The sequence below is a fragment of the Streptomyces megasporus genome, from assembly GCF_000718985.1.
Taxonomy (GTDB): Bacteria; Actinomycetota; Actinomycetes; order Streptomycetales; family Streptomycetaceae; genus Streptomyces; species Streptomyces megasporus.
Genome location: NZ_JODL01000007.1, coordinates 112,461 through 168,165, shown reverse-complemented (window position 1 = coordinate 168,165; position 55,705 = coordinate 112,461). Strand labels below are relative to the sequence as shown.

The following is a 55,705-nucleotide window of genomic DNA, read 5'->3' as shown; positions in this document are numbered from 1 at the left end:
AGCCATCTCGCGGTCTCCACCGTGCCAGCCATACCCGGGACCCCGGGTCCACCGATCTTACGAACGACCAGTTCAGACCCACGACCTGAAAGGTAGGGCAGCGTGCCCGCCGCCCCGCAGGCCGCTCCCGGCCGGTGGACGCGCTGGAGCTGAGGGTGGTGCGCAAGGTGTTCCCTGCGGCCTTCGCCGAGGCGCTGCGGCAGGAACTCCGCGACAGGGGACTGCCGGACGGCACACCGCAGGCGCCGGAGAGCGACCTCGCCCGCTGGGCCTGGGAGCGGGAAACGGCAGGCGACGAACCGCCGGCGCCGGCGCGTGAACTGCTGGACTGCGACGACGACGCCTTCGTCCAAGCCCTCCTGCGCGATGCCCGGGAGGAGGAGAACCCGTACCTCCCGCACGACGCGGTGGTCGAACGATGGAGCCGCCACGCCCGTACCGCGCTGGCCTGGGGCCGCTACGCGATCGGTCAGGCCGAACGGGACGTGCTCGCCTGCTCTCCCTCCGCACGGCGCGCCCGACTTGACGCTCTGGACGACGCCTACCAGGACACCGCGATCCTCGCCGCCCGCTCACGCGAAGCCCAGCTCCGGGTTATGGACCTGCACGACCGGATGCGGGCCTGCGTGACCACGGGGCCCCTCGCGGAGCTCATCGCGCAGTGCCGCGCCGCGACTCTGGCGCGCTTCGCCGACACCGAGCCCGAGGTGTGGCACAGCGTGTGCGAGCTGACGGTGAGGCACCGCGCGCACTGCCCCGAACAGGCCGACGGTTGCCCGCACTGTCACCGCGCTCTCGCCGCCGTTCTTGCCGACGCCCATCCTGCCGACCCGGGCGAGGGTGGAGACGGCGAACAGCCGACGGCAACGGTGCCGGCCGACGAGGACCGCTACGCCCTGCTCACCGACCTTCCCGACACCGCCGTCGTGGCCGTCGCCGACGCCGCCGTCGGTGACGAGTCCGCACTGTGCGGCTACGGCTGGGCCGCCGAGGACGGGGCCACCGGATACGGCCACTCCCTGGCCTCGGGCAGCGGTGAAGCCGAAGTCATCGGCATCTGCGCCGCCGCCCTCAGCCTCCTCGAACACCACGAGGACGCGCCCGTGGTCCTCCTGTGCGACAGCACCGAGGCAGTCGAGGCGGTCGACGCGGCCCTGCGCTCCGCCGACCCGACAGCCGCCCACCGCACCCTCCTCTTCCCGGAGAGCAGGCAGCTGATGGACCGCCTGCTGCGCCACCGCCACCGCGTCCGGGTCCGCTGGCTGAAGGGCCACATCGGACACGACCTCAACGAAGCCGCCGACGCCTTCGCCCGCCTCGCCCTCCGCCGCGCCGGCGGCCGAATACCTCCTTCCGTCGCCCGGAAGGAGGAGGCGCGGATCCTGCGCTCGCTCGGTTCCGGAGGCGGCTTCCTCCCGGCCGCTGCCTGAGCTCATGGCCAAAGGCGGCAGTCGACGAACCTCGCGCCTCCCCGTCCCCGTGCTGCCGAACCGATCCTCCCGTCTCCGGATGAAAGCGAGCGACGCCCCCTCATGTTCCGTCTCCGTGGCACTTCCTCCGCGGTTTCCCCGCCCGCCTGCACAGGGCCTGACGGGCAACTGCCTTACTGCCTGGGCGAATTCGGGAAACACGCGGATACGGGGGAGCGGCTGGGGATTTACCCGGCCAAAGGCTCCGGCGGTTCTTGCGCCGCCGTCACCGAGCGCTGCTCGTACAACGAAGCCTTCGGTCAATACGCCTCCACTCGGGCGTGGATAAAGAGGATCTTCGAGGAGATCGGGATGGCCGGGAAGCGCCGCGAGTTCTGCGGGGAACCGCACATGAAGACGGGACCACCGCGCAGGGGGCGTCACGTGCCCGGGCAGGTCAGACGGATGGGACGGCACACGCCGGGGCGATCGCCGAAGGAGTGCGGGCGGCAAGTGTCGCAGCGTTTCGAAGCGCGTACCCGGAATGCACCACGCGACGGCTGTCCGATTGACGGACTCCCCATCCCACTCACATCATCTGCGCGGGTAGCCTCTGGTTGCAGAGCGCATCGAGCGACGCGTCCGGATGATCGTGGTGAAAGCTGCGAGCGCTGCGAGTGCACCGCCCTCAGTGAAGCTATGACCATATCTTTGGGCGATTGCGCGAGCACCGCCGCGGACGCTTGTGGAAACGGTGGGGGACGAGTGGGGTGTCTCTGCGAGCTGCGCGCCGCGGGGTTACGGCGAGCAGTGGCAGCCGAGGACTGAGTCCGAGAGGCGTTCGGTAGTGGCCCGTCCTCAGCGGCGGGTTGAGGATGACGCGCAAGACCGTTCCATGCCGGGGAATTTCGCGAAGAGGGCATTGGAACATCTCTTTTGGGGACAGAGTGGACCATTCTTACGAGGCATGGCAGGAAGTGCTGGCCGAGGAGTTCTTCGGACGGCAGCACGCCGGCCACCCGACGCTGTTCTACGTCGACGACGACGTGGAGCAGGAGCTCAGGCACGGATACGGCATGGAGGAGCCCCTCGCCCGGTGCGTGGGCAGGTTCCTGCGGCTGGGGAGCGCGGAACCGTACAGCGCGCTGGAGGACTACCGCTGGCGCAGGCGGCAGCAGGACAAGGACGGCGTGCCCGCCTTCCTGCCGCTGCTGGCCTGCTCGGTGATGGCCGCGTCTCGGATGGTGAACGACCGGAACCACCGGGCCACCGCCTACCACGCCCGCTTCTCCGAGCTGCTGACCGGCGACGAGAAAAAACTGGGCAGCCACCACTACGAGCCCATCTCCCGCATGTGGCAGGTGCTGGCTTCCTGGCAGCACAGCCAGAAGGGCGCGCGGGGTCTGTGCACCATTCCCGCCCCCGCCGACCTGCCCTCCAACCGCAGCATGATCGGGTTCGCCCAGTCCCAGGCGCTCCTCAGCGGCGCGGACCGGTCCTTCATGCCGAAGTTCTTCCGGTCGTTGCGGGAGCACGGCACGACCTGGCCCCTGCCGGGGGAGACGCTACTGGCCCAGATCGAGATCCAGGGCATGGAGCAGCACTTCTCCAAGAGCTTCCGCAGCGCTCTGCAGGAGGAGGAGTTCCGCCCCTTCCTCGCCAGGCTGATCGGCAACTACGCCGCAGCCTGGGACGGTTCGGACGAGCTGGTGCCCACCGGTGTCACCCGGGCGGAACTCCTGGTGCGGCTGGACGCGGGGCGTCTCGGCTGGGTGGCGCGCCTGCGGGCCACGGAGCGGAAGAAGCGCATCGAGCTCGAGGGCGGCGTCGTCCTCGAGCAGCTTGGCGACACCGCCTACTACGAGGTGACGGGCCTGCCCGCCCCGAGCGCGGACACCCTCACCGGGGGCATCCGCCGCGACGGGGACAACCTGGTGCTCAGCCGCCCCTCCTGCTCCGTCCTGGTGCTCGCACGGGACGACGTACTCGGCGTCTGGACCGACACCGACGGCTTCCGCCCGGGAGAGGCACACGTGGTGCTCGCCGCCCCGACCGCGCAGCGGGACGTGCGGCGACTGCTGGACAAAGCCGCGACCACGGGCCGGAGCGCCGACACCGGCAAGCTGTCCTGGGTGCCGCAGGGCTGGTCCCTCCACAAGCCTGTCACCTTCGACGACGCGGTCACCCTGCGCCGGGCGCTGAAGGACGTCCAGGGCGCAGTCGGCCTCCTGCAACCCCCGGCCCAGTTCAAGCTCCGCCTCGAGGGCGGACTGAAGCTCGCACCCTCGCCCCATTCCCACTTGTACCTGCGGGGAGGCGAGCCCCAGGTGGTCCTCCCGGACGCCGCGGAGAGCACGAGCACCCTTCTGGTCGACGGGAAGGAGCGGCCCGAGCTCGGGAAGGCGATCGCCGCGGGCCGCCCCGTCCCCCTGGCCGGGCTCCGACTGGAGCCCGGCCGTCACACAGTGAGCTTCGCGGGCGCGGAGATCCGCTTCACCACCGCGGACCAGGTCGTCGTCGAGCCGGAGACGACCAAGGTCTGCGGCTTCACCGTCGTGGACGGCAAGGCCTCGGCGTCGCCCTCCCTCCTCGACGAGCAAACCCTGCCGACCGGCATCACCGGCGCCGACTGCACGAGCGCCACCACCCAAGACGCGGCGGTCGTCATGGAGCTGTGCCGCCGGGACGCGGACGAGGTGCTGTTCGCGGCGGCCGACGGGCGGCTGTGGACGTTGGAGGCCCCGGAGCGACCGGACTGGTGGACGGAACGTCTCCCCGACACCCCCGACCCGCTCCGCTTCGAGGCCGACTTCCACGGCATCGGCGGCTGGCTCCTGGAGCGCCGGAGCGGACGCTGGAAGGGACGCCCGGTGAACCCCGGAACGCCGAAGCCGAAGGGCGCAGGCAACCCGCGGGCATGGGCCCGCGCCGTCCTCAACGCCCAGCAGGCATCCGTCGAGCCCTCGTGGGCCGAGTACGTGCAGGCAGCGAAGGAGCTGGATCGATGACGGGATCGATGAGCAGCAGTGAGTTCGGCGGGATCCTCCTGCGCTGGCTGAGCGAGAGCCGCAGCGGCAGGGCGTCCGCACTGCGCGACGGTATCCGCAGCCAGGCCAGGGCGTGGGGTCTGGAACTGAAGGAGTACGCCGACTGGGTCTGGATGCGCAATGCCGCCGCCCTCGGCTTCATCGACGTGGACTCACGCGCCGACCGATGGTCGGTGGCCCCGCCGGTGCTGACCCGACTGCCCCACGCGGACGGCCTCGCGCTGCTGACCGGCGCGCGCACCGCGCGGATCAGCGCGCGCGTCGAGGAGGCGGCACAGGAGTGGATGGAGCTGATCACCGTCCCTCACCGGCCGGAGGCCGGTGAGGCGCCGCTGCCCGACACCCTCCTGTTCCAGTACGAGGATCTGCGGACCCTTCAGGAAGCCGCCGAGCTGCTCGGGGTCCGCTATGTGCCCTGCGCCGCCCTGCAGATGATGGAGCTGCTTCCGCAGGCGGCTCTGGGCCCCGAGGCCGCGCCGCCCGGCGGGAGCACCGCCAACACGCTGGAGAAGTACGATCTGCGCCTCCAGCGGTTCGTCCCTGTGGAGACGGACGACGAGGACGGCCTGTACCGCTGGCGCGGAGCCGACTACGCACGCCTGACCCGCGTCCGCCGCAACGGCGTCTTCCACGCGGTGGAACGCGAGACGGGGGTCTACCTGGAGCTCGCCCGCCACCGCACCGGCGCGATGCGCTGGCGGCCGGAATCCGGCAAGGGCCGTGCCGGCGTCGGCCGACTCTTCGTCGACCGGTACGCGCCCCTGCCCGCCCTGCACGAGCGCGCGGCCGTCCTGTGCAGCGGCTTCCCGCCCTCGGTGGGCAAGCAGACGCAAATCCGCGCGTACGACAACGTGCCGAGGGCGCTCGCCGAGGCGATCGCCGCCTCGCTGCAACAGAACCTGGAGATCATGCCGCGACCGGTGGCGGCCACCGGCGGGAGGACCAAGTGAGCGTCGAACAGCAGACAGCGGCGGTGACGAACACCGATGTCCAGGACGTCATGGGCACGTTCAACGACTTGCGCGGCGCGCTCTTCCGCTACTACGACACCCCGTTCGGCGTCGACGACCGTTCCGTCATGGAGGAACGGCGCAACCTGCTGGACCGGGACAACGGGGCCTGGCGCGACCCCCTGATCGAGCTGCGTCCGCAGTACGCCTCCCAGGGCATCGGCATCGCGGAGTCCTTCGCCGAAGCGGGGGCGCACCCCGACGCGGCCGAGTTCGCCCGATTCACGCTCCCCGACGGAGTGACCAGCCTCTACCAGCACCAGCACGACGCCCTGGTCGCCGCCTGCGAGGGCAAGGACTTCGTGGTCACCGCGGGCACCGGTTCCGGCAAGACGGAGTCCTTCCTGCTGCCGGTCCTCGCCGACCTGGTCGCCGAGTCCGCCCACTGGCAGGGCACCCGTGCGGTGCAGCGGGAGTGGTGGCAGGCAGACGGCGACCACGTGCCCAGCCGACAGGGCGAGCACGGGCACCCCGCCGCCCTGCGCGTGCTGATCCTCTACCCCACCAACGCCCTCGCCGACGACCAACTGGTCCGGCTCCGGAAGTCGCTGGACAGCCGCGAGGCCCACGCATGGCTGGACCGGAAGCGCAACGGTCACCGCTTCTACTTCGGCCGTTACACCGGAGCCACCCCCGTCTCCGGCAGCCGCGACTCCAGACCGGCGAACTTCCGTCTCCGGCAGTACCTGCGGGAAGTCCAGGAACGACAGCGCAAGGCCGACGAGAAGCTCGACGAGGAACTGCGGCCCTTCATCCCGCGCCTCGGCGGAGCGGAGATGCACACCCGCTGGGACATGCAGGCCGCGCCGCCGGACATCATGGTCACCAACTACTCGATGCTGAACATCATGCTGCTCCGCAAACAGGAGGAGCACATCTTCAGCGCCACGAGGAAGTGGCTGGAGGAGACCCCCGACGCCCGCTTCACCCTGATCCTCGACGAGCTCCACATGTACCGCGGCACGGCCGGCACCGAGGTGGCCTACCTGTTGCGCAACCTCCGCCACCGTCTCGGCCTCGACAACCCCGAGAAGCTGCGCGTGCTCGCCGCCTCCGCATCCCTGGAGGCCGGTCGGGACGACGAGTTCCTCGACGGGTTCTTCGCCCTGCCCGGCGCCCGGCGCGTGATCATCCCCGGAAAGGCGAAGGAGATCCGCGGCGGGGGCGACCTGGCCGCACACACCGAACGCCTCGCGCAGGCCGCGAAATCCCCCGTCACCCAGGACGAGGCCGTCGCCTTGGCCCGCGAGACCGGCCTCGGCCCGGCGCTCCAGCGCGCACTCACTCCCGGCGGCAGACCTCGTGCTCTGCCCGCCCCCGAACTGGCGAAGAACCTCTTCCCGGGCGTCCCCGAGGAACAGCGCCAGGACGCTCTCCACGGCGTGCTGCGCACACTCGGCTCCGCACAGGACCCCGAACTTCCCCAGCTCCGCGCGCACTTCTTCTTCCGGAACATCGAGGGCATCTGGGCCTGCTCCGACCCGAACTGCCCCGACATCCCCGTGGAGCACGGCCCCGAACGACGGGTCGGACGGCTCTTCGCCGAGCCCACCTCCCGCTGCACCTGCGGCGCCCGCGTACTGGAGCTCCTTTCCTGCCAGGCCTGCGGCGACCTCATGCTCGGCGGGTACGCCAGCCCCAAGGACACCCGGCGGCGTAGGTTCACCGGTGCCCTCCACACCGACTTCCCGGACCTGGACCTGCTCCCCGACGAGGCCAGTGGCGCACCCACGGCGGCGAACTACGTCGTGTACTGGCCGCGCACCAAGGGCCTCGGCCTCGACGACCCCGGCTGGCACGCGGGCCTGTCCGACGGTGGGCCGCAGGTCGAGTTCGAGTTCCGCCGCAGCGCCTACCAACCCGCCACCGGCCGCCTGGAGAACCGGGACGTCCAGCACACCGGATGGTCGTTCCACATCTCCGTGCCCTTGGACAAGGAGAGCAAGAAGCCGGCCTACGACCCGGCCCGGCTGCAGCCCTTCCCCACCCGCTGCCCCGCCTGCGGCGACGACTGGGAGATCAAGTACGACAGGGACGGCCGCTTCATCCCGCTGGAATCCCCCGACCGGCTGCGCAACGCCCCGGTCCGGCGGATGCGCACCGGTTTCTACAAGATCAACCAGGTGCTGGTGACCGAAGCCCTCGGCCACCTTCCCGACGGTCAACGCAAGGCGATCGCCTTCTCCGACAGCCGCGACGACGCCTCCGAGCTCGCCAGCGGCCTCGCCCTCCGCCACTACCAGGACCTTCTCCGCCTGCTCAGCGCCCAGGCAGTCGAGAGCCAGGGGGATCCGTTCGGAGACCTTCAGTTGGTGAAGGCCCACTACGCGGGGGAGCCGATCGACCGTGCCGGCGCCCGTGCCGCCATGGAACGGCTGCGGGACCGCGACCCGGCGGGCTGGGGGCGCCTGAAGGCGATCCTTGCCGACGACCTTGACGCGGAACCGGAACTCCTGCCCGAGCTGGAGCGGAAGTTCTCCGAACTGCCCTCCCTGGACGACCTCGCCTCCGACCTCGAAGGCATGCTGCTGAAGTACGGCACCAACCCCGCCGGTCCCGCGGCCTCGCTCCAGCAGACCTCGGCCGGGCAGCCCTGGACCACGCTCTACAACTGGGAGCGGGACCGGGAAGCGGTGGTGGACACCCAGGCGCAGGAGGAACTGCTCAACCGCATCCGCTCCCGCCTCCGCCTCGAGACCATCGGAAGCCTCTTCTCCGGCGGCGGCCGTGACTTCGAATCGCTCGGACTCGGCTGGCTCTGCCTGCGCGACGACCGCTCGCCCCTGGAGACCGGCCCGGACAGCGACCTGGCCGTGGCGCGCGCCAGTCTGCGGGTCCTCGGCCTGATGCGGCGCTTCACCCGGATCCGCGGCCCCCTGCAGGGGCCCCCCGCGCCTCTGAAGCGTTTCTGGAAACAGCTCGCCGAACGCCAGGGCACCGATGTGCGGGCGATCGAGGACCGGGTGCTCGGCGTCTGGAAGGATGCCGTGGTCGACTACGTCATCAAGCCGGAGAAGGTGGCCCTCCGCCCCGGCGAGAACAAGACCTGGACGTGCCGTTCCTGCCACCGTCCGCACCTCCACCCGGGCGCGGGGCTGTGCACCAAGTGCCTGACCCCGCTGCCCGCCGCGCCCCAGCGGTACAGCGGAGTCCTCGAAGACGACTACTACGCGTGGAAGGCCGCCCACCGCACCGGCGACTTCCCCCTGCGCACCGCGGAGCTGACCGGCCAGACGGACCGGCTGGAGGCCCAGCGCCGGCAGGGTCTCTTCCAGGACGTCTTCCTCGGTGACGACGACGTTCCGCAGGCGGACGGCCTGGAGCTGCTCTCCGTGACCACGACCATGGAGGCCGGTGTCGACATCGGTCCCCTCAACACCGTGATCATGGCCAACATGCCGCCCACCCGCTTCAACTACCAACAGCGGGTGGGGCGCGCCGGCCGACGCAACAGCCCGGTCGCCGTGGCCCTCACCGTCTGCCGCGGTCGCAGTCACGACGAGCATTACTTCGCCCGTCCGGAAGCCATCACCAACGATCCGACTCCGCCGCCCTACCTGGTCCTCGGCATGGTTTCCGTCTTCCGGCGGGTCCTGCTGGGAGAGGTCCTGCGCCAGGCCTTCGAGCCCCTGCAGCCGGAGGACCCCCGGAAGGGGCCGGACATGACGACCAACGTCCACGGGCAGTTCGGCCTCGCCGCCGACTGGCCGACGCACCGCGGCGCCGTCCGCCGCTGGATCGCCGAGCACCCGGACCGCGTCAGAGCCGCTGCCGCCGCCCTCCAGGCCGGAACACCGGAGAACATCGCAGCCATCGATCCGGTGGCCGCCGTCGACGAACTCCTCGGCCAGGTCGACGAGGTGGCAGCCCGGACGGTCGGCCACTCCGACCTCAGCCAGCGTCTGGCAGAGGCGGGTCTCCTGCCCATGTTCGGCTTCCCGACCCGCTCCCGCCTCCTCTACCGGAGCATCCCGCAGAAGACCTTCCCCTGGCCGCCGGCCGACTCCGTCAACCGCGATCTGGCCGTCGCCCTCAGCAAGTTCGCACCGGGCAGCGAAACCCCGCAGGACGGCCGCCTGCTCCGCTCCAACGGAGTGGTCTCCCTCGTCCCGAGCGGACGCGGAGTACAGGCCGTCGAGGACCCGTTCGGACCGGAGCAACTGGTCGCCATGTGCCGGATCTGCTCCCATGTGGATCCGCAGGCCGTCGTCGACCCGGAAACCGGGAGCGCCGGCACCTGCCCCGCCTGCGGCGCGGAGAGCAAGTACCACAGGGCCGTCCCCTTCCGGGAACCCGCGGGTTTCCGGGCCGCCCGCGAAGCACGGGACTACGACGGCTACCGGGAGGTCGGCTCGAACGCCACCAGCGCACGGACCGCCACCGACCTGGAGAAGACCGCCCCGCGCATTCACCGTGCCGCCGACGACTGGATGGTCGTCCACACCGGCAGCGGCGACCGCTACATCGTCAACACCAACGGCGGAAAGCTCTTCCGGTTCGTCAAGAACACCGGCTCATGGCGCGGATACCTCGCCCTGGACCACCCCAAGGCGGAAGCCGACCTGGAGATCGCCCTCGGCGCCACCCAGCACACCGACATGCTCTTCGTCGGAGCCAAGGGTGCCATCGACACGAGCCGGGGCCTCCGCTTCGACATCTCGAAGTCCCAGCAGGTCGGCGGCTTCCCCGAGGCCTACCACGGCCGGCGCGCCGCCTGGTACTCGCTGGCGGCCCTGCTGCGCCGTGCCGCCGCCCCCCACCTGGACGTGCAGCCGGAGGAACTCCTCAGCGGCATCCACGGCTCGGACGCCCCGGTGGCCGCTCCCGTCATGGCCTACCTGGCGGACAGCCTCGACAACGGTGCGGGCTTCAGCACCCACCTCGGTTCGGAGGAGCACATCGAGGAGTTCCTCCAGGCGGTCGACCGCTACGTGCACGACCTGGAGGCCGACCACCATGCGCGGAACTGCCGCAGCTCCTGCTACGCCTGCCTGCGCGACTACTCCAACATGCGCCTCCACCCGCTGTACGACTGGCGGCTCGCCCGCGACCTGACCGACGCCCTGCGCGGCCGGACACTGCGGATCGACCCGGACGAGCACGCCGTCCTGCTGAAGGGTTGGGCGGACGAGGAGCCCACCGTCAGCCTCAAGGAGACCGCCGCCGGCCCGGTGGCGCTCTTCACGTCGGACTTCACCGGCGAGCCCGTCGCGGTCGCCGTCAAGCATCCGCTGGAGTCCGCCGGCGACGAGTGCGAGAACGAACGGCTCCAGGCCCTGCGCCACGAGGTCCGCAGCAGTGATCTCGCCGCCAGGATCGCCTTCGCCGACTCCTACAGCCTGGACCGAACCCCTGCCGCGGTGATCGAGCAGGTGCGCATCTTCGCGGAGGAGTTCTGATGACGGCAGGAAACCCGCTGGGAGCGGGCCAGGACGAGCATGCCCGCCTGGAGGAACTGCGGCGGCGTGAGATCGCCCGCCGCCTCGCCCTCCGCCAGGCCCGCGCCCAGGGCCGGACCGTTGGGAAAGCTCCGCGGGCCGCTGAAACCGCCGGCGGCCCAGCTCCGGCCGTTCCGCCGCAGAGGCAGCCGGAGCAGGGACCGGTCATGCCCCGACCGGTCCCCGAAGGATTCGCCGACCGGGAGGCCTGGGAGCGCGCCCGCTCCTTCGCCGAACTCATGCTGCCCGATGCGCTGAAGGCGGAGACCGGAACGCTCTCCGCGCGGAAGCTGGCCCAGGCCGCGATCGACGCGGCGTCCCGGCAGGGCGACCCGGTCAAGGGTGTTGCCCTGCTCGTCACGGCACAGGAGCACGGGCTGGACGTCTTCGACGGCCGGCTCGACGCCCGAGCCCGCGCCCTGCTGGAGGACAAGCCGCTGCCGCTCCTGGGGGAGCCGGGCAGCATGTGGCAGATCTACCAGGACGACCGTCGCCTGACGGAGACCAACCTGCCGGCCCCTCGACAGAGGGCACTCCTGGCGAAGCTTCCCCGACCGCTTCTCGACGACTACATCGACGAGGAGTGGATCGGCGCGGTTCCCGAGCGCGACGGCACCTCCCGTGCCGCCTACTTCCGCGCCCGCCTGGACCCGGCGTCCCTCACCGACGAGGAGATGGACCTGTTGGCCTGGCCCCTGGAACGGGAGCGCCGGGAGGCCGGCCCGGGAACGGAACCCGGCCGTGACTGGCCGCAGGACTGGCGGCTGCTGGTGAGGCTGCAGGCCAACGACGCCAAGGCCATCGCCGAGGAATGGACCGACATCCTGCCGCCGACGCAGAAGCTCCTCGACGCGCTGCGCGAGGTGCGGCGGACGGGAGAGGTCCCGGACGACCTCGTCGCCGACGAGCGGTTGTGGGTCCTCCTGGAGCGGACCAACCCCTGGGTGCGCAGCACGAGCAACAAGAGGTTCAACGGCTGGATCGGCGTGCGTACCCTGATCAGGGCCGTGCGACAGATGCACCGTGCCCTCCTCCGGGGGGACGAGGAGACAGCGGAACAGCGGAGGAAGGCGGCGCTCACCGTGGCCGCGAGGCTCCGGCACCACTCGCAGCCGGTGCGCTGGGAGGCCCAGAACGTCCAGGCTTACCTGCGCGCCGGCCCGGACACGACGGAGTCCATCAAGCTCCTGGAGCAGGACGCCGAAGGCCGACCCCCCGTGCGGGACCGGCTCGGCGGAGACACCGTGGCCACGCTGCGGAGGAACCGGAGCTTTCTGGAGGACTGGTCCCGCGGAGAACGCGATCAGCCGCTCAACCCGTATATGGTGCTCGGCGTGCCCGACGGGGTGGACGACTGGAAGAAGGCCTGGCGAGCCCTGCGGAAGGAACTCGACGACAGCGGCCGCGTCCGGATCAACCGCGCCAAGGACATGATCGAGAAGGCCGAGCGCGAGCAGCAGGAAGCACCCGGCTTCGCCGTCCCGCTCGCCCCGCACCGCTGGAAGGACCCCACCGGCACGAGCCACCGGCTGGAACTCCCGCCCGAGCCCCTGCGGAGGCTCACCCAGCCGACCACGGACAGCGACCGCGAGTGGTCTCGTACCGAGGCGGCCCGAGAAATAATCACCAGGGCGACAGAACGTCTTTCCCCGGCTGCCGAGGACACCGCAGCCCTTGAAGACCCAGAGAGCAGCACATCGTGAGCAACAGAGCCGGCAAAGGCGACAGCGGTTCCGGCCCCCGTGACGGATCCCGGCACAATCAGGGACGTGGGCCGAACAGCGGAAGCGTGCGGAAGCGTGGTGAGCACGGGGAGGCCGAGGCTCCTCCCTGGCGATTCACCGAAAGCCACCTGCCCGAGCTCGCCCCGGGGACCCTGGACGCCGCCGCGATTTTGAAGTCGGTCAACGAGACACTCCTGCCTGTGGTGGAGAAGGAGCTGGAGGAGGCGGCGGAGAAACTGGGCACAGCGCTGGCCGGCAAGGAGACCGAAGCCGATCTGGCCGCCGCCTTCCGGGCCGAGCTGATGCGCCGAGTGCTTCCCCAGTTCACCGAAGCAGTGCGCAAGGGTGTGCTGGAGAGCATCCGAACGCGCCAGATGCATCTGGCCCAGCTGGCCGTCCTGCACCGCCAGGCGCTGGATGCGAAGACCATGGAGGTGGTGCTGACCCGCCTCGGCCACGAGGCAACGAAGGCCGGCCTGCAGATTGTTGACGACATCGGCGATCAGTCTCTTTTCAACGTCGTGGAAGGCCGGCCCGGCGTGATGAAGAGAGGCCCGGTCACCTTCGAGCTCGTCGCGCCGGCCTACGTCGACAAGGAGTCCGGGAAGCTCGTCGAACGCGGTTGGCTACGGGCCGTTGCCGAGACACCGCCCCCCAAGCCCAGGAAAATGACACCGGGACAGAAGCGCAGGTCCACACACGCGGAGGCAGGTGAAAAGCAGAAGAAGGGCATCAGCGAGAGGCCTGGTGATTATCCGCGCAAGAGGAAGACTCATCGAGGTCAGGCGCCTGGAATTCAACAGGATCCTGGGAATCCACCAGGCAGGGAGACTGGTAAAAGCGGCCGAGGTGTGGACGGCAACGGGAAGGGCGAGGCCGGTCGGATTGCGGGACCCGGCGGCGGGATCCCTCGCTCTCAAGCGAGGAGATCAGTGGATCGGTCTCGACAGCGGCCCAGGGACAGGCAGTCGGAGCAGCGCATCACATCTCCCCGCTCTGAGGAGAACAGTGATCGACAAGTTCCCCGGGAGGAATCGCGCGGCGATACCGGGGCTCCAGCCGGTTCGCAGGACATGACGACAGGTGGCCGTGCGCGGAAGAAGACCAGTCACAGACAATTTTTGTGGGCCGCGGCCGGTAAACGGATGAACCAGAGGGAAACCCGATGAGTTTTGGTATTGACTTCGGCACGAGCAACTCGGTTGTCGCTCGTTGGAACGGGCACACCACCGAGGTGTTGCCGATCGACAGTGACAACGTGCCCGCCCAGTGGCGGATGTCGGAGTTCGAGCAGCTCTTCCCCTCCGTGCTGTCCGTCCGCGATCTCCAGCGCACCCTCTGCTTCGGCTGGGAGGCGAAGGCCGGCACCAGCGAGCCGCTCGACGCCGTGAAGCGCATGCTCGGCACCCGCTCCAGCGCCGAGAAGGACGGCGGCATCGACGGCCTCGAGGTCGCGGCACAGCTCGAGGAACACCATGCCTGGGTCGGCTCGGAGAAGTTCCACAGCACGGTCGCGGCCGCCGCTCTCTTCAGCCGCATGAGGGAAGGCGTCTCCGCCCAGCTGCTCGACCTCTCCGACGCGGTCGTCACCGTCCCCGCCAAGGCGACAGGCGGCGCCCGCTACCGCACCCGTGCCGCGGCAGCGCTCGGTGGCGTGAAGGTCCGGGCCCTGCTCAACGAGCCCACCGCTGCTGCGATCTCGTACGCCCACGATGTCCCGATCCCCGGCCGTTTCCTCGTCTTCGACTGGGGCGGCGGCACCATCGACGTCACCGTCCTGGAATACGACGACGGCCTCTTCGAGGAGCAGACCTCCCGCGGTATCACCGCTCTCGGAGGGCTGGAGTTCGACAACGCGCTGGCCCAGCTGATCCAGCGGAAGATCGGCCTGCCCGCGGACCGGCTCACCAAGACCGAACGACGCCGGTGGCGCCGGTCGGTCGAGCTGACGAAGATCGCCCTGTCGTCCGTGCCGATGGACAGCGCACTCTTCTTCGACCTCCCGGTCGGCCTCGCCCCCGCGATCTCGAAGCGCGAGGTCAAGATCACCGCGGCCGAGTACACCGAGGCGATCGCTCCGCTCATCACCCGCGCCTTGGAGCCGGTCGAGCAGGCCCTGGAAGACCTGGCCATCGTCCCGGACGACATCGACTCCGTCCTGATGATCGGTGGCACCTCGCAAATCCCCCAGGTGCGTCACGCCCTGGGCGAACTCCTCGGCCACGACCGCATCGTCGACAGCGGTCTGTGCAGGCCCATGACCGCCGTCGCCCGAGGTGCGGCCATCTATGCGGCCTCCCTCGATGGTGAACTCGGCGACGACAGCGATTTTTCCCTGGTGACCAGCTATGACCTGGGCACGGCTGTGAGCGCGGGCGAACAGAAGGGCTTCCGCGCCATCATTCGACGCAATGCCACGCTTCCCGCGGAGGGTTCGGCCACCTTCTACCCGGACAAGCCGGGCGCCTCCTTTGTGCGTGTGCCGGTGATCGAGGGCGAGGTCGGTTACCCGGCCGACAGCGACCATGCCTTCCCCTTGGCCAACATCGAGGTGAATCTCCCGACCCGCGAACAGGACATCCGCCGGAACAAGATCGAGGTCAAGTTCCGCTACAACGAGAGCGGCCTCCTGCGCTTCACCGCCACCCATGCGGAGACCGGCGTGGTGCTCGCCGAGCGCGAGATCGATTCCTTCGGACCCGACGGCACCCCGCTGCAGCACGGCCTCGACGACGAGCTGACCCGCCTCTTGGCCCACACCGTCCGTCCGTTCGCCGATGGCTCCTCCAACGTCCGACACCCCTCGGCGGCCGAAACGGCCAACGCCCGTCCCGCACCGATCGACATGTCCGTGCGCGTGGTGGAGGCCGACCCCGCGATAACGGTCAACGGCGAGCCGCAGGGAGTGGTGACGAGAGGGCTTTGACCAGCTTCTGGACTCTGTTGCGTGATTTCCGGGTGTGCCATGGCTCGCTCCCTTGCTGCGGCAGGAGGGCGGCCGATGGATGTCGTCCATGCCACCTGCGCAGTTGGCGCGAGCGGTGCGGCGGAGTCGCCCTGAACGGCAGGAGCTCGGCGTAGTCGTGCGAGTCCCAGGAGGGCGAGTGGGAGCCGTGCGCCGCGGGGCGGCCTGCTCGGCCGTGATTGATGACGGCGTGGGCGGCCTCCGTGGTGGTCTTTCCAGTCGTGTGGTTGATACGGCGGCGCCTTGACCCGGGCGGCGTCCTCGCCGGCCTCGCGCACGGCCCGCGGGCAGGGCAGGGCGGGGGCGACGAACGCCATGATCTCGGACGGCACACGGTAGCTGGTGGTGTTCAGCTCCGCGACGCGCCAGTCACCGTGGTCGGACAGCAGAGCGCCCAGGCGGTCCCAGCGGTGTGGGGGTGGGGGCCGGTGGCCTGGGCGAGGTCGCCGAGGACGGTCATGGAGCCGTTCGCCGCAAGCGGTCGGCAGGCCAATGTCGGGACCGGCTTGCGGGCTTCCGTTCGAGGCGATTCCGGCGGAACCGTGGAGCCCCTGCGTCGAGGGGCGGCCGGACTCAGGCGGGGCTTCCGCTCGCGGACAGACTGTAGAAGCGCATCGGTGAATTCGGGGTGAAGCCGATCCGCGGGTACACCGGCGCTCCGGCGGCGGTCGCGTGCAGGGTGGCGCGGGTCAGCCCGGTGGCCCGAGCCCCCTCGTACAGCGCCTTCCGCGTTACCGCTTCGCCGTAACCCCTGCGCGCCCACGCCGGGTCCGTGGCGACAAGCGCGACGAAGAGACGGCCCTCCGCTTCCACCGTCGCGGCGCAGGTCACCGGGGTGCCGTCCCGCAGGCCCAGGTAGGCGTGCACCCGACTCCTCCACAGACGGGAGCCCATGAGTCCGTCCCGGCCGTCCTCCAAGGGGAAGCCGTAGGCGCGCGAGTTGATGTCCGCATAGGCCCGCAGATGCTCGTCGGTGGTCACGCGCACGAACGTCAGGTCGGGGTGGGCCGGCTCGGGGATGGGGAGCAGGTCCCCGGCCATACCGGTGCCGGGGAAGGCGTACGCGAGGCCCGCTCGCCCGGCCGCTGTCTCCAGCGCTGCGCGTGCGTCCTCGTCGAGGAGGTCCTCGAAAATCCACAGGAAGCCCGGGTGCCTCTTCGAGCGCATGATGTCCGCCGCCTGGTCCAGGCGTTGCCCGACAACCCTCGCGTCCGTGCCGACGTCGGTCAGCGTGACGCAGTTCCAGAAGGCGAACCGGCAGTCGGCCCAGCGGACGGCGATACCCGGAAGGTCCCGCACGTCCGCGTCCGGGGCCCGGTCGAGCACCATGGCGCGCCAGACCACGGTGAGCTGTTCCATCGATTCGACGGAATCCGCGATTCCCGTCACCGAACCCCCTTACACGGTCGAACGAGCGGAGAACCGACCGGGCAAGGGTATGCCCGTCAGTGGTCCGCCGCAGGCCCTTTCAAGCCAACTGCCCGTCCCGACCGATGCTCCGGTACTTCCGGAGCACTGAACGAGCCGCGATACGGCACCGTGCTGGACCTGCCGCCGGGACAGGGGCCGCGCCACGACGGCTGAACGCCGACGGCCGGGGCGGGTGGGAATCGAACCCATCTGCCCCGGCCGAGGTGTCCGTCTGTGTTCTTGACCGGCCGGGAGTCAGGAACGCGTGCGTCCCTTTGTCTCCTCCACGAACGCGCTCCACGCGTGCTCGGGAAAGACCAGGGCCGGGCCGTCGGGGTTCTTGCTGTCCCGGACGGGGACCGCGCCGGGGAAGCCGTCGGCGACCTCGACGCAGTCGCCGTTGCTTGCCCCGCTGTAGCTGGACTTGCGCCACGTCAGGCTGTGGTCGTTGATCATCGCTTGTACTCCTCCGACACGGTCTCCAGCAGGGTCAGTGACTCCTCCGACGACAAGGCATCGCCCAGAGCGAGATCGTAGGCCGACTGACAGGACTCGACCATCTCCGGGTCGTCCATGACGCGCCCGGTGCGCAGACCCTCAACGTAGGCCACGGGAGGGGCATCGGTGAACCGCATGAGGGTGACCATGCTCTCCAGCAGCGCATGCGCGCCCGCGGAGAAAGGGAGTACGTGGACCCTTACCCGCCCGCTGCGTCCCAGCTTGGCGATGTGTTCCAACTGCTCCGCGATCGCGTCGCGTCCACCGATGGGACGCCGGAGAATCGACTCGTCCAACAGGGTCCACAAGACCGGTGAGTTGGGGTCCTCAAGGATACGGGCACGCTCTATGCGGTTGGCCACCCGCCGCTCTACATCCTTGTGTGTGTAGACGGGGGTGCCCGCACGGAAGACCGCCCGCGCGTATGCCTCGGTCTGGAGGATGCCGGGAACGAGGAACGCCCCGTATGTCTTGATCACACTGGCCAGCTTCTCCATCTCGGCGGCAGCCGCGAAGTGGTCGGCGAAGCGGCCCTCATCCAGCGAGCGGCGCATGCGTTCGAAGAAGCCGTCCGTGCCCAGCGCCTGGTCAATCCGGCGGGCGTCCTCCGGTCGCGGTTTCCGCCGCCCGGCCTCGAAGTGGGCGATCATCTGCGGTGAGATGACGACCATCTCACCGAGTTGAGCCTGGGTGAGGCCCTTGCTCTCGCGTTTCCGCTGAAGTTCCGCCCCGTAGAACTCCTGTGGTGAGTAAGGCTGGTCGATTCCGCCACCACGACGCATGTGTGCAATGCCCCTCTCTCCAGCCCCATATGGAGAGCTGGAAACCCTGTTGAGCGTACGGCTGCGGCAGCATTCTGTGAGTGGGTGGATACAGAAAGCCACCACGCACGGCACAGGAGCGAGCATGGCGACGTACCTCATGGACACCAGGCGCAACCAGATCGGTGAGCTGATGGGCAAGAGCGGCGGACGGTACTTCCTCCGCCCGCCCGGAGGCGGCCGGGAGTGGGAGTGCCTGCCCGAGAACACCCGTCTGCCCACTCCCGAGGAGCAGTTGAGCGCGGGGGTGCGGGCGGCGAACCGGCACAGCGGGGAGCGGTACCGGTGAGGCCCCGCACCTGGATCACCGGGCGAAGAAGCACGCGAGGTACGCCCCGGCCGCACCGGGCCAGCGCACGCCCTCATGGCGGCGGGGATCCTCTCCCGGACCGGGCACCCGTCTTCGCGGCCGTGCCCAGGTCGGCGTTCCTGCCGGAGTTGAACTGGCCGTTCGACATGGACGCGGGACGCAGCGTCGCCGTGTCGAGGGCGGAGGACCCGGACGCCTGGATCTGGTACGCCGACGTGCCGATCGTCACCCAGTGGGACGACGGCCGGCACACCGGCACCGAGCCGGGACAGGTGCCCACCTCCTCGGCGTCCATGCCGTCCGTGGTGTTCCGGACGCTCCGGGATCTGGAAGTGCGGCCGGGCGACCGGGTGTTGGAGATCGGCACCGGGACGGACTGGAACGCGGCGCTCCCGGCCCACCGCCTCGGCACCGCGAACGTGGTGACGGTGGAGGTGGACGAGACCGTGGCGGACGCCGCGCGCAAAGCGCTGGACGCCCTCGACCCGCCCGTCCGGGTCGTCCACGTCGACGGCGCGCTGGGCTTCCCCGACGGCGCGCCCTACGACCGGATCATCGCCACCTGCGGCCTGCGCTCCGTCCCCCCACACCCGGGTGGAACAGAGCTGCCCCGGTGGCCGCATCGTCGCCCCGTGGGGGACGCACTACGGCAACGGCGACGCCGTGGTCCGGCTGACCGTCTCCCGCGACGGGAAGAGCGCGTCGGGTGCCTTCACGGGGCCGGTGGAGTTCACGAAGCTGCGAGCCCAGCGCCTGCCGCCCGTGGCCCACTCCGCCTACGTCACGGGCAGTGTCGCCGACGCCGACGAGTCCTCCACCACGCCGGCGGAGGAGGAGTTCGCCGGGGAACGGTTCGGTGTGCGGCGGGGGCAGGCCGGAACACGAGCGGTTCGGACTCACCGTCACGCCGGAGGGGCAGCGGCCTGGCCGGACAACCCGGCCGACTCCTGGCCCGTGTGACGCGGCCCGCCCGTCCGCCTGGGAGCGGACGGGGCGCCGACACGGCGGCGGAGCCGAATCCCGTACCCGGTGCGCACGGGCCGAACGCTCGCACCGCATACCATCACCGAAAAAGAGAAGGCACGTCCGGAAGGCTCGCGTCGCCCGACGGCGCACCGCTCTTCCGGACCCGGACGACACCGGTGGGGGAATCCACGACCATGACGGCCGAGACGTTCGAGTTCCAGGTGGAGGCGAGCCGCCTCCTCCAGATGATGGTCCACTCGATCTACTCGAACAAGGACGTGTTCCTGCGGGAACTCGTCTCCAACGCCTCCGACGCGCTCGACAAGCTCCGCATCGAGGCGCTGCGCGACGACACGCTGGATGTCGATGTCTCCGACCTGCACATCGAGATCGAGGCGGACCAGGACGCCCGCACGCTGACGATCCGCGACAACGGCATCGGCATGTCGCGCGACGACGTGGTGGGGCTCATCGGGACGATCGCCAAGTCCGGCACCGCGGAGTTCGTCCAGCAGCTCAAGGAGGCCCAGAGCTCCGGCAACGCCGACGCGGCGGAGGGGCTCATCGGGCAGTTCGGCGTCGGCTTCTACTCCGCCTTCATGGTGGCCGACGAGGTCACGCTGCTGACCCGCCGCGCCGGGGAAGCCACGGGCACCCGCTGGACGTCCACCGGCGAGGGCACGTACACCATCGAGACGGTGGACGACGCGCCCCAGGGCACGTCGGTCGTCCTGCGGCTCAAGCCGGTGGACAACGACAACCGGCTCTTCGACTACACCTCTCCCTGGAAGATCAAGGAGATCGTCAAGCGCTACTCGGACTTCATCACCTGGCCCATCAGGCTGATCACGGCGAAGACCGGTGAGGAGAAGGACGGGGACGGGGCCGAGGACGGCGAGACGCCGGAGACGATCAACTCCCGGCAGGCCCTGTGGGCGCGGCCCAGGAACGAGGTCTCCGACGAGGAGTACCACGAGCTGTACAAGCACATCAGCCACGACTGGACCGATCCGCTGGAGACCATCCGCATCCACGCGGAGGGCACCTTCGAGTACCAGGCGCTGCTTTTCCTCCCCGCGCAGCCGCCACGCGAGATGTTCTCGTCGGGCAGGCGAGGCGTGCAGCTCTATGTGAAGCGCGTGCTGATCATGGAGGACTGCGAGGAGCTGGTCCCGCCGTACCTGCGCTTCGTCAAGGGTGTCGTCGACGCCCAGGACCTGTCGCTCAACATCTCCCGCGAGATCCTCCAGCAGGACCGCCACATCCAGATGATGCGCCGGCGGCTGGCGAAGAAGGTGCTGGCCACCATCAAGGAGATGAGGGTCAAGCGGCCCGAGAAGTACACGGCGTTCTGGCGGGAGTTCGGCCCGGTCGTCAAGGAGGGGCTGCTGAACGACTTCGAGAACCGCGACGCGATCCTCGCGGCCTGCTCGTTCGCCACCACCCACGACGCGGAGAAGCCGACGACCCTCCGGGAGTACGTCGAGCGGATGAAGGAGGGGCAGGAGCACATCCTCTACCTGACGGGCCCGTCCCGGAGCGCCGTCGAGAACTCGCCGCACATGGAGGCCTACCGGGACAAGGGCCTGGAGGTGCTCGTCCTGACCGACCCGGTCGACGAGCTGTGGGTCGACGCGGTGCCCGACTTCCAGGGGAAGAAGCTGCGCTCCATCGCCAAGGGGGAGGCCGAACTCGGCACCGAGGACGAGGAGGAGAAGGAGCGGGCCGAGGCGGAGCGGGAGCGGCAGCGGCAGGAGTACGCGGACCTGCTGGCGTGGCTGGGCGAACGGCTCGGCGACAAGGTGAAGGAGGTGCGGCTGTCCTCCCGGCTCACCACCTCGCCGGCGTGTGTCGTCTCCGACGCCGACGACGTGACACCCGGCCTGCGGAACATGCTCCGCGCCATGGGCCAGGAGATGCCCGAGAGCAAGCGCATCCTGGAGATCAACCCCGACCATCCCCTGATCGTCGGCCTGCGCAAGGCCCACGCCGCCGACGCGTCCGACCCGGAGCCGGCCGCCATGGCCGAGATCGTCCACGGGATGGCGCTCCTGGCGGAAGGCGGCCGTCTCGACGACCCGGCCCGCTTCACCAAGCTCCTCGCGGAGCGTCTGGAGCGCACCCTGTGACGGTCTGAGCCGTGCGGCGGTACGGGGGCGGGGGCGGGACGGTACGGAGGCCGTACCGTCCCGCCCACCGGGTCGGGCCGGCCGGGGCTCAACCCTGGCCGGCGCCGGTCGTCCGGACTTCCTCGCTCTCCGCCTTGGCCAGTTCGTCCACCGCGATGGTCTCCGGCGGCGCGAACCCCCGCCGATAGGCGGCGCGGCTCACCATGTGCGCCGAGACCGGCGCGGTCAGGAGCTGCAACAGGGCCACCGTGATCAGCATCCCGAGCACCGCCGGGTCCCGCAGCCGGAAGCCCAACGAGACCAGGATCAGCAGCATGCCCAACGTCTGCGGCTTGGTCGCCGCGTGCATCCGGCTGAGCACGTCCGGGAAGCGGACCAGGCCGATGGCCGCGACCAGGGTCAGCAGCACGCCCGCCAGCAGGGTGATCGCGGAGACGGTGTCGGCGATGGCGGTCCAGCTCATGTGTCGCCCTCCCGTTCAGGCCCGGCCCCCATACCGAAGCGGGCCACGCTCGTCGAGCCGATGAATCCGACCAGGGACAGCACCACCAGGATGGGGATGGTGTCGGGGTGCCGGTTGAGCACCGCCTCGGCCGCCAGTCCGCCGATGGTGACGGCGGCGATGACGTCCAGGGAGACGATGCGGTCCAGCACGGTGGGGCCCAGGGCCATGCGGAGCATGGCCAGTACGGCGGCCACGGCGAGCATCACCACCGAGACGACGACCACGACGGTCATGCGACACCTCCTTCCGACACGGCCCGCTCGAAGGCGGCCAGCTCGGTGTCCGAGGCCAGCGCCCGGACCACTCGCTCCTCCTGCTTGAGCGCCGTCTCCCGGGCGCGTGCCATGCTCGCCTCGTCGTTCGCGTCGAGGACGTGCAGGTGCAGCGTCCTGGTGTTCCGGTCCGCTTCCAGCACCACGCTGCCCGGGACCAGCGTCAGCAGTTCTCCGGTCAGGGTCAGATACAGGTCGGATCGGCTGCGCAGCCGCACCGTGATGACCGAGTTGACCGGTGTGTGCCGCGGGTTGAGCGCCCGGGCCGCCACCCCGAAGCTCGCCACCACCAGGTCGTAGCAGAAGTGCAGCACCAGCCACGCCAGCCGCAGCGGGCGGACCCGCCCGGCGAAGGCGATCGGCGGCAGCGGGAACACCAGGCTGACCAGGGTGGCCACCGCCAGTCCGGAGAGCACGTTGGCGAAGGAGAGGTCTCCCCACAGCAGTACCCAGACGATCACCAGCCAGGCGACGAAGGGCCACTGGAACGACGGCCTGCGCCTCGACCGCCCCGCCCCGGCCCGGTCGGTCGGGGCGTCGGACGTGGTGCCGGTGGAGGTGTCGACGGTGGTGTCACTCATGGTTGCCCTCCCCCAGAACGGTCTCGACGTAGGAGGACGGCTCGCGCAGATCGCGTGCGGCCTCGTCGGTGAAGTGGAACAGCGGTCCGGCCACCACGGTGAGCGCGGTGCTCAGCACCACCAGCACGGCGGCCGGGAGCGTCATGGCCAGCCGGGACCGGCGGGTCAGGGAGAACGTGTCGGGCATTGGCTTGTCGTGCAGGTCGGTGCGGGTGCGGACCGATCCGGGCGCGCTCTCGGGCCGGCCGCCCTCCAGAGCGGAGGAAGCGGTCGCCCCCGTGGGGGCTCCTGTGCGGGCGGCGACGGGCACCGGCTCCGACACGACGGGGTCGACAGGGTCCTCGGGGGGCTCTCCGACCGCGTTGGGCGGCTGCCAGAAGGCCCGGTTCCACACCTTGGCCATCGCGTACAGGGTCAGCAGACTGGCCACCACCCCACCGGCGACCAGCACGTACGCCAGCCAGGACCCGTCGTCCACCCCGGCCTGGAGCAGCCCCAGCTTGCCCAGGAACCCGGAGAACGGCGGGATGCCGGCCAGGTTCATCGCGGGAATGAAGAACAGGACGGCCAGCAGCGGCGCCCGTTGCGCCAGGCGGCCGAGGTGGTCCAGCGAGGTGCTGCCGCCCAACCGGTCGATGAGGCCGGCCACCAGGAACAGGGTGGTCTGGATGGTGATGTGGTGGGCCACGTAGAAGATCGCGGACGACATCCCGGCCTCGGAGCCCAGCGCGATGCCGAACACCATGTAGCCGATGTGGCTGACCAGGGTGAAGGACAGGACTCGCTTGATGTCCGACTGGGCCACCGCGCCCAACACCCCGATGATCATGGTGAACAGGGCCGTCCACATCAACAGGCCGCTGAGCGGGCTGTCCGGGAAGAGCAGGGTCTGGAGCCGGATGATCGCGTAGATGCCCACCTTGGTGAGCAGGCCGGCGAACACCGCGGTGACCGGGGCCGGAGCGGTGGGGTAGCTGTCCGGCAGCCAGGCGGACAGCGGGAAGACCGCCGCCTTGATGGCGAAGCCGATCAGCAGCATCAGCTGGAGGACGAGCGCCACCGCGTCGGGCAGTTCGGCCAGCCGACCCCCGAGCTGGGCCATGTTCACGGTGCCGGTCGCCGCGTAGACCAGGGCGATCGCGGCGAGGAAGATCACCGAGGAGATCAGGCTGACCGTCACGTACACGGTGCCGGCCCTGATCCGCGCCCCGGTGCCGCCCAGGGTGAGCAGCACGTAGCTGGCCACCAGCAGGATCTCGAAGCCGACGTAGAGGTTGAACAGGTCGCCGGAGAGGAAGGCGTTGGAGACGCCCGCCACCAGCACCAGGTAGGTGGGGTGGTAGACCGACAGCGGGGTGTTGCTGCCGTACTCGATCATTCCCTGGCCCAGGGAGTAGACCAGCACGCACAGCGACACCACGGTGGACACCAGCAGCATCAGGACGGACAGCCGGTCGGCCACCAGCGATATGCCGATGTCGGCGGGCCAGCCGCCCACCCGCATGGCCAGGGGCCCCTCGGTGTGGACCTGGGCGACCAACACCGCGGTGATCAGGGTGGTCGTTCCCAGGACCACGAGGCTGACCACCCGCTGGGCCCGGGCCGAGCGGCCCATGGCCAACGCCAGACCGGCGCCGAACAGCGGTAGGACGACGGGCAGTGGCAGGAGAGCGGTGATCATATGCCTTTCCGGAGGGAGTCGGGGCCGTTGCCGGTGAGGGCGCCGGTGTCGGCGCTGTCCTCGCCGTTGTCGGAGGTGTCGCTTCCCTCCTCGTCCAGCGTGCCGCCGGCACTGTCGTCGTAGCTGGCCGAAGCCTCGTCGCGTTCCGCTCGCCGCCGGATCAGCGCGTCCTCCACGTCGTCCTGCGCGTCGTCGTGCCGGTTGAGCTGCCAACTGCGGTAGGCCATGGCGAGCATGAAGGCCGAGACGCCCAGGGTGATCACGATCGCGGTGAGCACCAGGGCCTGCGGCAGCGGGTCGCTGATGTCCTCCGGCGCGTTGCGTCCCAGCAGCGGTGACCGGCCGGCCGGGCCGGAGGCCACCAGGAACAGCACGTTGACGCCGTTGCTGATCAGCAGGACGCCCACCAGGATGCGGGTCAGGCTGCGCTCCAGGACGAGGTACACCCCGGAGGCGAACAGGGCGCCCACCACCACGGTGAGCAGGATGTTGACGCTCATGTCCGTCATGCCGTGCCTCCCCCGGCCCGCCCGGCGGTCTGCGCCGCGGGACCGGTCTCCTCCCGGCCGACGGGGTTCCCGGTCGGCTCGGCGAGTTCCTCGTTCGCGGTCTCGTCGTCCGTCTGGCCGGCCTCGTCGACGATGTCGCTGTCGATGCCGCCGCCGAGGCTGCGCAGCATGTCCAGCACCAGCCCGACCACCACCAGGTAGACCCCGACGTCGAAGAGGAGCGAGGTGACGAAGTGGACCTCGCCCAGCAGCGGCAGCACCAGGTCCACCTTGGCGCTCTGGAGCACGTCGGCGCCGAAGAGCACCGGGAGCAGGCCGGAGCCGGTGGCGATGAACAGGCCGGTGCCCAGCACCAGCCCGGCGTCCACCGGCGCCGCCGCGTTGAGCTCCCGCCGCCCGCCGGCCAGGTAGCGCACGCTCAGCGCCAACCCCGCGACCAGTCCGCCGGCGAAGCCGCCGCCGGGGTCGTTGTGCCCGGTGAACAGCAGGTACACCGAGAACACCAGGATGGTGTGGAACAGCAGGCGGGTGACCACCTCGATGATGATGGACCGCCGGCCCGGCTCCAGGCTCTGGGTGGTGCTCAGCCAGCCCGAGCGACTCGAGGTGCCGGGACGAGCCGGCCGGGAGTTGTCCAGGTCGGATCGCCACAGACCGGAGCGTCCGGTGATCAGGAAGATCAGCGAGGCGACTCCGGTGGCGGCCACCACCAGCACCGAGATCTCTCCCATGGTGTCCCAGGCCCGCAGGTCCACCAGGGTCACGTTGACGATGTTGTGACCGCCTCCGTAGGAGACGGACGGCTCGGCGAATCCCTCGGAGATCGGGGTGGCGGTGCGCGCCGTGCCGGCCGCGAACGCCGCCCCCGCCATCACCGTGCCCACCAGCAGGCCGATCGCCAGCCGCAGCCACCGCCCGGAGGTCAGCGGCCGGGGGGAGAAGTGCGTCGGGAGCCGTCGCAGCACCAGAACGAAGATCACCAGGGTGACGGTCTCCACCAGCATCTGGGTCAGGCTCAGGTCCGGCGCGCCGTGCATGGCGAACATCAGGGCGACGCCGTAGCCCACCACGCCGGCCAGGATGGCCGCCTCGAGCCTGCGCCGGGAGCGGGCGGCCTGGATCGCCGCCAGGATCATCACCCCGCCGACCAGCGCCTGTGCCGGGGTGTCCCACCAGTAGGTCCGCGACCAGTCGTACCGCGTGGCCAGCAGGGCGGGGCCGGGCACGATCACCAGCGTCAGCAGGATCACCCCGATGTACACCGGCAGCGAACCGCGCTGGGTGGCACCGGTGACCTCGACCGCCATCCGGTCCAGTCCGCGCATCAGTCGGCGGTAGCCGCGTTCGCTGTCCAGCGGAGGGGCGAAGCGGTCCTGTACCGCCTCCACCCGCCGCCGGGCCAGGAACAGGGCGAAACCGCCGGCCACCGAGACCACCGAGAGCAGCAGCGGCACCCCGAAACCGTGCCACAGCGCCAGCGTCGCGTGGTGCCCGCTGTCCGGGAACTCCTCCACGTAACCGCTGAGCAGCCGGCTCTCGAAGCCGCCGGAGAAGCCGACCAGCAGGCCCGCGCCGGCCAGCAGCAGCGAGGGCAGCAGGAAGCCGGACGGCGGCCGGTTCCCGCGGGGCGGCTCGACCCCGGGCTTGTCGGAGAAGGCGCCCCACAGGAAGCGCAGGGTGTACGCCGTGGTGAGCGCGGACCCCACCACCAGCGCGACCACCATCGCCACCAGGAAGGTCCCGCCGACTCCGGCGTCCCCACCGGTGAACGCCTCGTAGGCGGTCTCCTTGGCGACGAACGCGGCCAGCGGGGGCAGCCCGGCCATCGAACCGCCGGCCAGCACCGCCGCGACGAAGAGCGCGGGCACGGCCCGACGCAGTCCGCTGAGCCGGGAGATCTCCCGGGTGCCCGTGTGGCGGTCTATCACGCCCACGCACAGGAAGAGGGCCGCTTTGAACAGGGCGTGGGCCACCAGCATGGCGACGCCGGCCAGAGCGGCGGTGCGGGTTCCCGCGCCCACCAGCACCACCAGGAAGCCCAACTGGCTGACGGTGCCGTAGGCGAGCAGCAGTTTGAGGTCGGTCTGCCGCAGCGCCCGCAGCCCGCCCAGCAGCATGGTGACCGCACCGAGGGCGAACAGCACCGGCCGCCACAGCGCCACCTCCGCGAAGGCGGGCGCGAACAGCGCGATCAGATAGACTCCGGCCTTCACCATGGCGGCGGCGTGCAGATAGGCGCTCACCGGGGTGGGAGCGGCCATGGCGCCCGGCAGCCAGAAGTGGAAGGGGAACAGCGCGGACTTGGAGAGCGCACCGAGCAACAGCAGCAGCACGGCCACCGGGACGGCGCCTCCGGTGGGCGGATCGGCGAGCAGCTCGGAGATCCGGTAGGTTCCCGACGTCTGGCCCAGCATGATGATGCCGACCAGCATCGCCAGACCGCCGGCGGTGGTCACGAGCAGTGCCTGCATCGCCGCCCGACGGTTCGCCCGGCGTTCCGGGTTGTGCCCGATCAGCAGGTACGACAGGACGGTGGTCAGTTCCCAGAAGACGTACAGCAGCACCAGGTCGTCCGAGAGGACCAGACCCAGCATGGCGCCCGCGAAGGCCGTGAGCACGCCCGCGAACCGCCAGGTGCCGTCGTCACCGGGACGGAAGTAGTACCGGCAGAACATCAGGACCAGCGTGCCCACCCCGGTGACGATCACCGTCATCGTCCAGGACAGGGTGGACAGCCGGAAGGACAGCTCCAGCGAGACGGAGTCGATCCAGCGGTGGTTCTCCTGAACCGGGGCGCCGTCGCCGATGACGGTGCGCGCCTGGGTGAGGGCCCACAGCAGGGAGCCCGCCGGGACCAGCGCCAGCAGCCAGAAAGCCCTTCGGCCCAACCATCGGACCAGCAAGGGAGCCGCCACTGCCGCCGCCAGGTGGGCCATGATCAGCGTCAGCATCATTGTGGCGGCAGGCCTCCTTGTGGACGTGTGCGCGTGGTGTGCGCCTCCGGTGCCGGGTGCGGAGCGGACGCCGATCGGAGGAGGCCGGGGGGCTCCGGCCCCGGCGGGCCGCTACCCGTTCTGGGGGGAGTACTCAAGATGCGTCACGCACTTCTCTGTCGTGGTGGTCATGTAAGAGATAAGGCCGCCCCGACAGGGACGAGTAGGTTTTGCGATCAACCTTATAGGTTGCTCTGCCGGAACCGATCCATTCCGTCGGTGTCTCCGAGGGGGGTGCGGGGTGGTGTTCCACGGGTCGAAAGGGTGACGGAGAGTGGTTCGCGCCCCCGGGAAGAGTAGGCGCCGGCGGGTGGATGGTGAGGGGAATTGCGGGAAGTTGTGGGCATTTGACGGGGAGAAAGGAAGGGTGGTGGGCGTCTGTGAAGCAGGGTCCCGGTCCCGTGGTGCCTCTGTGGTGACTGTGGCGTCACCGTGGTCGATCTGTGACGCACACCACATAATTTCCGTGGTCCGCGTCGGGGTGTTCGTGTCGTGCGCCGTTTCCCCGGAACGCCCCCGCTGAGGGCCCGAGCGCCGCGGCCGGGACCCCGGGGTCGATCCGGACCGCGTACTCGGGCTCGACGCGCCGGCGCTCGGGGTCGAAACCGTCCCCGCCTCTGATGCCGCGTTCGGTGAACCGCCCGTCGCGGCGGAAGTCCCCCTCACCGCGCGCACAGGGCTCGCACGACACCGGCCCGGCGGTGGCCGCCCGTGGCCACCCTCCAACGGGGGCTCGGGCGTCTCCTCCGCCCGGACCCGGTCCGGCTCTCCGGGCATCACCGTGACCGTTTCCATGTCCCGCCTTCCTGTCTCCACCGGCGCGTCACGTGAGGCCGCGTTCCCCGTGCCGGCCCAGGGGGAAACGGGGTGCGGCGGCGCCGTGCGGCTCCGGACGCGATGATGTACGGACCAGGACCGGCGGACCACCGGGCCGGCGGGGCGCGCGAGGTGAGGGAGAGGCATGGCAGGCAAGGCGATCAAGACCGTCACGGTGCGCGGGGTGACCATCGGGGAGGGGACGCCCAAGGTCGTCGCGCCGCTCACCGGAGCCTCCCCGGAACAGCTCCGGAGCCAGGTGGACGCCCTCCTCGACGTGCGCCCCGACGTGGCCGAGTGGCGCGTCGACCACTTCGCACCCCTGACCGACACCGCCGCCGTCACGGCCACCGCGCGGGAGTTGACCGACCGGCTGAAGGGCATGCCCCTGCTGTTCACCTGCCGCACCCGGGGCGAGGGCGGGCGGGCGGACGTCGACGACGAGGCGTACGGCGAACTCAACGCCGCCGTCGCCCGCTCCGGACACGTGGACCTGGTGGACGTGGAGTACCGCCGCCGGTCCGACGTGGTGGCGCGGATCGTCGAGACGGCCCACGAGCACGGCGTGCCCGTGGTCGCCTCCCACCACGACTTCTTCGGAACCCCGGACAGGGACGAGATCGTCGCGCGGCTGCGGGAGATGCAGGAGGTGGGCGCCGACATCTGCAAGATCGCGGTGATGCCCCACTCGGCCGCCGACGTGTTGACCCTCCTGGACGCCACGCGCGTCATGCGCGAGGAGTACGCCGACCGGCCCCTGATCACGATGGCGATGGGCGGGCTGGGGCTGGTCTCGCGCCTGGCGGGCCGGGTCTTCGGGTCCGCGGCGACGTTCGGCATGGTCGGCACGGCCTCCGCGCCGGGGCAGATCGACGTGGCGGAGCTGCGTTCGGTGCTGGAGGTGCTGGACCGGGCGGTGTGAGGCCGGGCGCCGGCCCGTCCGGCGGGGATTTACGGACCCTTCCTCGGGGATGCGGAGGGGGAAAGCGCTGGTCGTGGAAGCAGAGCGGGCCGGGCGGGAGAACGGCCGCCGTCGATGGCAATTGCCCATCGTGTCCTACTCCTTGACCCTCTGAATGAAACGTTGCAATACTCGGCGCGCCTGAGAAAGCGCTTACCCTCCCCTCCGTGCCACCCGCCGTTCCACCGCTCTTCCCCTGCCCGTCGGGAACGGCCGCGACGGAGCGGGGCCGTCCGCCGGACCGCACCCACGGGACGGCGTTCGGCGGACGCACGCCCCCACACTCCTCACCCCCCCACACCCCCCCAAGGAGCCGAAGATGGGAAGCGGAGTCGCGAGATCCCCCAGGAAGCGCACGCTCACCGCCGTCGCGGCCGGTCTGCTGTCGGTGGCCACCCTGGGAGCGCTGGCGACGACCCCGGTCGAGGCCACGGAACCCCAGGCACGTCCGGAGCGGTCCGAACAGACCGTCGCGCGGGCGCCCGCACCGGTGCGGGCGGCCGACACCAAGGCGGCCGCCGCCTGCGGCGAGGGCTCGTACCAGGCGGAGGCGGTGCTCAACGGCAGCACCTGGACGGCCCGACGAGGCGGCAGCACCGTCTACACCGGCGGCAACATGCGCGACGCGATGCAGGCGGCCGTGAACAGCCTGACGCCGAACCGCACCTCCAAGGAGCGCGTGGTGGTGCGCGGCTCGGGCTCGATCAGCGCCGGCACCCGGGTGTCGCTGCCGAGCAACACCGCGATCGACGTGTGCGGCACCGTCAACGTGACCGGTTCCGGTTCCGGCGACCAGGCGCCGATCTACTCCCGCGGAACCTCGAACGTCGAGGTGGGACACCTGACCGTCACCGGCGTCCCGCGGTACGGCATCTTCATGCGCAACGTGACCAACGTGGTGCTCGGTCAGATCGACATGCGGCTGTCGGCCGGCCTGGGAATCCGGATCGACAACCACGGCGACCGCTCGGTGCGTTCGCGCAACATCCGCATCGACAACGCCTACATCTCCGGAGCCGGCGACCAGGGCGTGGAGACCTACGGGGTGGACGGGCTGACCATCGGCACGGTCACCACCCGCAACGTCGCCTACTCGGGACTGCTGCTGAACGACACCATCAACGCCACCGTGGGCAGGGTCGACGCGGAGAACACCGGCACCGGCACCGGCTACGCGGCGTTCCGCATGGCCAACCGCAACGGTCGGATCGGCAGCAGCTACCCGACCAACATCCGTGTGGGCGAGGTCATCGCCCGCGGCGGCGGACGCGGGGTGTTCTGCGTCTCCGAGAGCGGCGGCGCCGTCATCGACCGGGTGACGCTCACCAACACCGGCAACAACGCGATCCTGATCGAGAACTGCTACAACGTCACCATCGCCGGCCAGAGCGGCACGGTCAGCGGCGGCGGGGAGGTCAGGCTGGCGGCCCGCGGCGAGTTCCCCGGCAACCGTGACATCACCCTGCAGAACCTGACGCTGAGCAACACCTCGCTGCGGGAGAGCCCCTGCGGCACCAACATCACCTACCGCAACCTCACGCTCGACAACACCAACCGCAGTACCTGCTGAGTCGGGGCGAGCCGAGAGCCCGACACGGGAGGAACGTGGGCCCTTGCCCACCCGGGAGACCGGGTGGGCAAGGGCCCGATCCGTCCACCGTCGCGCCCGCACGAGCCGAAGTGCGCGGCCCGAAGTGCGCGGCACCGAGGCGTTCACCGGTCGACGCTCGCGCACCGACGCGGACATGCCCGGGCGGACACCGCGTGACCACTCGCCGATGGTCGCTCGACCACTGGCGAGCGACACCTCCTCCGCGCGGACGACACCGCGGTCCGTTCGGGTCCAGACCACCGCCGGCGGGTACCAGGCCGTAGGGAGACCCACGGTGGCTCCGCCGTGGACCTCCTGGCCGGGGAGACCGTCGGGTCGTGAACGGGCGTTGCCGACGTCCGCGAGGGGATCGTCGTGTGGAGCCGCGCGAGGTCAAGGCCGCCTGTGTCACGGTCGCCGTGGCCGGCCCGCGGTCCGTGCCGCCTTGCCGCCTTTGACCAATCGGTCGATCAGGACGAGAGCCAGGCCCAGTCCGCCCACGGCGGCGCCGGTCCACGAGGGCAGCTCGAACCAGGTCTCCGCCCAGGCCAGTAACCCCCAGTTGCCGTCCCCCAGCCAGACGGCCAGAGCCGAACCGAAGCCCTGGATCATCAGAAGTGTTCCGGTGATCAGCATGCCGAGCGCCCTCCGAAGAACATCTCAGTACAGTCGTATTGATTTACCCGGAGAGCAGCTTACCAAGTCAGGTGTATGGGATTGTGGGAGATGACGGAGTGAGCGAGCGGGCGGGCCGTGAGGGAACGCGAGGCCGGGGGCTGGGCGCACGGCATGCCGAGCGGCGACAACGGATCGCCGAGGCACTGCTGGCGATCATCGACAGTCGTGGCCTGGAGGCGGCCGGCCTGCGTGATGTCGCCCGTGAGGCGGGTGTGTCGCTGGGCGCGGTGCAGCACTACTTCCGCAGCAAGGACGAGATGGTGCTGTTCGGGCTGGAGTACATCGGCAAGCGCGGCGACGCCCGGGTACGGCGGCGTCTTGGCGCATCCCCCGATGCGCTGCCGGTACGCGCCGTGCTGCGCGACATCCTCGTCGAACTGCTGCCCGCCGACGACCGACGCGCCACCGAACTGCGGATCGCCACCGCGTTCACCGCCCGCGCCCTGGTGACGCCGGAACTCGCCGAGCACCTGCGCCGGGGGTACGAGAGCCTCCACGAGCTGCTGGCCCTGCTGGTCCGCCGAGGCCAGGTCACCGGGGAGATCGCCGGCGACCACGACCCCGACCGGACGGCGGCCGCGCTGCTCGCCCTCGCCGAGGGGCTGGGCACCCATGTGCTGGTCGGCCACCGGGACGCGCCCTTCGGGCTCGCCGTCCTCGACGCCCACCTCGACCTGCTGTTCGGCTCCGAACCATCGGCTCAGGAGCGGCCCGGTACGCGTCGTCGGGAGTGAGGGGCCCTTTGTCGGGGAGCCCCCTCGCAAGGGCGGCGAGCGGTGGTCGGGGCGTCACTCGACATGGCGCGGGACGGTCCGCGTCACGAAGGGCGTCCCGCGCCGAAAGCCCGATGCGGACCCTCGACCCGCGGGACGTCCTTGACGAACACGACCCCGTCGCTGTCCGCCAGATGGGCCGGATCGAGCGGGGCGTAACCGAACCAGGGGGACACGCGGGGCGCGGGCGGGGTGTCGCCGAGGGCGGCGGCCAGCCGTGGGGCGTCGAGGAGGCGATGGTCCTCCGGGAGTGCGTACAGGAGTCCTTCGAGGGTGTCCGGCGGCGGGGTGTCCACCCCCTGGTGCCGGATCGTGCCGAGGGCCGTGGCCAGGAAGGCGTACTCCTCGCCCAGGCGGGCGCTCACCAACGCACCGGCGCTCCACCACTTCAGCAGCGGATGGTTCCACATGCGCATCGTGCTCTTGTTCCGCTGGAGATGGGCGTTGTGGGCGTGGACCAGGACCGGACCCCGTTCGGCGAGGGCGAGGAGGTTGTCGGCCATCATCCGGTCCCGCTGGCCCAGCAGCCGCGTCATGCGGGCCGGCGAGGCGTCGGCCATCCAGTGGTGGTAGAGCAGCAGGCCGGTCGCGGTGCGTCCGTACAGACGCGCCCGCTCCCAGTCCTCCCGTGAGGTCGCCGTGATCAGATGCGGCGCCTGCGCGTCCAGCAGCGCCACCAACTCGTCGGCGAGCAGCCGCAGTCGGACGGCCTCGGCCGACCGCCCCACGGACCGGGACGGGTCCGTCATCGCGGCGGGATCGGTCCACCGGTCGTCGGAACCGAGCAGGAGGTCGAGCGTGTCCGCGGTGCAGGGGAGCAGGTCGGCGTCCACATGGGCCGCGAGGTGGCCGTGGAGCGCGGTGAGGGCCTGTCGGGGGCTCGCGGCGTGGGTGATCTCCAACGGGCCGTCGAAACTGGCGAAGCGGAGCCGTTCGGACGCGGGCCGGCCTTCGTCGTCGGCGCGGACGTTGTGGGCGCGCATCCAGCGCACCAGCTCGCGGTTGGCCGCGGACGTGCCGAACCCGTGGCTGAATCCGCGCTCCATGACCTCGTCGAGGGTGCCCGTGCCCGAGGTGACGTAGTCGTCCACGGCCAGGCCCAGCAGGCAGTCGCTCTCGATCGCGATCGTCCGGTGGCCCTCCTCCTCGACGAGCTGCCGGAAGAGTTCGTTGCGCAGGTCGAGCAGGGCGTCCTCGCCGTGGGTGGGCTCGCCCAGGGCGATCACCCGCGGCCGGGTCGGGAGCAGCCCCATGACGGCGGCGGCCTCGACGGCATGGGCGGTGTCCTTGATGTCGGTAGCCATACCTTCAACGGTATCGTTGAAGGCTTGGTTGAAACTTTTCCGCGATATCGTCGGCTCCATGGGGAGAAAGCTTCAAAACGGCAGGCGGCTCAGGCCGATCGACCTGGCGCGCGGGCACGGCCTGTCCACGCAGGCGGTCAGGAACTACGAGGAGGCGGGCATCCTCCCGGCCGCCGATCGCACCCCCCACGGCCACCGCACCTACACCCCGCTCCACGCGCGGGCCCTGCGCACATTCCTCGCCCTGGTGCCCGGCCACGGCCACCGGACGGCGACGTCGATCATGCGGGCGGTGAACGAGGGCGCGGTGGACGAGGCGTTCCGCCTCATCGACGAGAGCCACGCCCAACTCCTCGACGACCGCCGGACCCTCCGGGCCGTGGAGAGCGCCCTCCGCGATCTGGAACCCGCCCCGGCGTCCCGGCCCGCCCCGGCGTCCGAGCCCGGCGGCACGTTCATCGGGCCGCTGGCGGAGAAGCTCGGGATCCGGCCCGCGACGCTGCGCGCCTGGGAGCGCGCCGGGCTGGTGCGCCCGCGTCGCGACCCACGGACCGGGTACCGCGTCTACGACGAGGCCGCCGTGCGGGACGCCCGACTGACCCACCAGCTCAGGCGGGGCGGCCACCTGCTGGAGCAGATCGCCCCGCTGATCGACCAGGTGCGGGCGGCCGGTGGGTTGGAGCCGCTGGAGGGCGTCCTGCGCGACTGGCACGGCCGACTGTCCGCCCGCGGACGGGCGTTGCTGACCGGGGCCGCCGAACTGGAGGCGTACCTCCGCGAGCGCGGATGAGACGCCTGCCGCCGGCCGGGCGAGCGCTCACCGGAACTCGAACCCGAAACCGAAACAGAAACCCGGGACCCGGCACCCCCACCCGCGACCTTCACCCCGAACGTGGCGCCGAAATCCCGGTGCGGTCGTGATCCACTCCCGCGCATACTGCCGTGATGAGCACCGACACGCCCTCGTCTCCCCGGGAGCGGGCCCTGCGCCATGTCGCGGCCCGGTCGACGGGAGGGCCCCTCGATGCCCGACTGCGCCTGACGGTGAACTTCCACCCCGATCGCACGACGGGCGGACGTCCGATCCTCCGCGCGATGGCGGAGGACGGCGTCTACCTCTCACAGTTCGTCACCGGCACGAGCAACGGCGGTCTGACGGCCCGTCCCGGAGGGGACCGGTGGAGTTGGGAGAGCCGGATCTTCGGCGGCGCGTACGACCGCGCCGCCCCCCACGAGCGCCCGGTCTACGGCGCGTTGAACTTCCGGGGCAGGTCCGTCGGCGCGGCACCGAGGTTCGGCTCCGCGCACTTCAGGCTCACCGCCGAGACCCTCGGGCGGGCCACGTTCTGCTACCCCGACAGCGCCGCCGAGCCGACCGTCTTCGGCGTCGCGGACCGCTGCTCGCCGCTGGAGTCGGCCGAGGCCGACGACCCCGACGCCCTGGACGACTACGTCGAGGCCCACGTCCACGGCCCGGTCCGGTTCGACCGCGATGTCGAAGCCCTGGTCCTGGACCCCTCCCACCGGGGCACGGACGTGGAGGCCGCCGCCCGCGAACTTCCCTGCCCCGTCGAGTGGCACGGCGGGTTCCGGCTCACCGTGGAGGAGTTGCGGCGCCACCCGGACTACCGGGGGCCACAGTACGTCGAGTTGGGCGCGGAGATCGCGGTCGACGGCCTCCTCGATCCCCGGATCGTCGGGGACGCCGTCCGCACCGGCCGCCACGACCCCCAGGCGCTCAAGCGGGTCTGGCACTGCCTGGCGCGTTTCGGCCCACCGACCCCGTACCGCGCCGCGCGGGTCGCGGTCGCCCCGGCCGTCCACGACGGGGTATAACGGTGCAGCCGCCGGCCCCCGCCACGCTCTGTCCCCTCTGTCCCCTCTGCGTTTTCCCTCTGTGTCCCCTGTCCCCATGTCGAGGAGCACCATGACCTACACCGCCGCGGAGTCCCGGTACGACACCATGCCCTACCGTCGCGTCGGCCGCAGTGGACTGAAGCTGCCGGCGATCTCGTTGGGACTGTGGCACAACTTCGGCGACGACAAGCCGCTGGAGACCCAACGGGACATCCTGCGCCGGGCGTTCGACCTGGGCGTGACCCACTTCGACCTGGCCAACAACTACGGCCCGCCGCCCGGTGCCGCCGAGGCGAATTTCGGCCGGCACTTCGCCCGCGACTTCCGCCCCCACCGCGACGAGATCGTCATCTCCACCAAGGCCGGCTACCACATGTGGTCCGGCCCGTACGGCGAGTGGGGCTCGCGCAAGTACCTCCTGGCCAGCCTGGACCAGAGCCTGAGCCGCCTGGGCGTGGAGTACGTGGACGTCTTCTACTCCCACCGTCCCGACCCCGACACGCCCATGGAGGAGACCATGGGCGCCCTCCACAGCGCCGTGACGCAGGGCAAGGCGCTGTACGTCGGCATCTCCAACTACAGCCCCGAGCAGACCCGTGAGGCGGCCCGCGTCCTGGCGGACCTCGGCACTCCGCTGCTGATCCACCAGCCGTCGTACTCGATGTTCAACCGCTGGGTGGAGGACGGTCTGCTCGACGCCCTGGACGAGGTGGGCGCGGGCTCGATCGCCTACTCCCCGTTGGCCCAGGGGCTGTTGACCAACCGCTACCTGTCCGGCATCCCCGCCGACTCCCGGGCCGCGGGCGCCAGTCCGTTCCTGACCGCGGAGGGCATCACCGAGGAGACGCTGGCCAAGGTCCGCGCGCTCGACGAGATCGCCGGCTGGCGCGGCCAGACCCTGGCGCAGATGGCCCTCGCCTGGGTGCTGCGCGGCGAGCGGGTGACCTCCGCGCTCATCGGGGCCAGCAGCGTCGGGCAGTTGGAGGACAACGTCGCCGCCATCGGCAACCTCGACTTCACCGACGACGAACTCGCCGAGATCGACCGCCACGCCCGGTAGTCGGGGCCGGACGCGAACGGAGCGGCGCGGCCGTCACCGCGCCGCTCCACCGGGCCGTCCCGCCGGCCGGAACCCACCCCCACCGAACCGTCGACGGATACCGTCCGGGCCCATGACCGAACCCTCCTGGCTGAGCGCCACCCGAGCCTCCTACGACGCTCTCGCCGCCGACTACGCCGCGTACGCCGCCGGTGATCTGGACGACCGGCCGCTGAACCGCGCGATGCTCACCGCGTTCGCCGCGTACGTACAGGCCGCGGGCGGTGGGCGGGTCGCCGACGTCGGCTGCGGAACGGGGCGCGTCACCGCCCTCCTCCACACCCTGGGCGTGGACGCCTTCGGCGTCGACCTGTCGCCCGCGATGGTCGAGCTGGCCCGGCGGACGTACCCGGACCTGCGGTTCACCGAGGGCACGATGACGGAGCTGGACCTGGCGGACGGCTCGCTCGCCGGTCTCGTCGCCTGGTACTCCGTCATCCACCTTCCGCCCGAGCGACTGCCCGAGGCGTTCGAGGAGTTCCACCGGGTGCTGGCGCCGGGCGGCCTGCTGCTGCTCGCCTTCCAGACCGGCGACGGAGTCCTCCACCTCGACGAGGCGCTCGGCCACGAGGTCTCGCTCGACTTCCACCGCCTGCGCCCCGACCACGTGGCGGGGCTGCTGGACGAGGCCGGGTTCGAGGTGCGGGCCCGCGTGCTGCGCGAACCCGAGGAGGAGAGGACCCCGCAGGCATACCTCCTGGCCCGTGGACGCGGGAAGGCGTGACCCGTCGACCGCTCGGCGTCCGGACGGGTAGGCCCCGCTGCGTCCTACACGGCGCCGGGGGCGTCGAGGAACCGGAGCAGCACGGCGGCCTCCGCGCGGAGCCGCGCGGCCTGCTCGGCGTGGGCGGGCAGGGGCAGCCGTTCCGCGGCGTCCAGCCGCTCGGCGACCTCCGCTCGCACGATGTCCACCACGCCGCGCTCGCTCAGCTCCCGCCGGGCCACCTCGGCGGCGCCGGCGCCGACCGGCGACCACTCCAGGGCCGAGCCGCGCGGCTCGACCCCGCTCGCGGGGTCCACGGCGTCCACGGGAACCGCCTCGGCGTTGTCCAGGGCGGCGAGCGTCGCGCGCAGGGCGCTCACCGCGACCTTGTCGCGGGCGCGCATCGCTTCCGGCAGGGCTTGACGCATACGGGTACGCAAGGACATGTCGGTGACCCTAGGGCCGCGTCTTCGGCCCCACAACGGGATATCCGTACGGCGCCGGGCCCCTTTGACCGGGCCCCTTTGACCGGAGCGTGTGGGGCCGGAGCGCTACGGCGGGAGCAGGCCGCGCCGCCGCAGCAGCGGCAGCACGTGGTCGCGCAGGGCGGGGGAGAGGCGGAGCCCGTCCTCGCGGCCGGTGATCCACCGCGCGGCCGCCAGCTCGGCCGCCGGGCGGGGCTCCCCGTCGAGGCGCGCCTCGAACACCGTCAGGCGCATGGGCACCCCCTCCAGGGCGGCCACGGCCTCGACGGCGGCCAGGAAGCGGGGCTCCAGCGGCGCCACGCCGAGTTCCTCGTCCAACTCCCGCGCCAGGGTCTCCAGCGGGGTCTCACCCGGCTCGGGCTTGCCACCGGGCAGGTAGAGGACGTCCGGGGCCGCCTTCTTGCCGACGACCAGCAGACGCCCCTCCCGGACGACCACCGCGGTGACCACCGCCAGGGGCCTCTGTCCTTCGTCGGGGCCCCGGGAGACCGCCTCGTCCTCGCGCGCCATGGGGCCGATTCTGCCGGCCGGTGTCCGGCCCCGGCCCCGGTCGGCGGAGCGGCTCACCGCTCGACCGTCAGGCGTCCCGTCGCCAGGCCGTCGCTGAGGTCGCGCACCAGCCGGGAGCCGAGGTCGTCCAGCCGGGCGCGGAACTCCTCGAAGGCGGTGAGCTGCCGGAACGCCTCGCTGTGGCGCCGCTGCTCGGCCAGGGGGAGGTGGAGCACCTGGAGCCTGCGCACGTCCACCCGTGAGGCGCTGGAGGCGTGGGTGCCGGCCTGACGCCCGTTGGACGGAGCCCGCAGGCAGCCGGCCAGGAACCAGGCGTCCAGCTTCTCCGGGTCCACGCGCAGGGAGTACAACTGGGCGCCGAGCACCGTGGGCGGGCCCTGGTGGACCCAGGCGGTGAAGGCGCGGATCACCCCGGCCACCACGATGTCGCCGGGTTCCGCCACCAGCATCCTGCGGTCCGCCACCTCGGCTCTGCGCAGCCAACCCGTCGGGTCGCCGCCCTGCACCAGGTCCGCGACGGTCAGCAGGGGCACCCCGTCGTCGGCCATGTCGCCGCTCATGACCGTCCCGTCCGGCGGCTGCTGTCCGCCGCGCAGGGTGAGCGCTCCGGCACGGGCGAGCTCCCCCACCGTCGTCGTCGGGCGCCTGCCCCCGTCGGCGTCGACCGGTTTCAGGGCGGCCAGTGCCCTGCCGGCGGTCCGCAGTCCGGTGACGGTCTCGGTGAACTCCCGCCAGGCGTCGTCCAGTCGCAGTTCCTCGCCCTCCGAGGCGGGCGTGACGTGCCGGCCCGGAGTGAGGTCGACCTCCTCGTCCAGCAGGTCGATGACGGCCATGCGCCGTGCGCCGTCCGGCAACTCGGCCTCGTCCCGGTCGTACGCCGCGATGGCGGAGTGCACGAAGTCGCCCAGCGCCTCCCAGTCCACGCCGCTCTCGCGGCCCGCCGGCTGCGGACGGTCGGACGCGTCGGCCAGCAGCACGCCGGAGGCCCGGACCGGTTCGGCGCCGTCCGGGGCGCGCAGCACCCACAGGTGCAGCGACACGCTGTGCGGTTGGGCGGAGCCGGGGGGCAGGGCGATCACGGCGCGGAGCAGCCCGGCGCGCAGCAGCGCCCCGCGAATCCGACGCCCGGCCTTGCGGGAGGCGACGGCGGGCGGCAGCAGCAGGACGGCGGTGCCGCCGGGCCGCAGCCGGGCCAGGACGTGCTGCACCCAGGCGAGTTCGGACTCGGTGCGCGGGGGCAGGCCGTGGACCCAACGCGGGTCGGTGGAGAGCTCCTCGTACCCCCAGTCCCGCTCGTTGAACGGCGGGTTGCACAGGACGACGTCCGCGGTCGCCCGCGCGTGCGGGTCGGCGCGCAGGGAGTCGCCCTCGCGCACGTCCACCGTCACCGCGTCGGCCTCGTTCGCGGTGAACGCCAGCCGCGCGGCGGCCAGCGCGGCCGGCGCCGGGTCGTTGTCGCACCCCAGCAGCGTGATCGGGTCCGCGCCCGCCGCCGTGGCGGCGTGGGCGGCGGCCTCCAGCAGGTGCCCCGCGCCGCAGGCCGGGTCGAGGACGGTCAGCGGAGCGCCGGCGCGCGGCGGCAGGGTGGTGAAGGCGATCCGGGCCATCAGCGCCGCCAGGGGACGGGGGCTGGCGCTGACTTGCCGGACGTGGGCGTCCAACCAGCGTTGCAGCAGGAACTCGAAGGTGTCCCGGGTCCCTTCGCGCCGGCCCAGCGCCACGGCCTCGCCGACCAGTTCGCGGGCCTCGTCCGACAGCCGCGGGTCGAAGGAGCGGACCCGTTTGCCGAGCATTCGCCGTCCGGCCTCGGCGATGGCCAGGCCCGTCTCGTCCCGGCTGCCGAGGGCCTCGAAGCCGGGCCAGAGCAGTTCGCGGTCCCCGACGTCCTTGAGTTTGCCGTTCTCCCGCAGCCACTTCTCCACCTCGGCGAGGGAGAACAGGGGGCCGGCGTCGGTTCCGCCGATCCGGTCGGGGAACGAGTCGTGGCGGCGCCGCCAGTTGCTGACGGCGGCCCGCCCCACCCCGGCGATTCGCGCGATCTCCGCGAGAGTGACCGGGACTGCGCGTGGTGTGGGCATCGAGATCTCCGAGGGTCGGCGGGCTGTCGCGGGCGGCTGTTCGAATTCGAAGGAGCCAGGTCAGTGGCCAGGATTCGAACAACCCGCGTTACTGGGCAGATTACTACGCTCGTTGACTGGGTTCACACGGTGAGGATGTGCGCTTACATGCGGAAACGCGGTGAAGGGGGAGGAGGTGACGGGCCGGGAAGCGATCGGGCGAGAGAAGTGTGCCGGACGGGCTCGGTCCGTGGATCGTTGATCGACTTGAATCTTTCGTGAACTCAGTCAATGATTTACGCGAGCGGTGACGGTCGCTCCCCGGGGGCGACCGTCGTCCCCGTCGCGCCCTTCCCGCGCGTCGCGCTCCAGAACCACCATCCCGCCGTCCTGGTCGCAGGGCGCTGTCATCCGCTCCAGGAGGGTCCATGGCGCCGGTCACCGGGAGGAACGGCAACCGCCTGATCGACCGGAAGGACCTGAGGCTGGGGTGCGTCTGCCTGGTGGTCGCCGTCCTGCTGCTGGGACTGCTCGGAAGCTGCTTCGGCGGCGACGGGAGCGGGGGCGCCCACGGCGGCGGGGCCGGTGAACCGACCGGCGCGGCGCCCGTCCGCGCGGGGGAGTCCGGCCACGGCGGGCACCTCGACCGGGACGGCGCCGGCCGCGATCGCCGGCCGCCGCCCCCTGTACGGGCCGGCCACCGCGTGGAGGGGGCGCGGTGGCCGGCCACCCCCTGAACCGGCCGGCGGCCCGGAGGGTCAGCCGTTCACCGGGAGCGGGTCGGCGAAGTCCCAACCACGGGCGAGGAGTTCGTCGACGGCCGCCGCGGCGGCGCGCAACCGTTCCTCGTGGGGGCCGGTGAGGACCAGGTGGGGCAGACCGCGGCGGGACAGCTCGGTCCGGAAGCGGTCGGTCATCCAGGCGCGCAGGTGCTCCCCGTCGCGCAGCCCGTCGTCCTCGAAGGGCACGCCCTCGTGGTCGGTGAGCAACCACAGGTGGTGCCGGCCGCGGGCGGCGACCGCCTCGACCGCTCGACTGCGGCCACCGACGTAGCGCTCGTGCCAGACGGTGGTGGCCAGGGCGTCGGTGTCGCAGAACAGCACGGGCGAGCCGACACGGGCGGCGGCGTCCTCGGCGGCGAGTTGACGCTCGGCGATCAGCTCGAACTCGGCCGACTCCCAGACGAGTTCCTCCAACCCCGCGCCGGGTCTCTCCGCCCGCAGCCGCGCGTACTTCTCCTCGGTGCGCAACCGCCCGTACTCGGGCACCCAGCGGGTGTCGGCCCACACCCCGCCCCGTGAGCGGTGGTGCTCGGCCAGGGCGCGGGCCAGGGTGGTGGTCCCGGTGGACTCCGCGCCGACCACGACCACCCGGCGGGCCAGGGCCGCCCGCACCGGGGCCGCCAGGTGGTTCCAGCAACCGACGGGGTCCTTGCGGACGGCGGTGCCGGAGACCGGGTACGCGGTGCGGTCGACGTCGACGGTGATCGGCACCGCGCCGAACCGGCGGCCGAGTTCGACGCCGTACGCCTCGGAGGTGAAGACGGCGTCGACCGGTTCGGGGACGGCGGCCCGGAAGACGGCCATGTGGGCGTCCCAGACGTCGGGGTCGGAGTAGTCGACGGGGACGTCGTCCACCGTGCCGACCACCTCCACGCCCTCCTCGGGGTGCGCCTCGCGCATCCACGCCACCCGGTCGTCCAGGGGGATCGACTCCACGGACGAGGCGCACACCAGCACCGTGAGCCGGCGGCAGCGCGCGGCGGCGGTGCGGACCAGGTGGTGGTGGCCGGCGTGCGGCGGATAGAACTTGCCCAGCACCAGCCCGTGCCCGAACTCCCTTCCGGCTTCGTCGATCCCGCTCATGCCACCGCCTCCACCACGGGCCCCCGCCCCTCGCGCTCGGCCAGTTCGCGCCGCCAGCCCAGCAGCCCGACCACGCACAGGGCCATGAAACCGAGGTAGAGGAGCGCGGTGAGGTGGAGGCCCTTGTGGACGTAGAGGGGCACGTAGACGACGTCGGCGGCGATCCACAGGTACCAGGACTCGACCTTCTTGCGGCACTGGCCGTAGGTGGCGGCCAGCGACAGCGCGGTGGTCAGGGCGTCCCAGAAGGGCACGGTGGAGTCGGTGGCCCTCGCCAACAGCAGGGTCAGGCCCGCGGTGACGGCCGCGGTCGCCGGCGCCAGCACCCACCAGACGCGGGCGTCGGTGCGGGTGACCGGCAGACGCCCCGACGCGGCCTGCTGCCCGCCGGCCACCCACGACCACCAGCCGTATGCCGCCAGCGCGATGTAGACGACCTGGAGCCCGGCGTCCGCGTACAGGCCGGCGCCGGTGAACAGCAGGATGAAGAACAGGTTGTTGGCGATGCCGATGGGCCAGTTGGCGATGTGCTGACGGGCGACGAGCCACACGCACAGCGCCCCGCTGCCGAAGCCCAGCACCTCCGTCCAACTGACGGGGGTGCCCAGCAGGGTGAACAGGGGCTCTTGCAGGGGAGCGAGCAGGTCCGCGATGCCGTTCATGCGACGGCCTCCTTAAATGTCAAAGTGACGATAAGGGAGGCCGGCGCGGAACGGCAAGCGGGAATCGGCGGCGGACAGGCCCGGCCACGGAGGGCCGTCACCCTCGCGGGTAGCCGATGCGGGCGATGTCGTCGGCGAGGTCGGCCAGGCTGACCTCGGGGTTCAGCGCGGCGACCACCTCGTCGGTCAGCGGCCGCAGGGCGAGGACGTGACGGACGGCCGCCGCATCGACCGGCCTCTCGTAGTAGTCCTCGGCGAAGCCCCGGAACGCCTCCGGCGAGCGGTCCACCAGGAGCTCGAACAGGTACCCGGAGCCGTCGGGGTCGTCCGCGCCCTCGGGGAAGCGGATCGTCCCCGCGCGCCAGGCGTCGTCCGCCGACTCCCGCCACAGGCAGGCGGTGACGCAGGGCAGCCCCTCCACCTCCGAGAACGCCGGCTCGGTGACGTACGGCCGGAAGACCTCCGGGACCTCGTCGAGCACGCCGGGCCATGGCCGGTCGTCCACGTAGGGACTCATGGGCGACTCGTGGTCGAACCCGCGTATGTACGCCCCGGCCGCGGAGAAGACGATCGAGTAGTCGTCCCCCGCGCCGTTGTCCATCGAGGCCAACTCCTCGGTGTCGGACCAGTGGGCGTCGAAGCGGTGCCGGCGGTAGGCCTCCTCCGGGTTGACGACGGCCTCCGCCATGGCCAGGGCACGGCAGTGGTCACGGAGGGCGGGAATCCCCGGCAGGCGGCGGGCGATGTCGTGAACGGTCATGCGTCCATCCAAGCGCCTGCCTCCGACAACCGGCCGCTCACCGCAGGGTCGGCACCGCGCCGCCCTCCATCACCTCGACCCCCACCCCCGGCAGCCCCCGACACCACCGCTCGGCGATCCCGGCGACCACCTCCCGGTCGGGCGGGGTGCGGCCGAGGCCGATGGCGTACCGGGTCAGGGCCGGGCCGGTCTCGAAGGGACGGGGCCAGGCGTGGACGTCCACCGCCCCGGCGTCCTCCAGCGCGGCGAGCAGCGCCCGCAGCCGGCCCCGCGCGGCCCCCAGCACCTCCTCGAACTCCCCCTCGCCGGGCGGGTTCACGGTCAGCACCGCCCAGGCCGTGTGGCGGCGGTGCAGAGGCGGCGGGGCGAGCAGTTCCGGCCACGGGTCGGCGCCGGTCCGGTCGGCCGCCTCCAGGATCTCCCAGGCCCGGTAGAACTCCCGGACCAGCAGGTCGCGGAAGCCGGGCCCGACCTGCGCGGTGCAGGAACGGATCGGCGCGGTGGGCGTCAGGACCGTCACCGGCGCCGCCCCGAAGCCCTCGACGGCCCCGGCGAGGGCGACCGGCTCCCGCCAGTCCCAGGCGGCCCAGGTGCCGTGGAAGTGCCGGAGGAGGTCGTTCCCGGACAGGTCCCCCGCCTCGCGGACCACCACCGCCGCCTGCACCGCCCAGGCCAGGCCCGGCAGCCCGCCGAACGGCGCCGAGTCCAGGCCGCGCGCCCTCGCCCACGCCTTCACCCGCCGGGCCAGGGCGGCGAAGGCGGCGTGCCGGTCGCCGACCGCCTCCCGCACGGCGTCCGCGTCGGTCACCGCGCCGAGCGCGACCGCCGCCGCCTCGCCCAGTTCGGCACGGCGCTCCACCGCCTCGGCCGGGTCGAGCGGGCCGCCGGCGACGACGGCCAGGTCCACGTCCAGACCGTCCACGGCGAACTTCACCCCCGGCACCCGGGCGCCGGTCACCTCCCGCATCCGGACGGCCCCGGGCAGCGCCGCCGCCACCCGGGCCCGCACCCCGGCGAGGGCGGCCGCATCGGCGTCCCCCGGCAACACGGCCACCAAGTCCACGTCCGCGCCGTCCGGGGCGCAGCCCATGCGCCGCGAACCGACGGTGTGGACGACGCCCTCGGGCAGCGCCTCGGCGACGCGCCGGACGATCCGCTCGACCCGTTCGCCGTCGTGGGGTTCGGCGACGGACCCGCCGGCACCGTCCTCGGGAAGCCACCGCACCTCGCCCGTGCCCAAGGCGACCGTGGCGCGGGGCCGCATCGGCTCGCGGCCCCGACGCGAGAGCAGCACCAGTTCCCCGACCCGCGCGCAGACGCCCTCCAGACGGGCGGCGCACTCGGCCGCGACCCGCCGGGGATCGGCGGCGCGACCCAGCGTCAGGTGCGGGGTGAAGCCCTCGCGCCGCCCCCGGCAGCGCGGGAACCGCCGCACCAGCGCGCGGTGCAGCGCCGCCCACGGCTCCTCGCCGCCGTCCGCCGCCGGGTCGAGCCAGACGGTCGCGTCCTCCCGGTGCCCGAAGGTGTGGACGCCCTCCAGCCGCGCGGTGAACGGCGACACCTCGGCCACCGCGTCGGCCAGCAGCGGGACGGCCCGCTCGAACTCCGCCTCCGGGACGAACCCGAAGAGCACGTTGACGTGCGGCGGCCAGCGGTGGATCCGCGGGTCGTGCTCCCGCCGCAGCGCCTGGATCGGCGGCCACAGCTCCTCGGGAGGCAGCCACGCCAACGCCGTGCGGGCCGTCGGCCGGACGTCGAGAACATCGGGGACGCCGGGGGAGCCGGGGGTGCCGTCGGGGCCCAGCCGCAGCTCCACCTCCACGCCGTAGTGGTCCGACACGTACAGCCCCCGCGGTGTGGGCGTGTCGCCCCGCAGCGCCGCCCCGACGACGTGCGGGGCGCCGCGCAGCAGGACCCGGTCCAGACGGGAGGCCCGGCCGGAGAGGGAGGAGACGGCGGCCAGCGGGTTGACGCCCGGATCGAAGGTGGGGGTGCGGTCATCGGGGCCGTGGACCTCCGTCCAGGCGTCGCGCAGGCCGAGCGCGGCGGCCGGTCCCTCCGCGCCATCGCGGCCGTCGTTGAAGTCGCCGAGCAGCACCAGATCGCCCTCCACCCCGGCCAGCCCCTCGGCGAGCCGCGCCAACTCCTCCTCCCGCCGGGCCGGACCGTTCTCGGAGTGGTCGCTGGTGAGGTGAGTGGCGGCCACCGTGAGCGGCCCGGAGGCGGTCTCGACGGTGACGGCGGCGACGGCCTTGTGCGGACCGAGGGCGTGCACGGCCGCCTCCCGCACGGGCAGCCGGCTGAGCAGCACCACCCCGTGCTCGTCGACGTCCCCGCCGCGCGGGTCGGTGCCCAGGGTGTAACCGGCGCGGACCCAGGGGGCGTCCAGCAGCATGGCCAGCAGTCCGGCCTCGACCTCCTGGAGCGCGATGACGTCCGCGTCGGCATCCTCCAGGGCGGCCAGCAGCAGAGGACGGCGACGGGCGGTGTCGATGCGGTCGGCGTCGTACCGGTCCCACAGGGTGTTCCAGGTCAGCACGCGCACGCTCGACGCGGCGGACGCGGGCACGTCCCGCACGGGGCGCCACCCGGCGGACACATCCCAGACATGGGGCGTGCGAGCCGTGAAGAACGGCGCGCGCAGGCGACGCGGGTCGCGCACGCGTCCGGCGTCCGAGGAGCCGACGCGGTCCACGCCGGTGGCGCGGTCCCAGACCACCTCGCCGTCCGCCTCCACGAACAGCACCCGGTGCCAGGGAATGTCGCCGCCGGGCGTGAACGCCGGCAGCGGAATCCGCGCCGGCCCGGCGCCGCGCCGGCGGACGCCCAGCACGAACCGGGCCGGGTCGAGGCGCGGGTCCCAGCGGACCTGGTGGTAGACCTCCTCGCTGGTGCGCATCACCACTCCTCCCCGTCCGGGGCGCCGTGCAGGTGCCCGTCGGTGTCCTCCACCGTCCCGTCGCCCCCGACGTACCACGTGCGGTGCGCCTGACCCGGATACGGCGGGGTGAAACGGCGCGACTGCGCGGCGAGCACGCCCGGCGGCACCGGATGCGGCCGGACGGCGTTGCGCCGCGCCAACTCCTCCTCGTCGACCAGCGCGACCACATGCGTGACCAGCGCGTCCCGGCGCCGCGCGACAGCGTGCACCGTGGCGCGCTGTCGCGGGGTGAGGGAGGTGGCGTCCCACACCACCGTCGTCCGCCCACCGACGGCCAGGGCGGCGTCGAGCCGGGCCAGGCCCTCCCGCAGGACGTCGTCGTTGGCGCGCTGGTCCGCGCGGGAGCCACGGGCCCGACGCAGGTCGTCCAGCGACACGCACGCGTCGACACCCGGAAGCCGCTCGGCGAAGGTGCTCTTGCCGCTGCCCGCCGGCCCGACCAACTGGATCAGCCGGGGGAACTCCCCGGACCGCCACCGCCAGGTCGCCGCCACGGCCTCCGCCGCGTCCGTGCCGGCGATCCGCCCCAGCGCGTACGCCCGGCGCGCCTCCGTCCAGCACCGGTCGGCCGCCTCGCCGTCCACCCCCGCCGCACGGAGCACTCGACGCAGCTCCGCCCGCAACCGGCGCAGGGGAGCCCCGCCCGACAACCCGGCGTCCTCGGCGTGCAGCGCGGACCAGTCGACCTGCTCGCGCGCCTCCTTCGCCTCCGCACCGTCGCGTCCGGCCAGGATCGCGGCGGCGACCGCGTGCAGCACCCCCAGGTCGACGGCGAACGACATCCGCACCAGCCCCGCCCGGCGCTCCTCGTCGGGATGGGGACGGTGCAGGAGCGGGGCGAGCCCGACGAGGTCGGCGACGCGCCGCGCCCACGCCATGCCCAGCGGCGCGACCAGCCGGGACGCCACCCGGGCCCGCGGCACGCCGTACAGCAGCGCGGCCAGCACACCGGCCAACCGCGCGTCCCCCGTCCGCCCCGGCACGTCCAGCCGGGCGGACACCTCGGCCACGGCCGCCTCGGCGGCTTCCCGTTCGGCGGCTTCCCGTTCGACGGGTTCCAGGCCGACGGCGGTGAGCAGGGCGGACACGTCGGGGACGACCCCGGAGCGGACGGCCCACAGCGCGGCGGCCGGACCCAGCCCGTTGGCCACGACCGCCGCGCGCATCCAGTGGGTGTCCGTCCGCACATGGCCCGGACGCACCCACTTGGCGACCCGACGCCCGAACTCCTCCCGCGCGAACCCCTCGACGGTCCGCACGACGTACCCCTCCTGCCGTTCGAGGTCCAACCGCAGCGCGCGCAGGGACCGTTCGTCGTACACGCCCCGCCACAGCACACGCGGCACCGGCACGCCCAGCCGCCTCAGGAACCGGACGGTGTCGTCCCAGCCCAGACAGCGATCGCGGTCGTCCCAGACGGAGAACCCGTAGAACCAGCCCTCCAGGTCCTCGTAGGGGATCGAGTGCCGGGCGAAGACGTTCTCCCCACACACCCGCCAACCCGGCGGTATCGCCGCGCCGATCCGTCCCTGCAACGCCTTGACCCAGGCGCGCGAGGGGTGGTGCGCGGAGTCGAGCGAGCGGGCGTGCGTTCCGTCGCGGTAGAGGGTGGTGTTCTCCCCGTCGAGCTTCTCGGTGACGACCACCTCGACGCCCCGCAGCCCCGACGGATCCCCCACCCGCACGTCGTCCGACGACGCCCCTGGCGACCACGGCAGGTGCGGCGTACGGGGGTAGGGCACACGCATGATCCGCTCCTGAACGGGGCCGGGGACGCCGGTCACTGTAGGAGCGACAAAGGAGTGGACTCCAACGAATAACCGCCGGTCGACTCCCCGCCGATGTGTGCCGACGTGTCCCCGACCCGCCGTCAGGGGGCCTGGGACAGTGCCTTGGACAGTGCCTGAGACAGAGTCTTGGACAGGGCCTCGGGGCCGATGAGCGCGGCGGAGCCGCCGGCCGTGCAGGCGTGGGCGCCGGCCACCGTGCCCAGACGGACGCACTCCGCCACGTCCCGGCCGGCGAGCCTGCCGTACAGGAAGCCGCAGACGAACGCGTCACCCGCGCCGTTGGAGTCCACCACCGGCGCCGGCGGGACGGCCGCCGGGACGTGGCGCGGGGTGGAGCGGCCGCCCCGGACGAGGAAGTACGCGCCGTCCGCGCCCGCCGTGGCGATCACCGCCTCCGCCCGGCCCTCGCGGAGGATCTCCCGCATCAGCACGGGCGTTCTCTCGCCCGCGCCCGCCGCGCTGAGGAAGACGAGGTCGGAGCGGAGGGCGAACTCCCGGTGGTGATCGGCCAGTCCGTCCCAGTCGTGCAGGTCGGTGGAGACGGGCACGCCCAGCTCCTCGATGTCGTCGTAGAGGAAGCGGGCGAAGTGCGAGATGGCCAGGTGGACGTGGCGGGCGCGCCGCAGCGGGGGGAGGTGGGAGTCGCGGGGCATCCGCAGGTCGGCCGGATCGCGGCCGTCGTAGAAGGACATCCGGCGGCCGGTCGCGTCGACGAGGTTCACCGCACGGCGGGTGCCCGTGGGGGAGTGGACCGGGAGGAACTCCACGTCTCCCTCGGCCATCCGCTCGCGCAGCAGGGCGCCGGGCGGATCGTCGCCGACGAAGTCCAGCAACGCCACCCGCAGGCCGAGTGCCCGGGCGCCGAGGGCCACGTATCCGCCGGTCTGGCCGGGGTGTTCCTCGATGGGTCCGACGTGGACCGAGTCGGCGAACGGCACGGGCAGGGAGTCGACGCGGACGACGGTGTCCACCCCGCTGCCCCCGACCACCAGGACGTCGTACTCCGTGTGGTGCCGGCTCACCGTGGTCCGCCTCCCGCCTCTCTCGTTCTCCCGCTTCCCCGCGCGGCGTCCGGGCCAGTATGGTCGCGCGGTCCGAGGCGCGCCCTCGGTTCGTCCGGATCGGTCGCCCTCGGCTTCGGGGACATCCCTCAAGGGCGGTTGTGGGGGTATCGGATATCGGTCTCTGATGACCGGTCATTGCAAAGAGATTGTCAAGCACCTGCCAATAGGCCCGCGGGCATCTGTCGGTGACGCCTCGGAGGTGACAGTCTCTCGAACGAGTCGACCCACCTCGAAAGTGCGAGCGACTTCGCGTGCTCCGGCCTGCCCGCAACAGGTTCCTCGGCACGGTCAGGGCGCCACCCCCCGACGAACGGACCGCCACCCGTGGTCCTGTCCCCAGGAGACCGAGTGACCCTTCCCCCCACCACCCGGAAGACCACCCTGCGCCTCGCGATACCCGTGGCCCTGGCCGCCCTGGCACTCACCGGGATGCAGGCCGGATCGGCCGGCGCCCGACCGGCGCCGGAACCCGGCACCGGCATCGTCCAGATGACCCCCACTCAGCGGGCCTCCGCCATCAAGGCCGCCCAGGCCGAGGCCACCGACCAGGCCCGCGCGCTCGACCTGGGCGCCAAGGAGAGACTCGTCGCCCGCGATGTCGTCAAGGACGCCGACGGCACCGTCCACACCCGCTACGAGCGCACCTACGACGGCCTGCCCGTCCTCGGCGGCGATCTGGTCGTCCACGAGAGGAAGGACGGCACCCGCAAGGTCACCAAGGCCACCGCGGCCCGCATCGCGGTGGCGAGCACCACAGCGGACGTGTCCGCCACGACCGCGGAGAAGTCCGCACTGCGGGCCGCCTCCGCGCAGGAGACGACGGAGGCCGAGACCGAGAACGCCCCCCGCAAGGTGATCTGGGCCGCCGACGGCAAGCCCACCCTCGCCTGGGAGACGGTGGTGACCGGCGTCCAGGAGGACGGCACCCCCAGCGAACTCCACGTCGTCACCGACGCCCGCACCGGAGAGAAGCTCGCCGAGTGGGAAGGCATCCACACCGGCGTCGGCGAGAGCATGTACAGCGGGCGCGTCACCCTCGGCACCAGCGGCTCGGGCAGCTCGTACTCGCTGACCGACGCCGCTCGCGGCGGCCACAGGACCTACGACCTGAACGGCCGCACCTCCGGCACCGGCACGCTCTTCACCGACGCCGACGACGTCTGGGGCAACGGCTTGCCGAGCAACCGCCAGACCGCCGGTGTGGACGCCCACTACGGCGCGGCCCTGACCTGGGACTACTACAAGAACGTCCACGGCCGCAACGGCATCCGCAACGACGGGAGAGCCGCCCACACCCGCGTCCACTACGGCAACGCCTACGTCAACGCCTTCTGGAGCGACTCCTGCTTCTGCATGACCTACGGCGACGGCGCGGGCAACGCCAAGCCGCTGACCTCCATCGACGTCGCCGCGCACGAGATGACCCACGGCGTCACCTCCAACACGGCACGTCTCGTCTACAGCGGCGAGTCCGGCGGCCTGAACGAGGCGACCTCCGACATCTTCGCCGCGGCCGTGGAGTTCCGGGCCGCCAACCCCTCGGACGTCGGTGACTACCTGGTCGGCGAGAAGATCGACATCCGCGGCAACGGCACCCCGCTGCGCTACATGGACCGGCCCAGCAGGGACGGCAACTCCAAGGACTACTGGTCCTCCACCCTGGGCAGCGTGGACGTCCACTACTCCTCGGGGCCGGCCAACCACTTCTTCTACCTGCTCAGCGAGGGCAGCGGCGCCAAGACCATCAACGGCGTGAGCTACGACTCGCCCACCTACGACGGCAAGCCGGTCACCGGGATCGGCCGCGCCAAGGCGGAGAAGATCTGGTACCGGGCCCTGACCGTCTACATGACCTCCACCACCAAGTACGCGGGCGCCCGCACCGCCACCCTGTCGGCCACGGCCGACCTGTACGGCAGCGGAAGCGCCGAACACCAGGCCGTGAACGCCGCCTGGGCAGCGGTCAACGTCAAATAGCACGGGCGACACGGGAGAGGGGCCGCGCCGTCCCGGGACGGCGCGGCCCCTCTCCCGTCCGGGGCCCGGAAGCGCCACGGCGCTCTTGCGGGGGGAGGGTTCCCTCGTTAGGTTCCGCGTCGATCCGTCGTTGATTCGTTTCAGCAACCGGCGGTGCCTTGAGGGAAGGGCGCACACATGACGCACACAGGCGAGCGGGCCCCCACCACCCGGACGGCGGGGCCGCCGCCGCCCGACGCCACCCCCGAACCCCCTGCCTTCGGACCTTCGGCCTTCGAGTCCCCGGCCGTGTTGGGCGACAACCTCCCGGCCTTTTACGAACGGCTCAAGGAGGAGCTGACCTTCCCGCTCGCCTGGGGCACGTCCCCGATCCGGGACTTCCCCACCTGGCGCGGAACGGCCCGCGCCACGGTCGAGGCACACCTCGTCCACCCGGCGGACGACTCCCCGTTCGACGCCGAGACCGTCGACGAACGGACGGAGGAGGGTCTCCGTCGGCGGATCGTCCACGTCAACCTGACACGTTTCAGCCGGGTGCGGGCGACGATGCTCCTCCCGGAGGGCGGGGGGCCGTTCCCGGCGGTGCTCCTGCTGCACGACCACGGCTCGAAGTTCGACATCGGCAAGGAGAAACTCGTCCGGCCCTGGTACGACGAGACGAGACTGTCCTCGGCGCGGGCCTGGACGGACCGGCACTTCGACGGACGCTTCGTCGGCGATGAACTCGCCCGACGCGGCTACGCGGTGCTCGCCGTCGACGCCCTCGGCTGGGGCGACCGCTCCGGACTCGTCTACGAGGGCCAACAGGCCCTCGCGAGCAACCTGTTCAACCTCGGCTCCTCCTCGGCCGGACTCATGGCGCGGGAGGACCAGCGCGCGGCGGCCTTCCTCGCGTCCCTGCCCGAGATCGACGGCGAGCGGATCGCGGCACTGGGCTTCTCCGTGGGCGCCTGGCGGGCCTGGCAGGTGGCGGCGCTGTCGGACCACGTCCGCGCGGCGGTCTCCATCTGCTGGATGACCGGTTTGAGGGAGATGATGGTGCCGGGCAACAACACCCTGCGCGGCCAGTCCGCCTACACCATGCTCCACCCCGGCCTCTCCCGCCACCTGGACATCCCCGACGTGGCGAGCATCGCCGCCCCCAAACCGATGCTGTTCTTCAACGGCGGGCGGGACGGGCTGTTCACCGCCGCCGGTGTGGAGACGGCGTACCGGAAGCTACGGGCCGTCTGGCGCTCGCAGGGCGCGGACGACCGGCTCCGGACGAAGGTGTGGCCGGAGTCGGGGCACGTCTTCACCCACGAGATGCAGGACGAGGCGTTCGCCTGGCTGGACACGTGGGTGGCGCGCGTCTGCCGTTGAACCGAGCACCACCACGATGTTTACTGCGAAAACACAGTCAACGCCTACCGCTGGCGTGAACTCGCGATTATCCTGGTGGCGGTCGGCGCACCGCCGGCCCGAGAGACTCTCAGGGGGTGGGGTCTGTATGAGCGGAACCAGGTGCAAGCGGTGTGACCTCCTCATCGGCATGGGGTGTGCCTGCCCTTCCCGCAGGAACGGCGGGCAGGGAGAGGCGAGGAACGACGTCGGGGGAAGGCGCCGCCAAGAGCAGCCGGTGACGGTCCGGCGGATCGCGAAGACCAAGGCCCGACGGAACGGGGAGCGCCGGAACCCCGCGCCCGCGCCCTGGGCCGACGCGCTCGCGTACGACGACGACCGCGAGGCCGAGGCGTTCCGGGAGGAACTCCGCGACATCACGGAGCTCGGCACCAGCGTGTGGACGGTCTCGGGCGGACTGCCCATCCTCGGCCGCCGACGCTGACCCTGGCCCGGCCGCCCCGGCTGCCCCTCACGATCCGGGGCGGCCGGGGCCCGGTAGTCACTCCACAGCGAGCGGATCGGCTCCGTCGAACAGGACCGACGCACGCCGCCCGAGCGCCGGGGTCGGCGTCGCGGCTCCGCCGGGGGCGCTCACGCGGGCCGTCCGGGCTCGCCCCAGGTGAAGACGTACCGGTTCTCCTCGGCGTCGAACCGCACGGTGTGGTCGATGCCGGGAACACCGGTGTTCTCCCGCAGCCACTCGATCATGGCCGCGGCGGCGGCCTCCGCCTGGTGGTCGGTGAGAACGGGCGTCTCAAGGGCGTGGACGGTCACGATCGCGTGCTCGTCCCGGGCGTCGGGTCGGAGCTGGTCGGCGACCAGGGAGAGACCGTGCGCGAGCCAACGGACGTCCCGCGCCGCGAGGTTGTCCGGCACGCTCAGCCAGACGTTCGGCTGCCCCGTGCGGACCGCTCCGGCCGGAGGTTCCCGCGTGACGGAGTGCTCCGCCGCCAGGCGCACGACCATGCCCCAGGCGGCGCCGGGCCGCCTCCGGTACTCGTACACGGATCTCACCGATCGCCGAACCTCCCACGGGGACTTGGGCAGAGGAAGGACCCCGCCGGTCACCTGAGGATGTCGGTGTTGGCGTCGAAGCCGTGGGACTCGCCGGAAGACTCGGGCAGGACCTCCGAACGGATCTCCCCGGCCATGAAGGACAGCAGGAACCGCGCGCAGGACACGGCGTGGCTCTCCCACTCCGGGCCGCGCCCCTCGTTGATCGTCACCGTCCATTCCTTGGGGGCCTGGTCGGGCCCGGCGAGCCAGTAGAGGTACTGCCCGCCGTCCTCCACATAGGCCCAGGGCAGTAGGCGCGTGCCGTCCTCCGTCAGCCCGGTGGGCTTCGGCTCGCCGATCGCCCACAGCCTGGGCAGGATCTCTTCCCGCTCCCGGGTGATGGCGAGCAGGTCGTAGTCCTCGACCGGGCATCCCGGCTCCAGGAGCCAGACGACCTCGTCGAACACTCCCCCGCCGTAGAGGTCGACGAGTTGCTTGTAGTCCTCCGGCAGCGGCGTGCCCAGTTGGGCCTCCACGGTTTCCCAGTCGCGGGGTCGCGGGGGAGCGGGAGGAGGGACGAGTTCGGTGATGCGGGCCACCGTGGGGTTCACGCTCTTCTCCATGTCGGGTGCGGCAATCCGGGGAGGCCGCGTCTACGGCCCCGCCGGGAACTCCCCGTCCGTCTCCGTCATGCCGACCTCTCTCCCGCCCAGACGTCACGGTTTTGGACGGCGGGGCCGTCGACGTGCCGGGCGCCGGCAGTGTACGCGGCCCAGCGCAACTCTTGGCAGCCGAAGAAGGACTCTCCCCAACCGTCCACCCAGATCCGTACCCGGGACGGTCCGGTCCGGGTGATGTCCCACCACTGCCATCCCCGGGAATCGTCGTCGGGGTCGAACCGGTGGAGCCAGTTCCGCAGCGGCCACGGTCGGCTTTCCGTATGGGCCTGGTACGCGGCGCGGCCGTCCCGCGCGAAGTCGGGTGCCCCGTCCCCGTCTTGGGAGCAGGCCGCGACGAACCAGTCCGGTACGCCGTCGGTGGGCAGGTCGTCCTCGGTGAAGTCCTCGGTGATCCCCAGGCCCATCGCCGCCGAGAGCACCGAGCGCAGCCGCTCGGCGTACGGCTCGGGGTCGCCGGGGAGATCCACGGTGAACTCGCAGAGGAC

Annotated in this window: 45 protein-coding genes and 1 pseudogene (1 of these 46 running past the window's edge); 22 read left to right on the top strand and 24 right to left on the bottom strand. The window is 71.7% G+C overall.

Annotated features, from left to right (window positions below):
* Positions 1-134: 134 nt before the first annotated feature.
* The 7 genes from IF47_RS0109395 to IF47_RS0109365 all read left to right on the top strand — a co-directional run bounded on the left by IF47_RS0109395 (position 135) and on the right by IF47_RS0109365 (position 15,554).
* Entirely contained in the window at positions 135-1,430 is a 1,296-nt protein-coding gene (locus tag IF47_RS0109395) for an RNase H family protein (RefSeq protein ID WP_031508014.1), read from the top strand.
* A gap of 926 nt (positions 1,431-2,356) precedes the next feature.
* On the top strand, positions 2,357-4,417 hold the full coding sequence (locus tag IF47_RS0109390; RefSeq protein WP_157839940.1) for a hypothetical protein: 2,061 nt from the start codon (positions 2,357-2,359) through the stop codon (positions 4,415-4,417).
* Positions 4,414-5,406, top strand: coding sequence for a hypothetical protein (locus tag IF47_RS0109385; protein ID WP_157839939.1), 993 nt, complete (start codon positions 4,414-4,416; stop codon positions 5,404-5,406). Before IF47_RS0109390 ends, IF47_RS0109385 begins: the two co-directional genes overlap by 4 nt.
* Positions 5,403-10,865, top strand: coding sequence for a DEAD/DEAH box helicase (locus tag IF47_RS0109380; RefSeq protein ID WP_037732279.1), 5,463 nt, complete (start codon positions 5,403-5,405; stop codon positions 10,863-10,865). The genes IF47_RS0109385 and IF47_RS0109380 overlap by 4 nt, the downstream gene beginning before the upstream one ends.
* Positions 10,865-12,607: a hypothetical protein gene (locus IF47_RS0109375; protein ID WP_157839938.1), complete on the top strand. Its 1,743-nt coding sequence runs from the start codon at positions 10,865-10,867 to the stop codon at positions 12,605-12,607. The genes IF47_RS0109380 and IF47_RS0109375 overlap by 1 nt, the downstream gene beginning before the upstream one ends.
* Positions 12,604-13,797 carry a hypothetical protein gene (locus IF47_RS0109370; RefSeq protein ID WP_157839937.1) on the top strand — a complete coding sequence of 398 codons (1,194 nt, stop codon included), beginning with the start codon at positions 12,604-12,606 and terminating at the stop codon, positions 13,795-13,797. Before IF47_RS0109375 ends, IF47_RS0109370 begins: the two co-directional genes overlap by 4 nt.
* On the top strand, positions 13,794-15,554 hold the full coding sequence (locus IF47_RS0109365; RefSeq protein WP_078591672.1) for an Hsp70 family protein: 1,761 nt from the start codon (positions 13,794-13,796) through the stop codon (positions 15,552-15,554). Before IF47_RS0109370 ends, IF47_RS0109365 begins: the two co-directional genes overlap by 4 nt.
* A 612-nt stretch (positions 15,555-16,166) precedes the next feature.
* Here IF47_RS0109365 and IF47_RS0109360 read toward each other — a convergent pair.
* From IF47_RS0109360 to IF47_RS0109350, 3 genes are all read right to left on the bottom strand, one after another.
* Complete coding sequence (locus IF47_RS0109360) at positions 16,167-16,952, bottom strand: GNAT family N-acetyltransferase (protein ID WP_051717318.1); 786 nt, start codon at positions 16,950-16,952, stop codon at positions 16,167-16,169.
* 306 nt (positions 16,953-17,258) lie between these two features.
* On the bottom strand, positions 17,259-17,459 hold the full coding sequence (locus IF47_RS0109355; RefSeq protein WP_031508003.1) for a DUF397 domain-containing protein: 201 nt from the start codon (positions 17,457-17,459) through the stop codon (positions 17,259-17,261).
* On the bottom strand, positions 17,456-18,283 hold the full coding sequence (locus tag IF47_RS0109350; RefSeq protein ID WP_031508001.1) for a helix-turn-helix domain-containing protein: 828 nt from the start codon (positions 18,281-18,283) through the stop codon (positions 17,456-17,458). Before IF47_RS0109350 ends, IF47_RS0109355 begins: the two co-directional genes overlap by 4 nt.
* Positions 18,284-18,407: 124 nt before the next feature.
* On the opposite strand from IF47_RS0109350, the gene IF47_RS0109345 reads away from it, so the two are divergent.
* Complete coding sequence (locus tag IF47_RS0109345; protein ID WP_031507999.1) at positions 18,408-18,611, top strand: hypothetical protein; 204 nt, start codon at positions 18,408-18,410, stop codon at positions 18,609-18,611.
* A 73-nt stretch (positions 18,612-18,684) separates the two neighbouring features.
* Here IF47_RS0109345 and IF47_RS32000 read toward each other — a convergent pair whose 3' ends face one another.
* Positions 18,685-18,927, bottom strand: coding sequence for a hypothetical protein (locus IF47_RS32000; protein WP_342667249.1), 243 nt, complete (start codon positions 18,925-18,927; stop codon positions 18,685-18,687).
* Between IF47_RS32000 and IF47_RS31995 the strand changes: the two are divergent.
* The 3 genes and pseudogenes from IF47_RS31995 to htpG form a co-directional block, all read left to right on the top strand.
* A pseudogene (locus tag IF47_RS31995) lies at positions 18,926-19,156 on the top strand (rRNA adenine N-6-methyltransferase family protein); the annotation flags it as partial. The gene IF47_RS32000 and the pseudogene IF47_RS31995 overlap by 2 nt on opposite strands.
* Positions 19,157-19,226: 70 nt before the next feature.
* The gene (locus IF47_RS31990) at positions 19,227-19,592 is read left to right on the top strand and encodes a hypothetical protein (protein WP_051717314.1); all 366 of its coding nucleotides are present in this window, start codon (positions 19,227-19,229) and stop codon (positions 19,590-19,592) included.
* Positions 19,593-19,792: 200 nt separating this feature from the next.
* The gene (gene htpG / locus IF47_RS0109335; protein ID WP_031507997.1) at positions 19,793-21,727 is read left to right on the top strand and encodes a molecular chaperone HtpG; all 1,935 of its coding nucleotides are present in this window, start codon (positions 19,793-19,795) and stop codon (positions 21,725-21,727) included.
* 88 nt (positions 21,728-21,815) lie between these two features.
* On the opposite strand, the gene mnhG is transcribed toward htpG, so the two are convergent.
* The 6 genes from mnhG to IF47_RS0109305 are packed head-to-tail and all read right to left on the bottom strand — an operon-like array spanning position 21,816 to position 28,226.
* Positions 21,816-22,190 (bottom strand): monovalent cation/H(+) antiporter subunit G, encoded by a 375-nt coding sequence (gene mnhG, locus IF47_RS0109330; RefSeq protein WP_037732277.1) that lies wholly within the window; start codon positions 22,188-22,190, stop codon positions 21,816-21,818.
* Positions 22,187-22,465, bottom strand: coding sequence for an MrpF/PhaF family protein (locus tag IF47_RS0109325; RefSeq protein ID WP_031507993.1), 279 nt, complete (start codon positions 22,463-22,465; stop codon positions 22,187-22,189). The genes mnhG and IF47_RS0109325 overlap by 4 nt, the downstream gene beginning before the upstream one ends.
* Positions 22,462-23,085 carry a Na+/H+ antiporter subunit E gene (locus IF47_RS0109320; protein WP_078591671.1) on the bottom strand — a complete coding sequence of 208 codons (624 nt, stop codon included), beginning with the start codon at positions 23,083-23,085 and terminating at the stop codon, positions 22,462-22,464. The genes IF47_RS0109325 and IF47_RS0109320 overlap by 4 nt, the downstream gene beginning before the upstream one ends.
* On the bottom strand, positions 23,078-24,763 hold the full coding sequence (locus tag IF47_RS0109315) for a Na+/H+ antiporter subunit D (protein WP_037732298.1): 1,686 nt from the start codon (positions 24,761-24,763) through the stop codon (positions 23,078-23,080). Before IF47_RS0109315 ends, IF47_RS0109320 begins: the two co-directional genes overlap by 8 nt.
* Positions 24,763-25,275, bottom strand: coding sequence for a Na(+)/H(+) antiporter subunit C (locus IF47_RS0109310; RefSeq protein WP_031507988.1), 513 nt, complete (start codon positions 25,273-25,275; stop codon positions 24,763-24,765). The genes IF47_RS0109315 and IF47_RS0109310 overlap by 1 nt, the downstream gene beginning before the upstream one ends.
* On the bottom strand, positions 25,272-28,226 hold the full coding sequence (locus IF47_RS0109305) for a Na+/H+ antiporter subunit A (protein WP_078591675.1): 2,955 nt from the start codon (positions 28,224-28,226) through the stop codon (positions 25,272-25,274). The genes IF47_RS0109310 and IF47_RS0109305 overlap by 4 nt, the downstream gene beginning before the upstream one ends.
* Positions 28,227-29,229: 1,003 nt before the next feature.
* On the opposite strand from IF47_RS0109305, the gene aroD reads away from it, so the two are divergent.
* Both aroD and IF47_RS0109295 read left to right on the top strand, forming a co-directional pair.
* Complete coding sequence (gene aroD / locus IF47_RS0109300) at positions 29,230-30,006, top strand: type I 3-dehydroquinate dehydratase (RefSeq protein WP_031507985.1); 777 nt, start codon at positions 29,230-29,232, stop codon at positions 30,004-30,006.
* A gap of 358 nt (positions 30,007-30,364) precedes the next feature.
* Positions 30,365-31,615: a right-handed parallel beta-helix repeat-containing protein gene (locus IF47_RS0109295; protein WP_051717312.1), complete on the top strand. Its 1,251-nt coding sequence runs from the start codon at positions 30,365-30,367 to the stop codon at positions 31,613-31,615.
* A gap of 429 nt (positions 31,616-32,044) precedes the next feature.
* Here IF47_RS0109295 and IF47_RS0109290 read toward each other — a convergent pair whose 3' ends face one another.
* Positions 32,045-32,272, bottom strand: coding sequence for a hypothetical protein (locus IF47_RS0109290; RefSeq protein WP_031507982.1), 228 nt, complete (start codon positions 32,270-32,272; stop codon positions 32,045-32,047).
* A 98-nt stretch (positions 32,273-32,370) separates the two neighbouring features.
* Here IF47_RS0109290 and IF47_RS0109285 point away from each other — a divergent pair, with 98 nt between their 5' ends.
* Positions 32,371-33,048 carry a TetR/AcrR family transcriptional regulator gene (locus IF47_RS0109285; RefSeq protein ID WP_211257178.1) on the top strand — a complete coding sequence of 226 codons (678 nt, stop codon included), beginning with the start codon at positions 32,371-32,373 and terminating at the stop codon, positions 33,046-33,048.
* 83 nt (positions 33,049-33,131) lie between these two features.
* On the opposite strand, the gene IF47_RS0109280 is transcribed toward IF47_RS0109285, so the two are convergent.
* Positions 33,132-34,391 carry an erythromycin esterase family protein gene (locus IF47_RS0109280; RefSeq protein WP_051717310.1) on the bottom strand — a complete coding sequence of 420 codons (1,260 nt, stop codon included), beginning with the start codon at positions 34,389-34,391 and terminating at the stop codon, positions 33,132-33,134.
* Between the two features lie 58 nt (positions 34,392-34,449).
* Between IF47_RS0109280 and IF47_RS0109275 the strand changes: the two genes are divergently transcribed.
* The 4 genes from IF47_RS0109275 (at position 34,450) to IF47_RS0109260 (ending at position 38,071) form a co-directional block, all read left to right on the top strand.
* On the top strand, positions 34,450-35,181 hold the full coding sequence (locus IF47_RS0109275) for a TioE family transcriptional regulator (RefSeq protein WP_031507978.1): 732 nt from the start codon (positions 34,450-34,452) through the stop codon (positions 35,179-35,181).
* Positions 35,182-35,336: 155 nt separating this feature from the next.
* The gene (locus IF47_RS0109270) at positions 35,337-36,227 is read left to right on the top strand and encodes a DUF3626 domain-containing protein (protein ID WP_051717307.1); all 891 of its coding nucleotides are present in this window, start codon (positions 35,337-35,339) and stop codon (positions 36,225-36,227) included.
* 91 nt (positions 36,228-36,318) lie between these two features.
* Positions 36,319-37,308 carry an L-glyceraldehyde 3-phosphate reductase gene (mgrA, locus tag IF47_RS0109265; RefSeq protein WP_031507975.1) on the top strand — a complete coding sequence of 330 codons (990 nt, stop codon included), beginning with the start codon at positions 36,319-36,321 and terminating at the stop codon, positions 37,306-37,308.
* Between the two features lie 112 nt (positions 37,309-37,420).
* Positions 37,421-38,071 carry a class I SAM-dependent methyltransferase gene (locus IF47_RS0109260; RefSeq protein WP_031507974.1) on the top strand — a complete coding sequence of 217 codons (651 nt, stop codon included), beginning with the start codon at positions 37,421-37,423 and terminating at the stop codon, positions 38,069-38,071.
* 44 nt (positions 38,072-38,115) lie between these two features.
* Here IF47_RS0109260 and IF47_RS0109255 read toward each other — a convergent pair whose 3' ends face one another.
* The 3 genes from IF47_RS0109255 to IF47_RS0109245 all read right to left on the bottom strand — a co-directional run bounded on the left by IF47_RS0109255 (position 38,116) and on the right by IF47_RS0109245 (position 41,123).
* A complete protein-coding gene (locus IF47_RS0109255; protein ID WP_031507971.1) occupies positions 38,116-38,454 on the bottom strand; it encodes a GatB/YqeY domain-containing protein in 339 nt (112 codons plus the stop codon).
* Positions 38,455-38,601: 147 nt separating this feature from the next.
* Positions 38,602-39,045, bottom strand: a complete 444-nt coding sequence (locus IF47_RS0109250) for an NUDIX hydrolase (RefSeq protein WP_051717304.1) — start codon at positions 39,043-39,045, stop codon at positions 38,602-38,604.
* 53 nt (positions 39,046-39,098) lie between these two features.
* A complete protein-coding gene (locus IF47_RS0109245; protein ID WP_031507969.1) occupies positions 39,099-41,123 on the bottom strand; it encodes an N-6 DNA methylase in 2,025 nt (674 codons plus the stop codon).
* Positions 41,124-41,530: 407 nt separating this feature from the next.
* Between IF47_RS0109245 and IF47_RS30625 the strand changes: the two genes are divergently transcribed.
* Complete coding sequence (locus tag IF47_RS30625; RefSeq protein ID WP_031507967.1) at positions 41,531-41,839, top strand: hypothetical protein; 309 nt, start codon at positions 41,531-41,533, stop codon at positions 41,837-41,839.
* A gap of 21 nt (positions 41,840-41,860) precedes the next feature.
* Here IF47_RS30625 and IF47_RS0109235 read toward each other — a convergent pair whose 3' ends face one another.
* The 6 genes from IF47_RS0109235 to IF47_RS0109210 all read right to left on the bottom strand — a co-directional run bounded on the left by IF47_RS0109235 (position 41,861) and on the right by IF47_RS0109210 (position 50,142).
* A complete protein-coding gene (locus IF47_RS0109235) occupies positions 41,861-42,967 on the bottom strand; it encodes an AAA family ATPase (protein WP_031507966.1) in 1,107 nt (368 codons plus the stop codon).
* The gene (gene pnuC / locus IF47_RS0109230) at positions 42,964-43,629 is read right to left on the bottom strand and encodes a nicotinamide riboside transporter PnuC (protein WP_031507964.1); all 666 of its coding nucleotides are present in this window, start codon (positions 43,627-43,629) and stop codon (positions 42,964-42,966) included. Before pnuC ends, IF47_RS0109235 begins: the two co-directional genes overlap by 4 nt.
* A gap of 97 nt (positions 43,630-43,726) precedes the next feature.
* Positions 43,727-44,389, bottom strand: coding sequence for a hypothetical protein (locus IF47_RS0109225; protein ID WP_031507962.1), 663 nt, complete (start codon positions 44,387-44,389; stop codon positions 43,727-43,729).
* Positions 44,390-44,426: 37 nt separating this feature from the next.
* Positions 44,427-47,288 (bottom strand): poly(A) polymerase, encoded by a 2,862-nt coding sequence (locus IF47_RS0109220; protein WP_031507961.1) that lies wholly within the window; start codon positions 47,286-47,288, stop codon positions 44,427-44,429.
* A complete protein-coding gene (locus IF47_RS0109215) occupies positions 47,288-49,078 on the bottom strand; it encodes an RNA ligase family protein (RefSeq protein WP_031507960.1) in 1,791 nt (596 codons plus the stop codon). Before IF47_RS0109215 ends, IF47_RS0109220 begins: the two co-directional genes overlap by 1 nt.
* Before the next feature lie 122 nt (positions 49,079-49,200).
* A complete protein-coding gene (locus tag IF47_RS0109210) occupies positions 49,201-50,142 on the bottom strand; it encodes a carbohydrate kinase family protein (RefSeq protein WP_031507958.1) in 942 nt (313 codons plus the stop codon).
* 390 nt (positions 50,143-50,532) lie between these two features.
* Between IF47_RS0109210 and IF47_RS0109205 the strand changes: the two genes are divergently transcribed.
* From IF47_RS0109205 to IF47_RS30620, 3 genes are all read left to right on the top strand, one after another.
* Entirely contained in the window at positions 50,533-52,161 is a 1,629-nt protein-coding gene (locus IF47_RS0109205; protein ID WP_031507957.1) for a M4 family metallopeptidase, read from the top strand.
* 177 nt (positions 52,162-52,338) lie between these two features.
* The gene (locus tag IF47_RS0109200) at positions 52,339-53,523 is read left to right on the top strand and encodes a dienelactone hydrolase family protein (protein ID WP_078591670.1); all 1,185 of its coding nucleotides are present in this window, start codon (positions 52,339-52,341) and stop codon (positions 53,521-53,523) included.
* Positions 53,524-53,650: 127 nt separating this feature from the next.
* On the top strand, positions 53,651-53,986 hold the full coding sequence (locus IF47_RS30620) for a hypothetical protein (protein ID WP_157839936.1): 336 nt from the start codon (positions 53,651-53,653) through the stop codon (positions 53,984-53,986).
* A gap of 149 nt (positions 53,987-54,135) precedes the next feature.
* Here the strand turns inward: IF47_RS30620 and IF47_RS0109190 are convergent, their stop codons facing one another.
* The 3 genes from IF47_RS0109190 to IF47_RS0109180 form a co-directional block, all read right to left on the bottom strand.
* Positions 54,136-54,558 carry a hypothetical protein gene (locus IF47_RS0109190; RefSeq protein ID WP_157839935.1) on the bottom strand — a complete coding sequence of 141 codons (423 nt, stop codon included), beginning with the start codon at positions 54,556-54,558 and terminating at the stop codon, positions 54,136-54,138.
* 50 nt (positions 54,559-54,608) lie between these two features.
* Positions 54,609-55,151: an SMI1/KNR4 family protein gene (locus IF47_RS0109185; RefSeq protein ID WP_031507952.1), complete on the bottom strand. Its 543-nt coding sequence runs from the start codon at positions 55,149-55,151 to the stop codon at positions 54,609-54,611.
* A gap of 77 nt (positions 55,152-55,228) precedes the next feature.
* Positions 55,229-55,705 carry the 3' portion of a hypothetical protein gene (locus tag IF47_RS0109180; protein ID WP_342667248.1) on the bottom strand. The gene runs 75 nt beyond the window's last position, so 477 of the gene's 552 nt are visible here — the last part of the coding sequence; its start codon lies off the right edge, out of view; its stop codon occupies positions 55,229-55,231.

What these genes read in the sequence shown, in the direction of transcription:
- mgrA (WP_031507975.1), top strand. Translation starts at nt 36,319, where the DNA reads ATGACCTACACCGCCGCGGAGTCCCGGTACGACACCATGCCCTACCGT.
- IF47_RS30625 (WP_031507967.1), top strand. Translation starts at nt 41,531, where the DNA reads ATGGCGCCGGTCACCGGGAGGAACGGCAACCGCCTGATCGACCGGAAG.
- IF47_RS0109365 (WP_078591672.1), top strand. Translation starts at nt 13,794, where the DNA reads ATGAGTTTTGGTATTGACTTCGGCACGAGCAACTCGGTTGTCGCTCGT.
- IF47_RS0109355 (WP_031508003.1), bottom strand. Translation starts at nt 17,459, where the DNA reads ATGATCAACGACCACAGCCTGACGTGGCGCAAGTCCAGCTACAGCGGG.
- pnuC (WP_031507964.1), bottom strand. Translation starts at nt 43,629, where the DNA reads ATGAACGGCATCGCGGACCTGCTCGCTCCCCTGCAAGAGCCCCTGTTC.
- IF47_RS0109270 (WP_051717307.1), top strand. Translation starts at nt 35,337, where the DNA reads ATGAGCACCGACACGCCCTCGTCTCCCCGGGAGCGGGCCCTGCGCCAT.
- IF47_RS0109275 (WP_031507978.1), top strand. Translation starts at nt 34,450, where the DNA reads ATGGGGAGAAAGCTTCAAAACGGCAGGCGGCTCAGGCCGATCGACCTG.
- IF47_RS0109280 (WP_051717310.1), bottom strand. Translation starts at nt 34,391, where the DNA reads ATGGCTACCGACATCAAGGACACCGCCCATGCCGTCGAGGCCGCCGCC.
- IF47_RS0109245 (WP_031507969.1), bottom strand. Translation starts at nt 41,123, where the DNA reads ATGCCCACACCACGCGCAGTCCCGGTCACTCTCGCGGAGATCGCGCGA.
- IF47_RS0109235 (WP_031507966.1), bottom strand. Translation starts at nt 42,967, where the DNA reads ATGAGCGGGATCGACGAAGCCGGAAGGGAGTTCGGGCACGGGCTGGTG.
- IF47_RS0109310 (WP_031507988.1), bottom strand. Translation starts at nt 25,275, where the DNA reads ATGACGGACATGAGCGTCAACATCCTGCTCACCGTGGTGGTGGGCGCC.
- IF47_RS0109260 (WP_031507974.1), top strand. Translation starts at nt 37,421, where the DNA reads ATGACCGAACCCTCCTGGCTGAGCGCCACCCGAGCCTCCTACGACGCT.
- IF47_RS0109345 (WP_031507999.1), top strand. Translation starts at nt 18,408, where the DNA reads ATGGCGACGTACCTCATGGACACCAGGCGCAACCAGATCGGTGAGCTG.
- IF47_RS0109220 (WP_031507961.1), bottom strand. Translation starts at nt 47,288, where the DNA reads ATGCGCACCAGCGAGGAGGTCTACCACCAGGTCCGCTGGGACCCGCGC.
- IF47_RS0109325 (WP_031507993.1), bottom strand. Translation starts at nt 22,465, where the DNA reads ATGACCGTCGTGGTCGTCGTCTCGGTGGTGATGCTCGCCGTGGCCGCC.
- IF47_RS0109225 (WP_031507962.1), bottom strand. Translation starts at nt 44,389, where the DNA reads ATGACCGTTCACGACATCGCCCGCCGCCTGCCGGGGATTCCCGCCCTC.
- IF47_RS30620 (WP_157839936.1), top strand. Translation starts at nt 53,651, where the DNA reads ATGAGCGGAACCAGGTGCAAGCGGTGTGACCTCCTCATCGGCATGGGG.
- IF47_RS0109200 (WP_078591670.1), top strand. Translation starts at nt 52,339, where the DNA reads ATGACGCACACAGGCGAGCGGGCCCCCACCACCCGGACGGCGGGGCCG.
- IF47_RS0109255 (WP_031507971.1), bottom strand. Translation starts at nt 38,454, where the DNA reads ATGCGCGCCCGCGACAAGGTCGCGGTGAGCGCCCTGCGCGCGACGCTC.
- IF47_RS0109360 (WP_051717318.1), bottom strand. Translation starts at nt 16,952, where the DNA reads ATGGAACAGCTCACCGTGGTCTGGCGCGCCATGGTGCTCGACCGGGCC.
- IF47_RS0109320 (WP_078591671.1), bottom strand. Translation starts at nt 23,085, where the DNA reads ATGAGTGACACCACCGTCGACACCTCCACCGGCACCACGTCCGACGCC.
- IF47_RS32000 (WP_342667249.1), bottom strand. Translation starts at nt 18,927, where the DNA reads ATGGACGCCGAGGAGGTGGGCACCTGTCCCGGCTCGGTGCCGGTGTGC.
- IF47_RS0109295 (WP_051717312.1), top strand. Translation starts at nt 30,365, where the DNA reads ATGGGAAGCGGAGTCGCGAGATCCCCCAGGAAGCGCACGCTCACCGCC.
- mnhG (WP_037732277.1), bottom strand. Translation starts at nt 22,190, where the DNA reads ATGAGCTGGACCGCCATCGCCGACACCGTCTCCGCGATCACCCTGCTG.
- IF47_RS0109305 (WP_078591675.1), bottom strand. Translation starts at nt 28,226, where the DNA reads ATGCTGACGCTGATCATGGCCCACCTGGCGGCGGCAGTGGCGGCTCCC.
- aroD (WP_031507985.1), top strand. Translation starts at nt 29,230, where the DNA reads ATGGCAGGCAAGGCGATCAAGACCGTCACGGTGCGCGGGGTGACCATC.
- IF47_RS0109350 (WP_031508001.1), bottom strand. Translation starts at nt 18,283, where the DNA reads ATGCGTCGTGGTGGCGGAATCGACCAGCCTTACTCACCACAGGAGTTC.
- htpG (WP_031507997.1), top strand. Translation starts at nt 19,793, where the DNA reads ATGACGGCCGAGACGTTCGAGTTCCAGGTGGAGGCGAGCCGCCTCCTC.
- IF47_RS0109375 (WP_157839938.1), top strand. Translation starts at nt 10,865, where the DNA reads ATGACGGCAGGAAACCCGCTGGGAGCGGGCCAGGACGAGCATGCCCGC.
- IF47_RS0109250 (WP_051717304.1), bottom strand. Translation starts at nt 39,045, where the DNA reads ATGGCGCGCGAGGACGAGGCGGTCTCCCGGGGCCCCGACGAAGGACAG.
- IF47_RS0109385 (WP_157839939.1), top strand. Translation starts at nt 4,414, where the DNA reads ATGACGGGATCGATGAGCAGCAGTGAGTTCGGCGGGATCCTCCTGCGC.
- IF47_RS0109215 (WP_031507960.1), bottom strand. Translation starts at nt 49,078, where the DNA reads ATGCGTGTGCCCTACCCCCGTACGCCGCACCTGCCGTGGTCGCCAGGG.
- IF47_RS0109290 (WP_031507982.1), bottom strand. Translation starts at nt 32,272, where the DNA reads ATGCTGATCACCGGAACACTTCTGATGATCCAGGGCTTCGGTTCGGCT.